General features: G+C 45.6%; 63 protein-coding genes and 1 pseudogene (1 of these 64 cut by a window edge). 51 read left to right on the forward strand and 13 right to left on the reverse strand.

Annotated features, from left to right (window positions below):
- Positions 1–128: 128 nt before the first annotated feature.
- Together MKY59_RS07425 and MKY59_RS07430 are read left to right on the forward strand one after the other, a co-directional pair.
- Positions 129–971, forward strand: a complete 843-nt coding sequence (locus MKY59_RS07425) for a hypothetical protein (RefSeq protein ID WP_339276849.1) — start codon at positions 129–131, stop codon at positions 969–971.
- Between the two features lie 1,254 nt (positions 972–2,225).
- A complete protein-coding gene (locus tag MKY59_RS07430; protein WP_236416311.1) occupies positions 2,226–2,537 on the forward strand; it encodes a hypothetical protein in 312 nt (103 codons plus the stop codon).
- Positions 2,538–2,969: 432 nt separating this feature from the next.
- Here MKY59_RS07430 and MKY59_RS07435 read toward each other — a convergent pair whose 3' ends face one another.
- Positions 2,970–3,224 carry a hypothetical protein gene (locus MKY59_RS07435; RefSeq protein WP_339276852.1) on the reverse strand — a complete coding sequence of 85 codons (255 nt, stop codon included), beginning with the start codon at positions 3,222–3,224 and terminating at the stop codon, positions 2,970–2,972.
- 181 nt (positions 3,225–3,405) lie between these two features.
- Between MKY59_RS07435 and MKY59_RS07440 the strand changes: the two genes are divergently transcribed.
- From MKY59_RS07440 to MKY59_RS07450, 3 genes are all read left to right on the forward strand, one after another.
- The gene (locus tag MKY59_RS07440) at positions 3,406–3,810 is read left to right on the forward strand and encodes a RidA family protein (RefSeq protein ID WP_339276853.1); all 405 of its coding nucleotides are present in this window, start codon (positions 3,406–3,408) and stop codon (positions 3,808–3,810) included.
- Between the two features lie 18 nt (positions 3,811–3,828).
- On the forward strand, positions 3,829–5,328 hold the full coding sequence (locus tag MKY59_RS07445) for a monooxygenase (RefSeq protein ID WP_339276854.1): 1,500 nt from the start codon (positions 3,829–3,831) through the stop codon (positions 5,326–5,328).
- Positions 5,329–5,498: 170 nt separating this feature from the next.
- Entirely contained in the window at positions 5,499–5,984 is a 486-nt protein-coding gene (locus MKY59_RS07450) for a MarR family transcriptional regulator (protein WP_339276855.1), read from the forward strand.
- Here MKY59_RS07450 and MKY59_RS07455 read toward each other — a convergent pair.
- Positions 5,953–7,509, reverse strand: coding sequence for a serine hydrolase domain-containing protein (locus MKY59_RS07455; RefSeq protein ID WP_339276856.1), 1,557 nt, complete (start codon positions 7,507–7,509; stop codon positions 5,953–5,955). The two genes, MKY59_RS07450 and MKY59_RS07455, sit on opposite strands and share 32 nt — an antisense overlap.
- Before the next feature lie 275 nt (positions 7,510–7,784).
- Here MKY59_RS07455 and MKY59_RS07460 point away from each other — a divergent pair, with 275 nt between their 5' ends.
- The gene (locus MKY59_RS07460) at positions 7,785–8,195 is read left to right on the forward strand and encodes a GNAT family N-acetyltransferase (protein ID WP_339276858.1); all 411 of its coding nucleotides are present in this window, start codon (positions 7,785–7,787) and stop codon (positions 8,193–8,195) included.
- A 45-nt stretch (positions 8,196–8,240) separates the two neighbouring features.
- Positions 8,241–8,714, forward strand: coding sequence for an HIT family protein (locus tag MKY59_RS07465; protein WP_339276859.1), 474 nt, complete (start codon positions 8,241–8,243; stop codon positions 8,712–8,714).
- Here the strand turns inward: MKY59_RS07465 and MKY59_RS07470 are convergent.
- On the reverse strand, positions 8,711–9,610 hold the full coding sequence (locus tag MKY59_RS07470; protein ID WP_339276860.1) for a helix-turn-helix transcriptional regulator: 900 nt from the start codon (positions 9,608–9,610) through the stop codon (positions 8,711–8,713). The genes MKY59_RS07465 and MKY59_RS07470 overlap by 4 nt on opposite strands.
- 272 nt (positions 9,611–9,882) lie before the next feature.
- Here MKY59_RS07470 and MKY59_RS07475 point away from each other — a divergent pair, with 272 nt between their 5' ends.
- From MKY59_RS07475 to MKY59_RS07485, 3 genes are all read left to right on the forward strand, one after another.
- Positions 9,883–11,541: a family 43 glycosylhydrolase gene (locus tag MKY59_RS07475; protein WP_339276862.1), complete on the forward strand. Its 1,659-nt coding sequence runs from the start codon at positions 9,883–9,885 to the stop codon at positions 11,539–11,541.
- A gap of 22 nt (positions 11,542–11,563) precedes the next feature.
- A complete protein-coding gene (locus tag MKY59_RS07480) occupies positions 11,564–12,802 on the forward strand; it encodes an MFS transporter (protein ID WP_339276864.1) in 1,239 nt (412 codons plus the stop codon).
- A 335-nt stretch (positions 12,803–13,137) separates the two neighbouring features.
- Entirely contained in the window at positions 13,138–13,539 is a 402-nt protein-coding gene (locus MKY59_RS07485) for a DUF3888 domain-containing protein (RefSeq protein ID WP_339276866.1), read from the forward strand.
- Between the two features lie 220 nt (positions 13,540–13,759).
- Here MKY59_RS07485 and MKY59_RS07490 read toward each other — a convergent pair whose 3' ends face one another.
- Positions 13,760–15,529 (reverse strand): methyl-accepting chemotaxis protein, encoded by a 1,770-nt coding sequence (locus MKY59_RS07490; RefSeq protein ID WP_339276868.1) that lies wholly within the window; start codon positions 15,527–15,529, stop codon positions 13,760–13,762.
- A 668-nt stretch (positions 15,530–16,197) separates the two neighbouring features.
- Between MKY59_RS07490 and MKY59_RS07495 the strand changes: the two genes are divergently transcribed.
- The 5 genes from MKY59_RS07495 (at position 16,198) to MKY59_RS07515 (ending at position 19,763) form a co-directional block, all read left to right on the forward strand.
- Positions 16,198–16,545, forward strand: a complete 348-nt coding sequence (locus MKY59_RS07495; RefSeq protein ID WP_236416282.1) for a LytTR family DNA-binding domain-containing protein — start codon at positions 16,198–16,200, stop codon at positions 16,543–16,545.
- Positions 16,546–16,558: 13 nt separating this feature from the next.
- Positions 16,559–16,987, forward strand: a complete 429-nt coding sequence (locus MKY59_RS07500) for a DUF3021 family protein (protein ID WP_236416281.1) — start codon at positions 16,559–16,561, stop codon at positions 16,985–16,987.
- 292 nt (positions 16,988–17,279) lie between these two features.
- Positions 17,280–18,473, forward strand: a complete 1,194-nt coding sequence (locus tag MKY59_RS07505; RefSeq protein WP_339276871.1) for a dienelactone hydrolase family protein — start codon at positions 17,280–17,282, stop codon at positions 18,471–18,473.
- A gap of 98 nt (positions 18,474–18,571) precedes the next feature.
- The gene (locus tag MKY59_RS07510) at positions 18,572–18,940 is read left to right on the forward strand and encodes a hypothetical protein (RefSeq protein WP_339276873.1); all 369 of its coding nucleotides are present in this window, start codon (positions 18,572–18,574) and stop codon (positions 18,938–18,940) included.
- Position 18,941: 1 nt separating this feature from the next.
- The gene (locus MKY59_RS07515; protein WP_339276875.1) at positions 18,942–19,763 is read left to right on the forward strand and encodes a DUF2785 domain-containing protein; all 822 of its coding nucleotides are present in this window, start codon (positions 18,942–18,944) and stop codon (positions 19,761–19,763) included.
- A 164-nt stretch (positions 19,764–19,927) separates the two neighbouring features.
- On the opposite strand, the gene MKY59_RS07520 is transcribed toward MKY59_RS07515, so the two are convergent.
- Positions 19,928–21,688 carry a methyl-accepting chemotaxis protein gene (locus tag MKY59_RS07520; protein WP_339276876.1) on the reverse strand — a complete coding sequence of 587 codons (1,761 nt, stop codon included), beginning with the start codon at positions 21,686–21,688 and terminating at the stop codon, positions 19,928–19,930.
- 538 nt (positions 21,689–22,226) lie between these two features.
- Between MKY59_RS07520 and MKY59_RS07525 the strand changes: the two genes are divergently transcribed.
- Complete coding sequence (locus MKY59_RS07525) at positions 22,227–24,350, forward strand: 5'-nucleotidase C-terminal domain-containing protein (protein ID WP_339276877.1); 2,124 nt, start codon at positions 22,227–22,229, stop codon at positions 24,348–24,350.
- Positions 24,351–24,777: 427 nt separating this feature from the next.
- On the opposite strand, the gene MKY59_RS07530 is transcribed toward MKY59_RS07525, so the two are convergent.
- Together MKY59_RS07530 and MKY59_RS07535 are read right to left on the reverse strand one after the other, a co-directional pair.
- On the reverse strand, positions 24,778–25,014 hold the full coding sequence (locus MKY59_RS07530) for a hypothetical protein (RefSeq protein ID WP_339276878.1): 237 nt from the start codon (positions 25,012–25,014) through the stop codon (positions 24,778–24,780).
- A gap of 105 nt (positions 25,015–25,119) precedes the next feature.
- Positions 25,120–25,524: a VOC family protein gene (locus tag MKY59_RS07535; protein WP_339278348.1), complete on the reverse strand. Its 405-nt coding sequence runs from the start codon at positions 25,522–25,524 to the stop codon at positions 25,120–25,122.
- A 321-nt stretch (positions 25,525–25,845) separates the two neighbouring features.
- Between MKY59_RS07535 and rarD the strand changes: the two genes are divergently transcribed.
- The gene (gene rarD / locus MKY59_RS07540) at positions 25,846–26,724 is read left to right on the forward strand and encodes an EamA family transporter RarD (protein ID WP_236416267.1); all 879 of its coding nucleotides are present in this window, start codon (positions 25,846–25,848) and stop codon (positions 26,722–26,724) included.
- Between the two features lie 90 nt (positions 26,725–26,814).
- Here rarD and MKY59_RS07545 read toward each other — a convergent pair whose 3' ends face one another.
- Positions 26,815–27,399, reverse strand: a complete 585-nt coding sequence (locus MKY59_RS07545) for an NAD(P)H oxidoreductase (RefSeq protein WP_339276880.1) — start codon at positions 27,397–27,399, stop codon at positions 26,815–26,817.
- A gap of 248 nt (positions 27,400–27,647) precedes the next feature.
- Between MKY59_RS07545 and MKY59_RS07550 the strand changes: the two genes are divergently transcribed.
- The 8 genes and pseudogenes from MKY59_RS07550 (at position 27,648) to MKY59_RS07585 (ending at position 32,972) form a co-directional block, all read left to right on the forward strand.
- Complete coding sequence (locus MKY59_RS07550; protein WP_339276881.1) at positions 27,648–28,034, forward strand: helix-turn-helix domain-containing protein; 387 nt, start codon at positions 27,648–27,650, stop codon at positions 28,032–28,034.
- Between the two features lie 58 nt (positions 28,035–28,092).
- A complete protein-coding gene (locus MKY59_RS07555; protein ID WP_339276883.1) occupies positions 28,093–28,365 on the forward strand; it encodes a hypothetical protein in 273 nt (90 codons plus the stop codon).
- Positions 28,366–28,419: 54 nt separating this feature from the next.
- Positions 28,420–28,761: a hypothetical protein gene (locus tag MKY59_RS07560; protein WP_339276885.1), complete on the forward strand. Its 342-nt coding sequence runs from the start codon at positions 28,420–28,422 to the stop codon at positions 28,759–28,761.
- 26 nt (positions 28,762–28,787) lie between these two features.
- Complete coding sequence (locus MKY59_RS07565; RefSeq protein WP_339276887.1) at positions 28,788–29,687, forward strand: alpha/beta fold hydrolase; 900 nt, start codon at positions 28,788–28,790, stop codon at positions 29,685–29,687.
- A gap of 150 nt (positions 29,688–29,837) precedes the next feature.
- Positions 29,838–29,966 (forward strand): annotated as a pseudogene (locus MKY59_RS07570) (GrpB family protein); the annotation flags it as partial.
- Positions 29,967–30,141: 175 nt separating this feature from the next.
- The gene (locus tag MKY59_RS07575; RefSeq protein WP_339276889.1) at positions 30,142–31,026 is read left to right on the forward strand and encodes an AraC family transcriptional regulator; all 885 of its coding nucleotides are present in this window, start codon (positions 30,142–30,144) and stop codon (positions 31,024–31,026) included.
- A 374-nt stretch (positions 31,027–31,400) separates the two neighbouring features.
- Positions 31,401–32,213 (forward strand): hypothetical protein, encoded by an 813-nt coding sequence (locus MKY59_RS07580; RefSeq protein ID WP_339276891.1) that lies wholly within the window; start codon positions 31,401–31,403, stop codon positions 32,211–32,213.
- A gap of 54 nt (positions 32,214–32,267) precedes the next feature.
- A complete protein-coding gene (locus MKY59_RS07585; protein WP_339276893.1) occupies positions 32,268–32,972 on the forward strand; it encodes a hypothetical protein in 705 nt (234 codons plus the stop codon).
- Positions 32,973–33,333: 361 nt separating this feature from the next.
- Here MKY59_RS07585 and MKY59_RS07590 read toward each other — a convergent pair whose 3' ends face one another.
- Genes MKY59_RS07590 through MKY59_RS07600 form a run of 3 tightly spaced genes read right to left on the reverse strand, consistent with a single transcriptional unit; the run spans position 33,334 to position 34,620 of the window.
- Positions 33,334–33,672: a multidrug efflux SMR transporter gene (locus tag MKY59_RS07590; protein ID WP_236416241.1), complete on the reverse strand. Its 339-nt coding sequence runs from the start codon at positions 33,670–33,672 to the stop codon at positions 33,334–33,336.
- Positions 33,669–34,238 (reverse strand): TetR/AcrR family transcriptional regulator, encoded by a 570-nt coding sequence (locus tag MKY59_RS07595; protein ID WP_339276895.1) that lies wholly within the window; start codon positions 34,236–34,238, stop codon positions 33,669–33,671. Before MKY59_RS07595 ends, MKY59_RS07590 begins: the two co-directional genes overlap by 4 nt.
- Before the next feature lie 16 nt (positions 34,239–34,254).
- Positions 34,255–34,620, reverse strand: coding sequence for a DUF5360 family protein (locus tag MKY59_RS07600; protein ID WP_339278349.1), 366 nt, complete (start codon positions 34,618–34,620; stop codon positions 34,255–34,257).
- Between the two features lie 504 nt (positions 34,621–35,124).
- Between MKY59_RS07600 and MKY59_RS07605 the strand changes: the two genes are divergently transcribed.
- The 13 genes from MKY59_RS07605 to MKY59_RS07665 all read left to right on the forward strand — a co-directional run bounded on the left by MKY59_RS07605 (position 35,125) and on the right by MKY59_RS07665 (position 44,366).
- Positions 35,125–35,862: an ATP-grasp domain-containing protein gene (locus tag MKY59_RS07605; protein WP_339276897.1), complete on the forward strand. Its 738-nt coding sequence runs from the start codon at positions 35,125–35,127 to the stop codon at positions 35,860–35,862.
- Positions 35,863–35,875: 13 nt separating this feature from the next.
- Positions 35,876–36,172, forward strand: a complete 297-nt coding sequence (locus MKY59_RS07610; protein ID WP_339276899.1) for a hypothetical protein — start codon at positions 35,876–35,878, stop codon at positions 36,170–36,172.
- Between the two features lie 257 nt (positions 36,173–36,429).
- Positions 36,430–37,071: a FusB/FusC family EF-G-binding protein gene (locus MKY59_RS07615; protein ID WP_236416228.1), complete on the forward strand. Its 642-nt coding sequence runs from the start codon at positions 36,430–36,432 to the stop codon at positions 37,069–37,071.
- 158 nt (positions 37,072–37,229) lie between these two features.
- A complete protein-coding gene (locus MKY59_RS07620) occupies positions 37,230–37,703 on the forward strand; it encodes a hypothetical protein (RefSeq protein WP_339276902.1) in 474 nt (157 codons plus the stop codon).
- Positions 37,704–37,831: 128 nt separating this feature from the next.
- Complete coding sequence (locus MKY59_RS07625; protein WP_339276903.1) at positions 37,832–38,224, forward strand: helix-turn-helix domain-containing protein; 393 nt, start codon at positions 37,832–37,834, stop codon at positions 38,222–38,224.
- Between the two features lie 52 nt (positions 38,225–38,276).
- On the forward strand, positions 38,277–39,086 hold the full coding sequence (locus MKY59_RS07630) for an aminoglycoside phosphotransferase family protein (protein ID WP_339276904.1): 810 nt from the start codon (positions 38,277–38,279) through the stop codon (positions 39,084–39,086).
- Positions 39,087–39,107: 21 nt separating this feature from the next.
- On the forward strand, positions 39,108–39,590 hold the full coding sequence (locus MKY59_RS07635) for a GNAT family N-acetyltransferase (RefSeq protein WP_339276905.1): 483 nt from the start codon (positions 39,108–39,110) through the stop codon (positions 39,588–39,590).
- A gap of 82 nt (positions 39,591–39,672) precedes the next feature.
- Complete coding sequence (locus tag MKY59_RS07640) at positions 39,673–40,413, forward strand: ATP-grasp domain-containing protein (RefSeq protein WP_339276907.1); 741 nt, start codon at positions 39,673–39,675, stop codon at positions 40,411–40,413.
- A gap of 246 nt (positions 40,414–40,659) precedes the next feature.
- A complete protein-coding gene (locus MKY59_RS07645) occupies positions 40,660–41,043 on the forward strand; it encodes a GntR family transcriptional regulator (RefSeq protein ID WP_236416347.1) in 384 nt (127 codons plus the stop codon).
- Complete coding sequence (locus MKY59_RS07650; protein ID WP_236416212.1) at positions 41,040–41,906, forward strand: ABC transporter ATP-binding protein; 867 nt, start codon at positions 41,040–41,042, stop codon at positions 41,904–41,906. Before MKY59_RS07645 ends, MKY59_RS07650 begins: the two co-directional genes overlap by 4 nt.
- A complete protein-coding gene (locus MKY59_RS07655) occupies positions 41,899–42,531 on the forward strand; it encodes an ABC-2 transporter permease (protein WP_339276909.1) in 633 nt (210 codons plus the stop codon). Before MKY59_RS07650 ends, MKY59_RS07655 begins: the two co-directional genes overlap by 8 nt.
- A 153-nt stretch (positions 42,532–42,684) precedes the next feature.
- Complete coding sequence (locus MKY59_RS07660) at positions 42,685–43,842, forward strand: hypothetical protein (protein WP_339276911.1); 1,158 nt, start codon at positions 42,685–42,687, stop codon at positions 43,840–43,842.
- A 50-nt stretch (positions 43,843–43,892) separates the two neighbouring features.
- Positions 43,893–44,366, forward strand: coding sequence for an NUDIX domain-containing protein (locus tag MKY59_RS07665; RefSeq protein ID WP_339276913.1), 474 nt, complete (start codon positions 43,893–43,895; stop codon positions 44,364–44,366).
- A 115-nt stretch (positions 44,367–44,481) separates the two neighbouring features.
- On the opposite strand, the gene MKY59_RS07670 is transcribed toward MKY59_RS07665, so the two are convergent.
- Positions 44,482–45,459, reverse strand: coding sequence for a cation diffusion facilitator family transporter (locus MKY59_RS07670; protein ID WP_236416207.1), 978 nt, complete (start codon positions 45,457–45,459; stop codon positions 44,482–44,484).
- 198 nt (positions 45,460–45,657) lie between these two features.
- Here MKY59_RS07670 and MKY59_RS07675 point away from each other — a divergent pair, with 198 nt between their 5' ends.
- The 10 genes from MKY59_RS07675 to MKY59_RS07720 all read left to right on the forward strand — a co-directional run bounded on the left by MKY59_RS07675 (position 45,658) and on the right by MKY59_RS07720 (position 53,671).
- Complete coding sequence (locus tag MKY59_RS07675; RefSeq protein ID WP_339276914.1) at positions 45,658–46,233, forward strand: histidine phosphatase family protein; 576 nt, start codon at positions 45,658–45,660, stop codon at positions 46,231–46,233.
- A gap of 65 nt (positions 46,234–46,298) precedes the next feature.
- Positions 46,299–46,748, forward strand: coding sequence for a hypothetical protein (locus MKY59_RS07680; RefSeq protein ID WP_339276916.1), 450 nt, complete (start codon positions 46,299–46,301; stop codon positions 46,746–46,748).
- Between the two features lie 106 nt (positions 46,749–46,854).
- Entirely contained in the window at positions 46,855–47,532 is a 678-nt protein-coding gene (locus MKY59_RS07685) for a response regulator transcription factor (RefSeq protein WP_339278350.1), read from the forward strand.
- Entirely contained in the window at positions 47,529–48,923 is a 1,395-nt protein-coding gene (locus MKY59_RS07690) for a HAMP domain-containing sensor histidine kinase (RefSeq protein WP_339276917.1), read from the forward strand. Before MKY59_RS07685 ends, MKY59_RS07690 begins: the two co-directional genes overlap by 4 nt.
- A gap of 145 nt (positions 48,924–49,068) precedes the next feature.
- Positions 49,069–50,193: an ABC transporter permease gene (locus MKY59_RS07695; protein WP_339276918.1), complete on the forward strand. Its 1,125-nt coding sequence runs from the start codon at positions 49,069–49,071 to the stop codon at positions 50,191–50,193.
- Positions 50,190–50,867, forward strand: coding sequence for an ABC transporter ATP-binding protein (locus tag MKY59_RS07700; protein ID WP_339276919.1), 678 nt, complete (start codon positions 50,190–50,192; stop codon positions 50,865–50,867). The genes MKY59_RS07695 and MKY59_RS07700 overlap by 4 nt, the downstream gene beginning before the upstream one ends.
- A gap of 275 nt (positions 50,868–51,142) precedes the next feature.
- Positions 51,143–51,829, forward strand: a complete 687-nt coding sequence (locus MKY59_RS07705) for an SUMF1/EgtB/PvdO family nonheme iron enzyme (RefSeq protein ID WP_339276920.1) — start codon at positions 51,143–51,145, stop codon at positions 51,827–51,829.
- 69 nt (positions 51,830–51,898) lie between these two features.
- Positions 51,899–52,618, forward strand: a complete 720-nt coding sequence (locus tag MKY59_RS07710; RefSeq protein ID WP_339276922.1) for a hypothetical protein — start codon at positions 51,899–51,901, stop codon at positions 52,616–52,618.
- A gap of 36 nt (positions 52,619–52,654) precedes the next feature.
- On the forward strand, positions 52,655–53,008 hold the full coding sequence (locus MKY59_RS07715) for a hypothetical protein (protein ID WP_339276923.1): 354 nt from the start codon (positions 52,655–52,657) through the stop codon (positions 53,006–53,008).
- Between the two features lie 360 nt (positions 53,009–53,368).
- Complete coding sequence (locus tag MKY59_RS07720) at positions 53,369–53,671, forward strand: RNA polymerase alpha subunit C-terminal domain-containing protein (RefSeq protein ID WP_339276924.1); 303 nt, start codon at positions 53,369–53,371, stop codon at positions 53,669–53,671.
- Here MKY59_RS07720 and MKY59_RS07725 read toward each other — a convergent pair.
- Positions 53,668–54,606, reverse strand: coding sequence for a hypothetical protein (locus MKY59_RS07725; RefSeq protein WP_339276926.1), 939 nt, complete (start codon positions 54,604–54,606; stop codon positions 53,668–53,670). The genes MKY59_RS07720 and MKY59_RS07725 overlap by 4 nt on opposite strands.
- A 235-nt stretch (positions 54,607–54,841) precedes the next feature.
- Between MKY59_RS07725 and MKY59_RS07730 the strand changes: the two genes are divergently transcribed.
- The 3 genes from MKY59_RS07730 to MKY59_RS07740 all read left to right on the forward strand — a co-directional run.
- On the forward strand, positions 54,842–55,423 hold the full coding sequence (locus MKY59_RS07730) for a GNAT family protein (RefSeq protein ID WP_339276927.1): 582 nt from the start codon (positions 54,842–54,844) through the stop codon (positions 55,421–55,423).
- 129 nt (positions 55,424–55,552) lie between these two features.
- Positions 55,553–56,029, forward strand: coding sequence for a YfbM family protein (locus MKY59_RS07735; protein ID WP_339276929.1), 477 nt, complete (start codon positions 55,553–55,555; stop codon positions 56,027–56,029).
- 178 nt (positions 56,030–56,207) lie between these two features.
- On the forward strand, positions 56,208–56,742 hold the 5' portion of the coding sequence (locus tag MKY59_RS07740) for a radical SAM protein (protein WP_339276931.1). Its footprint extends 425 nt past the window's final position; only the first 535 of its 960 coding nucleotides appear in the window; it begins with the start codon at positions 56,208–56,210; its stop codon lies off the right edge, out of view.

Here is a 56,742-nt window from a genome sequence, read left to right on the forward strand (position 1 = left end):
CTGTACCCTCGGTCCGGCAGTAGATATTAACAGGAAGTTGATTTAGCGGACACATCCGACTTCGTCGGATGTTGTGAATACGGAACTTTAGACGAAACTGTTATAGAAGATCAGGGGAGGAAAGATGGGTGTTGAATAATTTTTTAATAATCGGAATTTTTCTTGTTGTATCAGGTATCTTAGCAGTAATATTTGGTATGATTTTTATGAAGGGAATTGTTCCATTTTGTGAATTTATAGGTAAGAAGTTGGCTAAGAAAATATCTTCTAAGTATTGGATATATTTTTTTGAAATTTTATTCTTGATTTCAATTGTTACATTTGCAATTATTGGTTTATATTTAGTTTCTTTCTCTGAATATCCCTTTATATTTGTTATCGTTCTATTTATTTTTACAATCTTAACCGTTATAGAAACAAGCGCCTATACTGAATTTAGAAATAAAAATAATATAAGCAAAACAAGTGGAATTATTGGTTGGATTGTTCATAGAGCAGTATGGAAAACGTACATGGCAAAACGTATATTACTTTTTATCGAACAATTAGCTCATACTTTTTATTTATTTGTCCCTTTGTACTTATCTTTGCTTATCATGTCCGAATTAAAATGGAGTGATCAAGAATATTTTTATTTTCTTTTATTTTTACCGATTTACGCTAACGTATGGGTGTATTTAAGATTCAGTAAAAAAATGTACATAGTTAATTTCAATAGTTATGAGACTTTATTTATGAGAAGATTAATTATTTACACACTAATAATTGGTTACTCAATAATGGAATCATACAGTAAGTTTTCGCAATATCTCTCTAATAAAAATAATTTATCTTTTGAATATTTATTTGTGTATTCAGCTGTAATTGTATATATAGCAGTTGATAGATTACTTAAAGAAATTGTTTCAGACGTAGAAAAGTTACAACAAGAAGTATTAAGAAACAGTAGAATAAGAAGAATAAGATTTTGAAATCGTCATAGGAGAGCATCGCCTAACATAATATTCACGCTGCGGCATACCCCCTGGGTCTGCTGTCGCCGAACACCCAGCATACGCTGGGGCGCGAATACGGGAACGTTAGGCGAATTAAATCCTGCAAGGATAATGATAATGATATTCTGGAAATACCCAGAAGTGATAAACGAAGAGCAATTAAAATGGACAAATGATATGATAGATAAGTGGCTAATATTAATTGATAAGATTAGGGAGAATCTTCTTCAAAACTCTGCTATTCTTGAAAACAATAAAGGCTATGCAAATCAAAGAGACATACAATATTGTTAGAGTTAAGTATGGCCCAATTTTTTACTTTCAGTTCAATATCAGCATTAATTTCGAATGCACATTATTCGGATGCATTCACGTTCTTAAGAGTATTATACGAAGGACACTTACATTATGGAATTTGTGGAATTGTGATGACGAAGAGTTTCAAAAATACGTAGCGCTAGTGGTAATGCACGGAATATGTGCATCGCAGTTTCTACGTATTGCGAGAAGGATACGCAGTAGATGTATTGGTTCCAAATCCGCGTAGAGGGATAGAGACTTGTTGGTGGGCGGCCTCCATAGAATTAGATACAGTCATATGGCAATCGATTTTTTTGGGAGTAGAAGATGTTACTAAGATAATGAAAGAACTTAGAAATGAAGTAAGAGAATTAGCTAAAGAATGGTTGTTGTGAGGGAAGAATTAATTCCATCTAACAAGTTTAAAGTTATTATTGAATGCAAGCGTTATAAAAGACATGTATGTAGAACGTGAAAAAATTGTGGTTTTAGAGATAAGGTACGGAGTTTTTACACCGAAGGTTTATATCGGTGTTTTTTATTTTTAATTCGATTTCCGCATTAAAGCAATCACGGTTTATCTTACAATTTAGATAAGACGAAAGTATTGGTATACAACATTGGATATAGATAATGGCATTAAAAATGACTACTCATGCCTAGCAATAATAAGACATGATGCAGTTTAAACCCATCAGAGAGGTGGAGGTATGAGCCGGTTACTTGACTTATTGGAAGAGGAACGGCGCAAGCTTAATCAGCTTGGAGAGGCATCCTTGAGCAAGCGATTCCGTTATGGGAGAACCCCGAGGTTCAGAAACAAAGTCGAAGGGTTGATGAACTGGTGGCCCAAATTAGTGACATGAAGGGCGAGACATCCGAGTTGTACGATGATGAGTGAAGTACATAATGTGTAGGGGAGGAAAAGCTATGGATTTTCCACCGTGGATGCAGCGGGCCATCCAGGCAAGGCTAGATGAGGTGACTGTGCAGATCGAGCATGATCCTGAACTGAGTCGTGTACGTGAGGAGACCGACGAAGCGTTCGTAGTTTTGTTTGCAGGCAAGGATATCGAACAGACACCTGAGTATGCTGAATGGGAGAATCGTTACATTGTATGCAAAGGTATAGAAAATGAATGGTTGTACATGCAGGGACTGCGAGATGGTATACAGCTAACGGCTTCCTTATTAGGCCAGTCGATGCTGGTGGAGAAAGGGCATGAATCTGACCAAAGCTAGGTGGAGGATGAACTTAGCGGTGTGAGCATGAAAGGGTGGAGCGAGGGAGCGAGTAAATCAAGAGAGTGGTGACTCACATATTAGGAGCTTCATGCAACATTGACGAAAGCATTGCGTGATTGATGGGAGTGTTAGCTATAGCTAATCAATGACCTTAAAGTTAAAAAGCCAATGTATGCTTACATAGCTTAGCTTCGTAAGAATGCACTGGATTGTTCACCAAAGCGAACCCATAGGTCATGGGAGAGCGATCCCTATTTACACTGAAAAACCCGAGCCGAAGCGTGTATATCTCGCTTCAGCTCGGTTTTTTTAATGCTCTACTTTTCCAAAATCCCAATTCTTACTTCCCCTGCACCGACTTAAACCAATCATTCACTTCTTGCGTGATCTGATCTCCGCGATTTTACCGTCTGGACCAGCCGGAATCGGCTAGGCTTTGATTTTGGAACCAGGCACGTTCTTCAACAGGTCGGGTGCCGGCCAGTCGAGTGACCCCATCCAGGTGTTGGTGTTATTTTTCAAAGAGATTGCCAGTGGGAATACTTCGCTTGGGGCGGGGCCATCCGGGTTCTCGTTTTTGAAATTGTGCATGATGTTTTCAAGATCCACGACCCAGCCCAAGTAAAGCGCGATTGATAATTCAAGAAGAAAGCCGGCTAATTCGTCGGCTGTTTTTTGATTCACTCAACGAACGCGCGTCAAAGCGAGAGAACTACTTAACAAAGTTAGCGCCTATTGTTTTTAACAAAACAATTAAATAAAATATTATTGTATTTATTTCGATATAATGCTACTATAAATTTGTTTCCTAGGAAACAATAAATTGTTTTTATTTTGAGAAAAACAATCTCTAAGGAGGAAGCGCATGAAAAAAATCAATCCGAGTACCCTTACCCAAACAGTGACCAATCTCATTTCACAAATCGTCATTGCACCCGCTTCTCCGTTAGCTTTTATTTCCGGACAAGTTGCGTTAAACGAAAAAGGCGAGTTGGTCGGAAAGGGTGACTATCTGCTTCAGGCCAAGCAAGTCTTTGCCAATCTGAAATTGGCTTTGGAGGCCATCGATACCGAAGCGGAGAGCATTGTTCAAATGAGGATATATGTCGTAAACCATAAGCCTGAGTTGGTTGAGACGATTTTTCAAGCCGGTTTTGAAGTATTCGGCGACGGATGGCCCAAAACGGCTAGTACCTTTATAGGTGTTCAGGCGCTTGCCTTTGAGGAATGGTTAATTGAAGTGGATGCCATTGCAGCGATTTCCAACTAAGAGAGGAGAACTCTAAAAATGAATTATGATGTTATTATCATCGGCGGGGGACCTGTCGGCATGATGTTGGCCGGGGAGCTCGCTTTGGCGGACGTGAAGGTTTGTGTTTTGGAGAAATTGAAAGATACCACCCCATACTCTAGAGCGCTTAGCATCCATCCTCGTACATTAGAAATTTTGGACTTGCGAGGTTTGAAAGCGGAATTGTTGAAGATCGGTAAACCGCTGCCGACCGGGCATTTTGCAGGCTTGGAAACACGGTTGGACTTTACGGTCATCGACTCTTCATCCAATTATTCATTGTTTATCGCCCAATCGGAAACCGAAAAGGTACTGGAACGCAGAGCCAGAGAGCTGGGTGCAGAGATCCGGCGAGGAATGGAAGTAACGTCCATCTCACCGAATTCTGAATATGTCGAAGTGATGGCCGCTGGAACAGAGGGCGAAATGACATTAACAGCAGCATATGTTGTTGGTGCGGACGGAGCCGGAAGCATTGTACGTAAACAGGCGAACATTCCCTTTAACGGAACGGATGCAACGCTTACTGCGGTCCAAGGCGACGTTGTGTTTAAACGCCCGCCTGCAACGAGTGTCGTTTCCCGCTTTGACGAGAACGGGATGATCATGATCGTTCCTGTGACTGAAGAGCTGCACCGCGTAGTCTTTATCGATCCGGATCGAACATCCGTTCCAAAAGATACACCCGTCACACTGGAAGAACTACGCTCGGGAATGCTCCGCATGTTAGGGGACGACTACGGGATTTCAGATCCGTACTGGATGACTCGCTTTGGCAATGCTACTCGACAAGCTGACCGTTACAGGGAGGGAAGGCTTTTCCTTGCAGGGGATGCTGCTCATATTCATTTCCCTGCCGGAGGACAAGGGATGAACGTGGGACTGCAAGAGGCGATGAATTTGGGGTGGAAATTGGCTGCGCAAGTGAAAGGATGGGCGCCCGAGGGGTTGCTCGATACTTACCATGAAGAGCGTTTTCCCGTCAATTCAGCATTGCTCAGCAATACACGTGTCCAAACCCTGCTATTTGGTACCGATTTTTCGTCGACTATGATCCATCTGCGGAGAATGATATCGGATTTATTGGAAAGTCCGGAAGCGAACTATCGTTTAGCGAGTCAAATTGCAGCCGTGGATGTTAGCTATAATGTGCCAGATGCAGTTTCTGCACATCCGTTAAATGGTCGCAGGCTTGCAGAGATCAAACTGCGTAAGGAAAACGGCGATGTCTTCAGCAGTTACGAACTTTTCCGGGAAGGCAAATATGTATTGCTTAATCTCGTTCATGATCAACTCGTGGAAGGCATCATTCGTCGTCTGCCCGATCAGCATTTCACATTGGTCAGCGCGACGTTGGCGGAACCGGCTCTGGACTGGAACAATGTGCACACCGCCATGATCCGTCCGGATGGATATATCGCATGGGCCATTTCCGATCAAGAACGTCCATTGGAACGATGCATTGAGGAAGGAATTAGGAGTATCAGCAAAGGGTAACGCTTTTTTTTAACCTTATTGTTTTGAGGAAAACAAAAATAGGCCCGGAAGCCTCTGATTCATCGTTTTCCGGGCTTTTTTATTGTCCGAAATATAAGCGCATCAAATGTTTTTTGCGAAACAATCATGTATAATGAGGAAAGATACGCGAAAAGAGGAGAACGAAGAAAATGCAGCCTATGGATCTTTCGAAACAATGGATTTTTAAAAGCTTCATCCATCTTATGAGTCAACAGGACATAAGGGAAAGCAAGTTATCCGTCCGCATGAGTGAGGAAATACATAAGTTCGAAAAGGAATTTGGTGAAAAGGGAAATTTGACCTTGTCGGAGATTCACCTTATCGCATGTATCGGAGATTTCTCACCGATTAATGTCACCTCCATTGCGGAAAAAACCGGATTAACCAAAGGCTCCATCACAAGAATCAGCAAAAAACTTCTGAAACTGGCGTTAATCAAAAGACAGCAGATGAATGATAATAAAAAAGAAGTTTATTACGCTTTGACCTCGAAAGGCCAAAAAATATATGTGATCCATCATCGGATCCATCAAGAAATTGAAGAGCGATTCATGAATTTTCTAGATAAGTACACTGCTGATGAGCTTGTTTTTGCGAGTAAGTTCATTCAGGATTTAACGAAATGGGATTATTAAAGGATGAACGCTCTGGCGATTTCAATTTACGTTTTTTGGGGTAAAAACCCGTGAGGACAAGAACGAATAGCCACGCCAAGATCAGCATCACATAATCTTTACGTCCGGAACTTAAATTTAGTATTTGCCAAACATAAGAAGCATAGAATAAGAGGGCACCGGCAGCTACTAAAAGTAATGTCCTACATCCTAATTTTACAACATATTTATCCTTAAGCTTGGTGAAAAAGACTCTTCTACCGGTAGCCATTCTTATACCAAACATTATCACGTAAATGCCAAACAAGGTCCCGATCGAAATGGATAGAATGAAATTATTCGTTCTCGATTGAGTCAACGAAGAATGGCCCTCCGGTAACGAACCGGTTACATATTCAATCCATGCATGGTAAATATCCTGCCTCAGATCGATTCCATTATCGCTGTTCGTAAGAATGACCAAGCCTTCCTTGGTTTCCGGGATAAAACCGTACAATGAATGCCAGCCTCGATTGTCGCCAGAATGGTAAATGAACGTCTGCTCTTCGGATAGCTTTCTGATAAATACGCCCAATCCACTCTCACCTATTACTGGCTGCTGCATCTCCTCTACAAGCTCGTTTTCGAGAAGTCCATTCCCTTGCATCCGATTCAAATGGTCCATGCTGGCCAGAATCAGTTTCATCATATCCGTGGAGTTCGTCTTAAGTCCAGCCGCTGCCTGCTCGGTAAATTGGTAGTTCGGAAGCTCCTGTCCGAAATAACCGTATGCTTTTGACATCCGGGGATCGTTGGGATCTTGATGGAATGAACTCGAGTCCATGCCTAGCGGCTTAAGGACTTCTTCCTCCATATAACGTTCAAATGCCATTCCAGTAACCTCCTCAATCACGAGCTGTAGAATGGTATAGCCCCCACCAGAGTAAACCTCTTTTTCCCCGGGCGTATCGGTAATCCTCACAGGTTCATTAAATAGGCCTTTTCCGTTCAACGAATCTTCTATACTGGAAAGCCGGCTTTGCGGTGCCGTACCGAGATACCCTTTATGGGCAGATAAGCCTGCCGTATGACTTAACAATCGTTTTATGGTGACCTCATCAGGATTAAACTTGGCGTCAGGTAATTTCCACGAGGTCAAGTACTTTTCAACAGGGTCGTCGAGCGAAACGAGCCCCTTTTCTACCAATTTTAGGACTCCCCATGCTGTAACGCTTTTGGATATCGAGCCCGCCTGGAACAAGGTTTGATCGGTCAGTTCGATCTTGTTTTTCTTATCGGCATAACCATAGTTGAGAAGATAAGCGACACGACCTTCGTGAACTATGCCGACGGTCAATCCGGGTACATCATATTTATCCTGCCATACCGGAACCTGTTCATCTAATAGGTGCTTGAATTCCTCTATTTTTCGTGGCGTCTGAGAGAGGGGGGCTGCTTCAACCGTCTTCACATACTCCCCAACTGAAACCAAGATCACGACAAGACATACCAAACATCGAAATAGATTTTGTACCTTTCTTTTGCGCACCCGTTTCACTCCTGCCATGTTAATGAACTCGCATATTTAAAATAGCACTGATCCAATGCTTCGATCGATCGATTTACCTTACATTTGCCGTTTTTACCTTACATATTTGTCATATGAGAGAACCTTCGGGCACCCATTGAAAGGGTATTTGTCTATATTCAGGAACTTAACGAATTGTTCCAAAAGAGACTTAAGAATTTAAAGAAAAGTTACGATATGAATGGCTAACGGGAAGGAAAGTTTATGGGATATAATGGTATAAAATCTTAATTGTGATATTAGGGGGAGTTACAATGAACATCGCTTTTGCAAATGATTCGGATTACGAATACATCAAAGGCAGGGACCGTCATATTTCAGAGAACCTCATATCCGCCAAAATAAAGGGGAAAGAAATCTACATCATAAGAAACCTGGATGGAAGTAACATCGGATGGATGAGGTATGGTTATTTTTGGGACAACATCCCGTTTATGAACATCATTTGGATCGATGAACCATTTCGGGGCAAGGGTGTAGGGAATAAAGTTGTTCTCTTCTGGGAGGAGCAAATGAAACAAAAGGGCTTCAACATGGTCATGACATCTACCCAGGCTGATGAAGGCGCACAACATTTCTATAGAAAGCTGGGCTATCAAGATGCTGGATGCCTATTACTTGATACACAACCATTGGAAATTATTCTGACCAAGCCATTAAACTAGCGGAAACGACGGCAATACAAACATAAAAGGAGTTGAATGAGAACGATGACAGCATCATTTTCACATCAGCCTGAAGGGTACGAATGTCCATTTTGTTGTATTTGGGGGATCGAGCGACCCAATCAGGGAACCAAACAAAGGGATATCATCTACCAGAATGAAAAGGTAACAGCATTTATAGCGGGCAAATGGTGGCCCAACAATAAAGGACATGTTCTTGTTATTCCGAATCAACATTTCGAGAATATCTATGAACTCCCTGCGGATTACGCTGTTGAAATTCACCGTGCGGCACAGCTTACAGCATTTGCGATGAAAAATACATATGGATGCGACGGGATTTCTACGCGGCAGCATAATGAGCCTGCCGGCAATCAAGACGTGTGGCACTATCATCTCCATGTGTACCCTAGGTATGCGGACGATCAACTTTACCTGTCAAAGGGTTCACCGTCCGATCCGGATGAACGCGCTTTCTATGCGGACAAGCTGCGTTCCTGGATAAAGAAAAATGATTAAATACTTGTCTTTTTACGAAATGCGGACGGGTTTATTCCAGTCCATCTCTTAAATTGTCTGCTGAAGTGAGAAAGATTTTTATACCCTAAACGATTGGCGATTTCATTCAAAGATAACTCTGGTTGCTGCAATAAGATTTTTGCTTCTTGTAATTTTAGCTCGGATAAATATTTTCGAGGTGACATTTGGTAAATCTTTTGAAAGACTTCTAAACCATAATTGGGGCTGATCCCAAGAGATGCAATAATCGGCTGTATGTGAACGGTAAAGTCTACTTTACCGTTTGTTTCTATGCATTTTTTTTTGAAGGTCCACTTGATGGCCTCTGCAATTTCCTTGGCGTATTTTGCAGTGGTCATGGATTGATTCGTTCTTACATTTGAGTTTGTTGGCTGCAGATCCACAAGTATTTCTAATAATTCAAAGAGGATAACCTGTGCTCTTAATTTTGCAGTTGAAAATGAAATCTCTTGATCTTCTAAAATGTCAATCCATTTTTGAAGACAGCTCCTTAACCTGCTGTAATACGGATTATCAGGCGTATAGACCCAATCGCAGTTTTTCATGATCTTCATTCGCAAAGAAGGTTCATCAATATCGAAATGAGCACAAAAATAAGTCATTGAACCAGAAGAGATGCAATGATTGGTATGTTCAAAACCAGGGGGAATAAGAAGAATTTCGTTCTTTTGGATGACATAACGGTCTTTTTCAAGACATGTCTCCTGAGTGCCATCTAATACAATTAATATCTCAAAAGCATGATGGAATTCTTTCGTCATGGACCAGTGTGAAGGAACGGTCTGCTTATGGGCACCGAAAAAACGTATGTTCCAGTCAATACGCGGAAGCAGTTGTGTTGTATCTCCAATAAATCGTTGTATATCGTTTTCCATTTTGAGATCCCACCTTGATTTGGGTAAATTAAACCTTCATTGTGCAATCGAATTTCAAGTTTAATCGTTATTATAATATAAGTGAGCAGCAGGAAACGCTTTCGAGAATGACCATGATTTATGTTCTATTATCGATATTTAGCAGACGCATGTTTAATTATAGTCAAAAAAGAAAACGGTATCAACATGTTGCTTGGTAATGAAAAAAAAGGGTAAGCTGCATGCCGCGAAATAGAAAGCGCTTAAAAATGCGATTGAAAGGGAAAGAAGAAATGACAATGATTAATAATCCGATAATACCTGGAATGGCACCAGACCCATCGATTATTCGGGTGGATGATGAATATTATATCGCAACGTCTACGTTTCATTGGAATCCAGGGATCCAGATCTTTAAATCATCAGATTTAGCCAACTGGGAACTTATTAACTTTGCATTAAAAAAAGGAGAGGTTGATTTAAGGGGAACACATACACCCGCCGGAATCTGGGCACCGCATTTATCCTATGATGCTTTCACAAAGAAATACTGGTTAGCCTACTCCCATATGATCAATATGGCTGGTCGTGAATTTAATGCGGATTCATACGCGATGTGGGCAGAAGATATACACGGGCCATGGTCAGCGCCGATGTATCTAACGTCCATCGGTTTTGATCCAGCCATTTTCCATGATGACGACGGAAAACACTACATTTCCATCCTTGAATGGGAAACAAGAGAAGGCTATCAAGCGCCCGGGCATATTGTCATCGCCGAGTATGACTTGGAAAAAGGTGAGGTCATTGGTGCTTGGCATCGAGTAACACAAGGGTTTACCAGTCGTGGGTGCGCAGAAGCACCGCAAATTTATAAACATAAAGACTATTATTATCTTATTATTGCTGCCGGTGGAACAGGCTACGCACATGGTGTGGAGATTGGGCGCTCCACATCTATCTTTGGCCCCTATGAACCGCATCCATCGAAAGAACCGATCATCACGTCTTCACCGCGGCATCTTTTTTCACTTGGCGATCCGGATGCGGGACATTTTGAAATGTACAATCCACATTCATTGATGCAAAAAGCAGGTCATGGTTCATTAGTTCAAACCCATACGGGCGAGTGGTATATTGCACATCTGATGTCACGCCCTCTGGAAGGAACTCTCTTAAATCCGTTAGGTCGGGAAACATCGATTCAAAAAATGAAATGGTCACAGGATGGGTGGCTCGAAATGGAGGATGGATCAAACCTCGCCAAAATGGAAGTAAAGGGGATGGAGGGAGTCCAGTTATCGCCTGTAGGATCCCATGACATCCATGATCATTTTGATGATATAAACTATGATATCCGCTTTATGACCCCCTATCGAAAGCAGGAAGCAAGTTGGGTAAATACAATCGAACGTTCCGGATATCTGCGCATTTACGGAGAAAACTCTCTTTTTTCGCAAATGAATCCTGCAATCATGGCAACTCGCGCGACATCATTCCATTATGAGTTTCAAACCAGAATTGAATTTCTCCCTGACCATTACTCCGAAACTGCCGGTATGGGACTCTACTATGATTCAAATAATTGGATCTATGCGCACTTAACGTATTCAGAATCATCAAATGGAACGGTGTTGAGCTTATTGCAGGCTAATCTAGGTAAACGTAAAGAATTGGTTCAACAGACGATCCCGGTTCCTGACAATGTAGTTGACTTAAAGGTTATCTATAAGTCGGGTATGGTGGATATATTTTATCGGTTGGAAATAAACCAGGAGTGGCAATTATTAAAAAACGATATCAATGCTATGTATTTATCAGATGAAGGCGTAAACGGCGAACCAGGTGAAATCGGTGGATTCACAGGACTGTTTAACTTCATAGGTTCGGTTGACGCACATCAACATGACTCATACGCAGACTTTGACTTCTACTCCGTAAAGAATTTTTAGACGTTCAGAGAGGAAATTACACATGAAAACGATACCGCTTAAACGATTAGTGCCCGGATTAATCATTGGACCTGCCTCCTGGCTGGGACCATATATTGCAACAGCAAGTTTATTTTTGCCTGCGATGATACAGCATTTGGATGCTGAAAATAAAATTAATATCGTAGCCTTGTTCTCCGCATTAGGGATGGTCGTGGCAGCCGTTTCTAATATGATCGCCGGATATGTCTCTGACCGTACCCAATCGCGTTTTGGTAAGCGGACGCCTTGGCTTGTCTCTGGAGCTTTTGTATTTATGTTGGCAATGATCTTCGCCTCAATGGCTACTTCCATACCTGTTTTGTTGATCAGTTGGATGCTTGGGCAGGTTGCATTGAATTTTATTGTGGCTCCAATGGTCGCTTGGTTAGATTTAGCACCCGATCATGGCAAAGGGACGGCTTCGTCCGCTTATGGCGGGCTAGGTATGGCGCTTGGAAACAATGGTTTTACGATTCTAGCCGCCGTTTTCTTGGGGCAGTATCGTTTAGGGTTTGTCATCTTTGGCATCATTACATTCATTGGTACACTGATCGCAGCGTATATTGTACGTGAACCATCCAATTTGGATGAGAAGATGGATCAATCATCATCACCAACGAAGAACGCGTTTTCATTCAAAGAATTGGTTACAGTGTTCCCTAAATGGTCTATCGGTCGTGACTACTATTTGGCTCTCATTGGAAAACTCTCTCAAGGCATTGGGAACTTTGCAATAACAGGGTATCTGCTGTTTATCATGACGGACTTCTTGCATAAAGATACAACAGCGACTCAACAATCGATACAGTTAATTAATATCATCATGTTAATATTTGGCATTGCCATGGGATTTATTGCTGGCCCGATCTCGGATAAGTTTAATATCTTAAAATTACCTGTTGGTTTATCTACCATTTCATTAGGAATTGGAGCACTGAGTCTGTTCTTCCTGCAAAATGATGTGGGTATCATGGTTTATGGGTTTTTGGCTGGTCTTGGTATGGGAATATGGAACTCCTTGGATAATTTATTGAATTTAAGAGTTATTCCTGATAAGGAACGAGTGGGATTGTTTTTAGGGATATACAACTTGGGAAATACGGTAACACAAGCAATAGCCCCCGTAATTGCAGCATTTATGATTTCACAAATAGGGTTTTCATCCATTTTTGTAATGTCATTTATTCTTGCAATCATCGGTGGTATATCCATCCTCTCTATAAAATCTGTAACTAGATAGTACCGTAAAGTCTTACATCCATTTGGATATGTTGAGTAAACACAATCAATATAAAACCATGATACGAAGGGAGCCCGTATTGCTGCGGAGCTCCCTTATTGTGAGTTCATGCGTCCAATACCACTAATATGGAGCTTCTTTTGTCTTTTCCATTAAAGGGCATCCTCTGTAAGTTGCAGTAAAGTCGCACGTCGATCATCGGGATCTGCTATCCGCTGAATGAGCCCATCACGCTCAGGGTGCTTCTTTTTGGTGGCCAATTCATTCATCTCGTATTCTTATTGGATATGATGAGAAAACTATCCTTAAAAATGCTGGGGATGAGGGTTTCAGACATGAAGAGATTTATCGGATCATTGCTAACGGTCATCATTTTCTTGATGACAATGCAGCACGTTTGCGCAGAGCCAAACGATGAACCATTGAAACGGCTTGTGCTGACTTTGTTAGCTCCAAAAATACAGGAACAGATTAACCAATACTATACTAATAAATTTACTGAATCACCTACGTTTACGCCTTTTTTGGATGGAACTGATGTAGACGTTGAATATTTTTCTTCACTTATTGAGGTTCAGGTTAAAACAATCCCGTACGTAGGACCTCATTTGGATGTTGGAATCGATTCGATAAGGTTTAGTATAGATAACTCCGGATCAATAGTGGTTGTAGAATATAAGCACATTCGGGATTATGACTTGCCTCCCCACTGGCAAGAAATTATTAAAACCCATTAAGCCCCTCCATATGAACTAGTTTTCTCACTCAAATACGGAAGATTGAGGTGCGCGCTCGAAGCTCATGCAGGTCCGCCATTTATGATAATCATCGTTGGCTTGTTGCTCTTATTAGTAGGTGGGATCGTTCTAATAAAGCGAAGAGGAGTATGGCTGTTTATCGGAATGGATCTATAGCAAGAACCCCGTCATCTGATTCAACAGGTAACGGGGTTTTTCATTATTCTGAACGATCTGATCTGCGCACTTCGATCTGAAACTGATTGGAATACGATTTGAGGCTGCCTGCAAGGCTGGCAAGCTGTCCGGAGATGTTCGACAGTTCGTTGGCCGAACGTTGCTGCTCTTCAGCACTTGCTGCGACTTCTTCAGTCATGGCCGATGTTTCCTCGGTTGCGGAAGCAATATAACTCAAGTGCTGTTCCACCTCCTGACGAATGGAGTGCATATCCGCCGTCCGGCTTTCCAAACGTTTAGCCAGCTCCTGGACTTCGTTCGATAAGCGGCTAACCTGCCTAAACGTCTGGAGGCACTCAGCGATCTGTTCTTCCTGTTCCTTGGCTGCAGCCATATTCGTATCAAAATGACTACTCATACGTTGTATCTCTTGAACGAATGAACTCAGAATTTCATCAATCTCCTGAATCGAACGTTCGGATTGCTGAGCGAGGTGTCCCATTTCACCAGCAACGACAGCAAAGCCTTTCCCCGCTTCGCCAGCCCGGGCTGCCTCGATGGAAGCATTCAGCGATAGAATTTGAGTTTGTTTTAAAATGCCGTGAATTTGTCCGCTAATGGTAGAGGCGAGTTCCGACTGAGTCGTCAGGGACTTAGAGATTTCCTGCTGATGCTCGACACGCTTGGCATTCTCCCGGCCCTTCTCAAGCAGAGCCTCATGTTCTCGCGTAACTTGTGCTTGTACGGCAGATAGCTGTTCTGAAGTATCGGTGAACTGCTGCACATATGAACCTACTTCATCCATGATTTTGCCAAGATTCTCGGAGTGCTGGACGGAGTGTTCCGTCTCTTCAGCTTGTTTCATGGAGCCTGTGGCTATTTCCTCGATCGCTCTGGAAAGTTCTTCGGTCTGACGCAGGTTTGTCTGAGCCGTTTCGGCAATATGGTTTGAGGACTGCTGGAGCGTATTGGATCCTTGCTGTATTCCCATCAAAATATTCGTCAATTGGGCAACCATGACATTAATCAAATGACTGATATCACCGAGCTGGTCGTTTGTCATGGGTGTGGATACGACTTTGAGATTCCCATCGGCGACCTGTTCGAGGCTTAACTTAATATCGCGTACTTGTCTGAGAATGCCTCTTACCACAAATAACATCATGACCAAAGATAGAATCAGCACAACCGCAAAAATCGGGATGATGGTCCGATACGCATCATTTACGGATGCCTTGGACATTTGATTCACGGCTGCAGCGGAAATATCAATGCCCAGGTAGCCGATTACAGTACCTTGCGAATCCTTGATTGGCGTAAAGGAGGACAATAGCTGCCCCCAGGTCGGATCTTCAACGATGCCTGTTGTGACGACTTCACCGTTTAACAAGCGCTCCTGAATCTGGGGATTGAAGTCCATGGCAGTCCCGTAAGGGCTATATTCCGAATCGTCCCAATCCGCTCCATCCACGGTGTAGATCCATCCGTCCGAAGTTTTGTTATACATATAAACATATAGGGCTCCAGATTGAAGCCTGACTTTAACGAGTTCGTCTCTAAGACTTTTGTATTCGTTGCTCTCCTCCGAAGCAGTAGCATATAATGTTTTGATAATTTCCGATTCCTGGCCTAATTGAGAGGCCGTGTTCATTGCCAGCTGCTGGTTGTTATGCTGCATGGTCATTAATGATGCATTTTCACTGGAATCCATCGTGGCCCATATGATTAGACCACCCATGGCCAATAGCGGAACCAGAATGATCAAATACAGTTTAAACCTTAAATCCGTCTTTTTATTGCGAGCCTGTCTCACGATCTGTTCCCCCTTAGAAGTAGTTAAAACTTAAAACAACATCGTCGTTTTTTAATATAGCTCCATACTATTTATCGTAAAATAGGAGGGGGAAGTGAAGAATAAACCTGGAATTATACTTGAATATAAATAAGAAAATCGGAGTCCCAGAGGACTACGAAGTGAATTGAATGTGGGATATAATGGTACGAGGCTGTCAATATGCTGGATCGGCGGTATAGTTTGAATATCCATCGTTGCGTAATACGGGTGAAGGGAAACAGGGGGAATAATCAAAAGTGGATTTCTTTTAACAACCTTTTGTTACTGATGATGCTTACGCGTTGTCGTTCTATGATTCGTTATAAACGCTATGTAGGTTGAACTAGATATTTACACGAAAACGAGAGGGGGCAGAAAGAATCTGGAGAAGCGAAGCGGTCGCGTTTATGACCGGATTTTCCCTTTGAAAAGGGAATCAAAAAATCTGGGGATAATAGCGATCGGAAGATGGTTCTGACCACGTAGTGACTCTGTGTAAAAATCATTGGTTCAACTTATATAACAAGTTTTGATTCGAATTTCCGAGGGTGATTGTTATCAACATTTCCATCGAAGTAATAGACCATACAGAAGAAGAGGAGATCCGCATCAGGTGTCACCAGGTAGACGAAGAAATACATGAGCTCGTGAATAAACTAAAAACCGAAACGCTCATTATACTGGGTTATCATGAGGATCAGATCAGCCGCATCAAAGTTAGTGATATTTATTATTTTGAAGCTGTTGACGGAAAAGTGTTTGCATACTGTAAGAACAACGTTCATGAAGTCAAACAAAAGCTATATGAACTGGAGGAACTTTGCAAAGAGAAACATTGTTTTCGCGCTTCCAAATCCACCATTCTAAATATAGCTAAAATTTCCAGTATTCATCCGTCCATCAGCGGACGATTTCAAGCCTTATTGGATAACGGGGAGAAGGTTGTCATATCACGACAGTATGTACCCATGCTTAAACACATACTTGGATTATAAAAGGGGGACCTATATGAAATATTCCGAGCTCATTAAAGGAATGATCAGAGATTTCTTAATTATATTCGCCTCCATCATTATAATCATCACTATTTTGCGGCAAATCTTTGCTCCTGATGCAAATTTCGAATTAAAGACGATTTTTATAATTATGGTTTTCTCTTTTTTGGGTGCTTTGACTGGAATCATTTTATATACGCCGCATGCCATTAGCGAGAATAGAATGCGCCTCCGTGTCATTTTCCATTTCTTTTTTCTGGAAGCCCTTTTAATTTCTCTTGCTGTCCTATTGAATCTCGTATACACCACTTCCGGTATACTATTACTGGCGTTGCAAATTGCTGCAGTATACGTAATCGTTCGCCTACTGACGTATAAGAATGACAAAAAGGAAGCTCAAAAGATCAATGAAAGACTAAAAACATTTAAAAACGAGGTTTAGAAGATCTACACAAACCGCTCCCCAATAAAGTCGTATTCGCAGCGCGTAAGTACACAGCTTTACGTTGTTTTTTTACAACTTATTGGCTCTCAGCGACAGCTTATCGTTTATGCGTATACACCTGCTCTGCCATTTCTTATGATGAACTCATAAAAAGCTGGAGGAGGAGCAGAGGAGTCTTATGGAGATGTTAATCCTTGTTGTTACGTTGGTCTTCGAACTGGCCATTGCCGTTTATTCCATGGTAACGAAGCAAAGCCGTCACAAGATAAAGAGTTGGACGAGAATCGCAATGTTTATCGGATTCATCATGCTGAGCTTGGGGAACGTTGTCGTATGGGAGTACACTTGGGGACTGTTTGCAGGTTTGCTTTTTCTATTAGCGTTCAAGGAAATGGTTGCGCTCCTGCGTAAACAAACACCCACTCCGCGTTACAAAACCTTCTCTACGGTGTGGAAATTGCTTTTGTTAGCGCTGACCATTGTCATTACCCTTGTTCCTGTTTTACTTTTTCCACAGCATAGGCTGCCGCAAGTGACAGGTCCGTATGCAGTGGCGACCGCCACTTACAGTTACGTGGACAAGAATCGTATCGAAGAATTTACGGATCAGGGAGAGCATCGAGCTGTTAACGTGGAATTTTGGTATCCTGAACAGGCAGACGGAACGTATCCTTTGCTTGTGTTCTCCCATGGAGCATTCGGTATTAAAACCAGCAACACGTCTACCTTTACAGAGCTTGCGAGCCACGGTTACGTCGTCGTTTCGATCGACCATCCCTATCATTCTTTTTATACGGTTTCCGAGGATGGGAAGGTCGTGACCATTAATCCCGAGTACATGCAAGAATTCAACAATGCAAATAAAGGGGTTTATTCGCTTGGGGAGTATTTCGAGCTAAATCAAAAATGGATGAAATTGCGAACGGATGATATGGATTTTGTCATAGATACGATCCTGGAACAAGCCGTGCAAAAAAAGGACTCTCTATATGAACGCATCGACACACAGAAAATAGGCGTGTTCGGTCATTCTATGGGGGGAGCGGCAAGCGTAGCACTGAGCAGGGAGCGCGATGATATTGACGCCGTAGTAAATATAGATGGTCCGTTCTATAGCGAGCTTGTATACGATAAAGTTACGAACGAATTAACTGCAAAATCCGAAGCTTTCACCATCCCGCTTCTTAACGTTTATTCGGATGATGTGTGGATACAGCTCGACAGCAGTCCTCCGTATATTGCGAATCGCATTTCGAATCCATATTTTAATGATGCATACAACGTTCATTTTAAAGGCGCAAAACATTTAAGTTTGACCGATCTACCTTTATTCTCGCCTATATTGGCAAACCTGTTGCATGAAGGCAGAAAAGCAAATATCGATAAATATTACGCGATTGAAACTCAAAATGAACTTATCCTTCGTTTTTTTGACTACGCTCTCAAGAATCAAGGTCAGTTTGCTCCAAAAGCGACGTATTGAGCATCTGTTCCGCATGCAGGAAGAGAAGGCCATCATGGATTGTTTTGGCACTGGACGGAAAGGTATCCTCTCCAGAGGAATAGCAGGAGGTGTACCTAATGAAGCTGACAAAGCTTAACTTGATATTCTCAGTCGCATTCTTAATTATAGTTCTGCCGATTCTAATTTATTATTTGGCAACCTACATTAAATTGTTCACTGATGGAGCTCAGATTGATATTAGCCCCCAAGCTGCAATTGAAGAGTATTTAAGCAACGAAACTCATGAATATAAAATCATCAATGTCACTTTAACAGAAGAAAAATTCAGGGCCCGTACGTATACCCTCGAATGCGATTGTCATTTTAAAAATGAAGAGTATCAAGGTCCTCAGAAGTATAATGTTCAATTGATCGATGATCTGGCTTGGATGGTTACTGATATAGAGATGATTAAAAATGAATCGCAACATAGTAGGAGCGTGTAACATGAATTTAAAAGAAAAGTTGATATTAATTAAAGAAAATGGCTACCAAGCACCTCACGAACCATTCCAGTTGGTACAAGAAATGATGGATAACATCGGTTCCTTGGATGCCCAGCTGCGGGATGAGTTAATTTACACAACCTTATCCCATTGGATTGCTGGCAACACTCTAACGGCAAACGAACTGGAACAACTTGTACCTGTCGTTTTGGACGAAAATCATTTGTTATATAAGCTGGGTGAAACCAATACAGACTCCGTCTTCACTCGATCGTTCTCGATGCTGGTTATACCACTTCTGCTCATTAGGCACAGGCAAACCCCTTTTCTTTCAAAAGAGCAGATCCATCAGATCAAAGAGAAGGTGTTTTACACTATACATAAAGAGCGAGATTATCGCGGTTATGATGAAGAGAAGGGCTGGGCCCACGCCATAGCTCATGCAGCAGATGCTTTGGACGATTTGGCTCAATGTTCCGAATTGGATCAAAACGACCTCATAACCATTCTTAATTTGGTTTACGAAAAGATGACCATAACAGAGCGAGTTTACTCCGATGGAGAAGACGAGAGACTGGTAACGCCCGTAGTTAGTGTTCTCAATCGAAAAATACTTCGTCCAACTTATGTGGAGCAATGGATTCAACGTTTTGGTGATGTGGAGAAAGAACCAGAATTTCTGCCTACCTTTAAGCAAAAGAACAATATAAAGAACTTTTTAAAGAGTTTATACTTCCGAATAAAGTTTCACAACGTAGATACCGATCTCTGTCCAACGATTGAGCATACTTTATACAAAGTAGATAAAGTATATTATTCCTAATGTACAAAATTAGGATTTCCAATGGGACTGCAAGTTGATGTTCAACACCCTTATCGGACAGATCCTGTGCATATTAGACTAAAAAGACCTTCTTATGGAGAGTTATCCTCTCCCGTTAAGAAGGTCTTGGCTTAAAAATGAGTCCATATCGTAAAAGTTGAAACTTAATATTTAAACTTGACCGTAAGGTTTTCCAGCTTCTGCGACATATCCGACAAGGTTGCAGCCAGGGTCGTGATTTGCTCCATGGAAGCCAGCTGCTCCTCGGATGAAGCTGCAATATTCTGCGAGTTATCTGCGGCTCGAAGCGCCAAATCCGATACTTGCTCTTGGCCTGCTGTGATTTCCTGGACACTTGCGGTGATTTGTTGCGTAACGCTGGCGAGTTCTTCTGTTTGCTGCGCGATCAGGTTGGTAGAGCCTACGATTTTGTTAAACTGCTCCTCTGTCTCATTAGCAATCTGTATACCTGAGTCGACCTCCAGTTTGACTTGTTCCAATGTTTTAAGCGATTGTTCAATATCTGTCCGCATCTCCTGAATCAATGTGGAAATCTGGCCGGATGACTGGTTAGACTGCTCGGCAAGCTTCCTTACTTCAGCAGCAACTACGGAGAAACCGCGTCCTTCTTCGCCTGCACGGGCAGCTTCAATTGAAGCGTTCAATGCAAGGAGGTTAGTCTGTTTTGCGATATTTGTAATCGCATATACCATCGCATCAATTTGCTGGCTGCGTTCATCCAGCATTCTCATCATGGCATCCGTTTGGTTCACGGAACGGTTAATCAGGTTCATTTGCTTCGCCGTATGCTCGACAGCCGTACCACCGATGTTAGCCAATTCCATCGCATCCACAGAAGAGTCCGCAATCGTTGAAGAGCTCTCCGCTATGCGCTGGATACCCACTGAAATTTCCTGGAGCGCATTGGTTGTCCTCTGAAGCATGGTTTGTTGATCCTGTGCACCGGCTGCCGATTCCTGAATCGACATGGTGATGTTTTCGGTGCCCTGGCTTGTGTGCTCTGCTCCAAGAGTCAATTCTTTGGAGGATGAAGCTACCTGCTTGGTGGAGAGATCGACTTGGCGAATAAGATGTCTCATGTTTTGGATCATATGGTTGAAGTCCTTCGAAAGCTCTCCGATCTCATCGCTGGACTTATTTTTAACTTCTTCTACGGTCAGGTCGCCGTCCGCAACCGCTTTAAGCCGCTTCGCGACCTGCAGGATAGGGTTCGTTAAACGGCCCGAGATCATGCTGACGATCACTGTTCCGAGAACGACCGCAACGGCCGCAACAATGAGAACAAGATAAAGGACTTTCGTGGCACCGCTGTTGAACTCGCTTAGATATGCACCCGAACCGATGATCCAACCCCAATGTGGATCCATTTGAACATAGGACACTTTCGTTTCCACTTCACCTGTACCAGGGAGAGCCCATTTATACGAGACGAATCCGCCGCCGCTTGTACCTACTTTAACGAGCTCTTTTCCCAAATAGACACCATCTTCTGTGACGACATCCGTCAAATCCTGGCCTTCGTTGGAAGGGTTCATTACTGAACGGGCATCTTTGGTAACCGCCCACGGATATCCCGTTTCTCCTACCGTATATTCGCTTTTGATCGTGCGCTTATTATCGGCATTTTTCTCGCCGAGCAGTTCGACGCGAAGTTTTTCCTGTGCTTGCTCCAATGTTAAATCTCCGCTTTTGACTTGCTCATTCAGAAGGTTAATCATGCCAATAACCATACTCACATTATTTTCGAGCGCTGCTTTACCGGATTCATTCATTTCATTTTTCGAAACGGTATAAGAGCTAAACCCGATGACGATTGTCGGCACAATAAGGATGGCCAGGCACAAAGAGACTAGTTTTGCTCTTAAAGATTTTATTTTTAGTAAAGATGCTAACTTTGTTTTCACTGCATTTCCCCCTCGGTTATACCCATTTACAGATTGAATTCTACCTTGTCTACATTGAACCAATGATTTTTACACGAAGTCACTTTCGTAGTCAGAACCAGCTTCCGATCGCTGTTATCGTGTAAATGTCTAGTTCAACCGATATAATAGTTAAAATTTTAAATGAATCTGTACATTATATATCGTAAAAATATCCCGAAAAATGAAGCATTTTCGCCATTCCATTACGAAGTTCGTTAGCCGATCCACGTGACTGCTTTGTTTAACGAACTTTCAGTTTTTATCGTTAACGTGTACATGTTTTTTTCAGTTTTTATAGAAGGAGAATTAACAAGTCTATGGAAATAAGATAAGGGAGGGCTAGGGCTTTCTTCCGGTACCTCAAGCGTGATTTTGATGTAGAGCCTGACCTAGGTAGGCTTCTTCTCTATTTATTTGTCAACTTTTTTACATAGATTTCATACAACCTACGATTTATATGAATTTAACCATGCTAATCTGTTTCAGGATCAGAAATTGGAGAGGGGTTTTGTAACTTATGTTATGGAAAAAAATGTTGGGTAAAAGCACAATCCGTGTGGCTGCCACCGCGCTGTTGCTTTCCCAATTATTGGGCGCAGTCGGTCCAGTCTCTGCTGCAAGCAATGACGTCGAAGTACACTTGATCGGAATCAATGACCTGCATGGTCAGTTGGATACGACATCGTTGGTTAATGATAAAAAAGTAGGAACAGCTCCTATTCTGGCTACATATCTAAAAGAAGCTCAAGCCAAGTATGAACATTCCCTGCTCTTCCATAATGGAGACTCTGTGGGCGCATCCGCTCCTGTCTCGTCTCTGGATCGGGATGAGCCTACGATGGAATGGATGAATATGATGGGCTTTGATGTAGGTTCTTTGGGCAATCATGAATTCGACCAAGGCATCGCTGCATTAAAAGCACAAATCTTCGGCGGCCTTGATCCCAAAGAAGGCAAGGTCACTCATGCTGGCGCCAAATTTGATTATGTCAATGCAAACGTCATTGAAACCTCCACGGGCAAACCATTGATTAAGCCCTATGTGATTAAAGAAGTGGGCGGAGTCAAAATCGGATTCATCGGGTTGGTGACGAAGGCTACACCGGCTAAAGTATCTCCATCCGGCACAGCAGGCGTGCGTTTCTTAAGCGCAGAAGAAGAAGTGGAAGCTGTTAATAAATATGCAAAAGAATTGCAAGATCAAGGCGTAGAAACGATCATCGTCCTGGCGCATGATCCAGCAACAACGAAAGAAGGCGTAACCACTGGCGAAGCGGCCGATTTAGCCAAGGCTTTACCCGCAGATTCCCCTGTTGACGTGATCGTTGCAGGCGACAATCATGCTTTGGCAAACGGTGAAGTGAATGGAAAATTGATCGTGCAAGCTTATTCATATGGTACGGCATTTGAAGACATCAAGTTGATGATTGACCCTGCGACCGGGGATGTCACCGAAAAATCAGCTACAGTGACAACGACGTTCCAAGAGGGTGTAAAGGAAGACCCTGAATCTTTGGCAATCATTAAAAAATCATTGGACAAGCATCCTGAGCTAACGAAGCCGGTAGGCACAACGGATGGTTCGGTCACTCGCACCGATGCCTATAATAACGAAGCACCTCTGGGCAACCTTATTGCAGATGCCATGCGTCAAGCAGACTTTGGCGATAACGCAAGCGATGCTGACTTTGCATTCATGAATCCAGGCGGTATTCGTGCCGATCTGCCAGAAGGCGATGTAACCTTTGCGGATCTTGCCAAAATCCAACCTTTCGGCAATACTCTGGTGAAATTAGAGCTGACGGGTGAACAAATTCAAACCTTGCTGGAGCAGCAATGGGGTACGAATGCGGACGGCACACCAAACACCAAAACATTACAAATTTCCGGCCTGAAATATACGGCAGATTTCAATAAGCCAGTAGCAGAACGTGTGACGAGTCTTAGCCTTGAAGATGGCACACCTATTGATCCTGCAAAAACATATACGGCTGTCGTTAACAACTTTATGGCAGCAGGCGGAGATAACTATAAAGTGCTGGTGGATGCCAAGTCATCCTTGGCAGGTCCGATCGATCTGGATGTGTTCTACCAATACATTGTAGATACGTATAAAGGTGGCGCGATTCAAGCTAAAACGGAAGGACGGATCACGAACGTCGCTGCATCTACGGAACAACCGGAAACTCCTGTAACAACAGAAGTCATTTCCCGTGCTGAATTCGTAAGTGCGCTGGTAGACATGTTGAAACTAAACGAAGTAACTGCAGCGCCTGCATTCAAGGATGTTGCTGCCGATGCTGCATATGCTGATGCGATTGCAGAAGCTGCTCATGCCGGATTCATTCAAGGCTACGGCGGTAATTTCAACCCGGATCGTGATATCACTCGTGAAGAAGCGGCTACGATTCTTGCTAAACTGCTGAACAATCAAGATGCCGATAAAAATGCGCCTGCGATCATTGCAGGTTTCGAAGATGGGAAAACCGTTTCCAAATATGCGGTTGAAGCCATGGCAGCATTGATTGACCAAGGTATTTTTGGCGCCGCAGAGAAAAACCTGCTTCAACCTAAACAAACGTTGTCTGCTGACGAGGCAAAAGCTTTAATTCAAAAAGCGGTTGCGGCAAAAGCTTCATAATGTAGAACGTATTCAAACCTTATAGTAAGACAGGAAAACACATCCTTTTGGGTAAATAAGCTTCCTCCTAGTGATAAACCTCATGTGAGTCTTTCAATTCATGAAAGGGTTTATCCATATAAACCGCAATAATCGATCACACTAGCCACTGCGAGTGCAGTACCATCTTCCGATCGCTGTTATCCCCAGATTTTTTGAATCCCCTTTTCTAAGGGGAAAATCCGGTGATAAGCCTATGCTTCCGATGCAGCTTTCTTTCAGAAAGCTTTTAAGCGACCGCTTCGCTTCTTCAGATTGGTTCTGCCTCTCCGTTAACGTGTGGATGTTTTTTGCGGTTAATCTAGGAGAATGCGATGTCCTCATTTAGGATGTGTTTTCCCATGCTTACATTCATTCCAAATTATTACATAGAATACGCGACGGTCGATCAGGTCCAGGCCCACAGGAACCGGTCGCGGTCCCAGGCAATTCTGCCGCCGTGGAGCTTGCGGAAAGCCTTTTTCACCTCTTTGGATAACGATGCATTTCCATTTTCATTGATGAATACGAATTGTTCACCGAAATGGGTCTTTGCATATTCGATCGCATCGCTCTGGGTCAGCGTCCCCGTGAACCTGATTTCCTTGACCATCCATTCCGCGACTTCCTGTGCGGTTGCTTCCATGAAATCATGCTCCTTCCTGCTCGTTGATTGCTCCATTATATCATGACCCGCAGCGAGCACTTGAAGAGAATCAGGCGGCACAATCGCCCATTGCCTCAACAACCGTCAACACCTGCCGTCGAACCGTTGGATGGCTTCCTTGGTCACCGGCGCGAAGAGGTTAACAAGGTTGCCGTCGGGATCGCGAAACAGCATGGCACGGTTCCCCCACGGCATCGTGGTCGGTTCCTTTACCCACTCGCTCACAAGCGGCTTCAAACGCTCGTATTCGGCATCGACATCATGGACGCGGAACTCGATGATGACCGTGTGATTGTCGGCCGCCACTGCGGAACCCGCACCGAACAGCTGCACCGTCTGGGAGTGGCCGATGGCCAAGGTGCACGATGGCATCACGAATTCGGCAAAGATGGGCGCGGGGCGTTCCGCCGAAACACCCAAGATTTTCTCATAGAACTCGACGAGACGACCTACGTCGTCGGTAATGATGCGTACAGAAGCAAAATTCATGATATACCATCCTTCCCATAATAGGTAATACAATACCTTGAACATATTATTTTGGGCCAAAGATACTTCGCATTGATTTCCTATGCCCTTACGATCCAATGATACAAAAGCGCTGCTGACAACAGTATGTCAGTAGCGTTTTATATAAACTGTAGGGAAAGAGTGATGGGCTTTAGCTGACGGAAAACGATGGCTCCAAACACAGAAGCAGCCTGACTACAGCGCGGCGTTCCGAGAGAGGAATGATTCATCCCTTTACTTAAACGAGGATCGAGGCGTATAATCCGTAAAGACATCGGAGTGAGAAGAGGGAAGTAGATTATGAATAACGGTTTGGTCAATGCGATTATCGCGTATATCATGTGGGGGGTTCTCCCGCTTTATTGGAAGTTGTTTAACGATGTGCCGGCAGGCGAAATTCTGTCCCATCGGGTTGTCTGGTCGTTCGTCTTCATGGGTATTCTCGTCGCCGTCCAGCGCCGCTGGGGTGACATGAAACGGATTGCGGCCAGCCGTTCGCTCCTGCTGTCGCTCGCCGCCAGCGGGCTGCTGATCGCTGCGAATTGGCTCATCTTCATCTGGGCGGTCAACAACGACCACGTCGTTGAGACAAGCCTTGGCTATTATTTGAACCCGCTGCTGAACGTGCTGCTGGCAGTTGTCTTCCTTCGTGAGAAGCCAAACCGCGGCCAATGGCTCGCGATTGCCATCGCTAGCGCCGCGGTGCTCATCATCGCCGTCGACTACGGGCGGTTCCCGTGGATCTCGATCTCCCTGGCCGCAACGTTTGGTTTGTACGGCCTCGCGAAGAAAAAGATCGGACAAGACGCTTCGGTAGGCTTGCTGTCAGAGACGGCTGTAGTCCTGCCTGTCGCGCTGGGCTACTGGATCTATTTGGCTGCCGTAGGAAAAACGACGGCATGGACGCTGCCTGCGTCCACGTTCGTCGAGCTGCTTCTTTCCGGCGTGGTCACCGCGCTGCCGCTGCTCTTCTTTGCGCGGGCGGCCGCCCGGATGGCGCTGTCCACGCTCGGCTTCGTCCAATACATCGGGCCGACAATCATGCTGTTGCTGAGCGTATTCGTGTTCAAAGAATCGGTCTCGCCGGTTCTTCTCATCGGCTTTGCGCTCATCTGGACAGCGCTTGTCGTATATGCTGCCGCATCCGTTCGCGGTGCGAAACTCGCAAAGGTCAACTGACTACAAAGGCATGGCCCTGTACCGTAAAACAGCCATTTCCGTCCACTGGGGAGGAGTTGGCTGTTTTCCGTTTGGACTTATAAGCGGTCTTCAGAGCGTGCTGTCCTTGGCGTAATTCACTCCTAAATGATGAGCCCGATCAAGCAGCATTTCATAATGTTCTGGCTTGGAATCCAAAGTCTCATATAAAAATTCAACCTTGGAATAAGGTACGCCGCAATAATCTGCGATGCCTACATTAAGCAGATGTGTGATCGATTCATCGTAGTTGCGCTTTTGCATCTGTTCTTTCGAAACGCCCGCAAGCCCAATCCACAACATATGCTGATGATGAAGCTTGTTCGAACCGTAGGCAAACCCGTTGTTCAATACACGATCAACATACCCTTTCAACATGGCCGGCAGATGCCACCACCAGATTGGAAAAATAAAGGCCACGGCATCATGCCTCTTCAACCGTTGCATTTCCGTTTCGATCTCAGGGGAGAAGAGCTGATGCTCCAGAGACCAATCAGGTTCATCGACGCCTTGAAGAACAGGGTCAAAGCCAATTTCGTGCAAATCCAATATTTCATAATCGTGGCCAGCCTCGGCAAGACCTTGCACGAAACGATCGGCAACCTGAAAGGTCAAAGAATCTTTTCTCGGGTGCGAAACGATAACCAATACGTTCATACTTGTATTTCACTACCTTTCTCCAGCGCTGACTTGTAGCCATGCTCCATGGCTGATGCTATTATAAACGAGGAATGAAATATTCTGGAAGAACGCACTTTCAAGTTCTATAGGAAGAATGAAGTGCCATAGGAACATGAAAGTACCCTATATAAATGCCATGGAAATGGGCGCGGGTCTTGGATTGAAGATAAGAATGGAGGTAATGGTTGTAGCCGGAATACAGCCTGATCACGGAGGGATAACAGATGACTGAGCATCGCAAAACGAACGCTCCCAAGAAATATAAAGTAGGCGTAGAGGCGGCCTTGGAGGTGATGGGCGGAAAATGGAAGCCGTTGATCATCTATCACTTGATGACAGGACGGAAACGTACGTCGGAGCTCAGGCGGTTGATCCCGGACATTACGCAGAAAATGCTGACGACTCAACTAAGAGGCCTGGAAAAGGATGAGATTGTGAAACGGAAGGTCTATTCGGAGGTTCCCCCTAAAGTGGAATATGAGTTAACGGACTACGGCTGGGGACTAAAGCCCGCCCTCGATTTTTTATGTTATTGGGGAGAGGATCATCTGGATAAAGTGTATGGCGACAAATCCAAGGTTTTGGAGGACTTTTCGAGCTGTAACGAGTAAACGGGATGATTCCAGATCACCCCTGAGCTAAATCAGCTGATTGACAGGAGGGATGAGTATGAAATGGCAAGAGGTTCAACGGATTTTTCCGAATCAATTTGTGAAGTTTGAAGTTCTTCATTCTGAAGAGACGGAGGATCAAGAAGTTATAGATGAGGTTGCTGTAATCGGACCTGTAAGCGACGAAGAGGCAACCCGAGAATTATTAAATAGCCGGGATAAAACCTTGGTCTATCATACTTCCAAAGAACAAGTTATCGTTAAGGTGCGGAAGAACGTGGGTCTAAAGAGAGAGTTGCATTCAAATATCATAATATTAACGGATTATTAGGACTAGACATACTGGTAGATGTAGAATGAATACCAAAGAAGTTATCAAACAAAAGTGGGGGTGATTCATCTGACCATTGCTGCAATTATCATAGAGCCAAAAGATCAGGATCATTTTTATGTCCCGGTGTCAACGGAAGCTTTTTTCCAAAGATGCTGGGTGCCTGGAATCATCGCATTGGAATTGGATTTGATTTCTCGATTTGCTGATCCTGGCATAGATATCGATATTCATGATCTTCCCAAATTAACGGGTGAATTCCATGTGTTAAGGGAATGGGCTCGGAGAAACTTGGATGAAAATGATTCTGCTCAATTAATAAATCGAATCAATTTCCTTCTAGAGAAGATCGGAGAAGCATTTAGTGATGAGAAAATCATCATCTATATTGGATAACTGTAGTATGAAGATTGGAGGACAGTATGAGTTCATCCTTATTTTCAATCAGAGGCACTCGATTATTTGTTGAACAGTACAATGAACCATGTGAAGAAGTGCTCCTTTATTTGCATGGGGGACCCGGAGCAAGCTGTGTGGATTTTTGTTATTTTCAAGCCGAAGCTTTATCTGACTCGTTAAGAGTGATTGCGATCGACCAAAGAGGCGTATTACGCTCTGACCCCATCCAAGCGAATGAACATTTTGGATTAAACGATATTATTGTAGATCTCGAGGAACTACGAAAACAAATGGGAATACGCAGGTGGAGTGTATTAGGGCATTCATTCGGTGGATACTTGGCGGTTAAATATGCATTAAGTTATCCAGAATCGATCCATAAAGTGATTTTTGAAACGCCTTGCTTTGATGTGAAAAGGGCAACCAGATCCATCATTTCGAAAGCCAAAGAACATTTTATTCATGTTCAGAATCAACCTGGTATTGAAGCGTCGAATGAGTATCTCCATGGAAATTACAAGCCAAATGAATTATGGAATGCTTTAGGGGATGTTTTTCAATTATTAGGCGAGGATAAGAATCTTTTATATTTTCGGCAATTAACTACCCATCAATATGATGAAATCATGCAAAGCCAGGCATCCTCAAATGATATGTGGAGTAAGAATCAAGTACATAGTCAAAAACTGCAAGAAGAAGGATTGTTTTTTGAAAATCTGCTGCCCAAGCTATCCGGGTTAACACAACCCACCCTATTATTAGCAGGGGCCTATGATCCTGTTTGTTGTGGTGAGCAGAAACGGGTTTATTTGGAGAAGGTGCAGGACGGTAGACTCGTTATGTTTGATCGAAGTGCTCATTTTCCGAGGCTTGAGGAGCCAGAGAAATATACGAAAGAGGTATTGAACTTTATTTTTTCTTAGAGAAAAGGACCTCAGTGATTTATGCATTTAAGATCTGAACGAAAACTGTGGTTTAAGGACGACCGTGTGTTGGCAGGTGAATATCCAAATACATATAAAATCCAAAGAGGTGATTCAGATGCTTGGTTTGCCTAAAGGGCAGATGTTAGAACAGCATATCAAAAGCTTAAAGAGGCATTGGTAAAGGCTAATTCGACCGATAAGTTGGCGTATGCAGATGCGAAGACGGAGTTTATCCGTCGCATTGTATCGGAAGCTGAATCCATTGATAAGACTTAACCCATAGGTGCGGCGATTTTGGTCATAGTAAGGTGTGTTTCGCTTTCTTCAATGTAACTGGAAGAATAAGTTTGTGTAATAGATCGAGACTGACGGATAGGAAACTTATTTATGCACAAATCGTTGCGATACGAAGCCATGGCATCACTATACTTCTGTTAAGAGGAGGGGTTAGATGGATTGGCTTATGAGAATGAATCGGGCATTGGATTATATCGAAATGAATTTAACCGAAGAAATTAAATTGAACGAAGTGGCTCGTTGTGCGTGCTGTTCGTCACATCAGTTCCAGAAGATGTTCTCGTTTATTACTAACGTATCACTCGCGGAATATATAAGGCGAAGACGACTTACCCTGGCGGCTATTGAATTGCAGAATAGCGATATAAAAGTTGTTGATATTGCTATAAAGTATGGTTATGAATCACCGGTTTCATTCGCAAGGGCTTTTCAAGCGTTGCATGGTGTTAATCCAGCAATGGCCCGTCAAGAAGGGACTGCTCTCAAAGCCTATCCTCGACTATCCTTCTTCATTTCCATTAAAGGAGAAGAGGCTATGAACTATCGGATCGAGACGAAAGAATCCTTTCAAGTATTCGGAATCGAAAAAACGTTTCCATTAAACGGTGTAGACACCCCGGCAGAATTATGGAAGCAAAGCCATGCGAACGGCGAGGTTGAAAGGCTTGCGGCCAATGCAGGCGACCTCCCCATCTTTTTAAATCAGAACTATCATAAAGTACATGCTGTTTGCAGCTACAAAAAAACCGATGAGGATACTTTTCCGTACATGCTGTGCGCATTTAAAGGCGATTCTAGTAAAACCGATGGGTACACAAGCATAACCATACCGGCTCAAACGTGGGCAATTTTTTCTTCTGATCCGTTCACATGGGACAAATTTGATGAAACGATTGAGACATTATATAAGCGATTTTTCTCCGAATGGCTGCCTACTGCTGGATACGAACAGGTCGATGGAATGGAATTTGAAATTACAGGAGGTAAAGATGGGCTTCATTTCGTTGAGCTATGGTTTGCGGTAAGGAAAATATCTTAAGTGCAATTGTGTAAGAGTATCTTCTTTGATTATTAAACAGATGGAGCAGTTTGCATGCTGGCAACTGCTCCATTTTTCGTTAAGCTAACAGTCAGTTACGCTTTGTTCGACTCTCTCACAACTACTTATGTGCCAAAAGAATACGAGCTATCCTAAGCATTCTGATCGTTTGAAGCCGAGAAGGTTAGAGCACCGTATTCGTTTTGTGTGATCTTCATTCCCCAGATTGAATAACATGGTATAATTGTCCTAGTCGGATTGAGGTGGTGGTTCAAATATACTAGATATACATAATGTTTCTACTGAAGGTTCCAAATTTTTATCTTTATTTTGAAAGTATAAAAAGAGTATTACAAACACTGAGGAGTGATTTTTTGAGAAGATTTCAAAAATATTTTAAAGTGATCGTTGTATTAGCATTCATTTTGTCTTCATCGTTACCGTTTTCAGGTTCTGTAATGGCAGCTCAAAACAAATCCCAGTACACTGATGTTTATAAGTCCATGGGTAACAGTGAGCAGACCAAACTTATTCAGTTTCTCTATCAATTCACAAATTTTCATAGTGAAGAGAATAACGAGTTAAATGTTGAGAACTATAAGGATGAGGATATTGTAAGGTGGCTATATGACGGTATTCATGCCTCGAACTTCAAATTTGCTCCTGAACTTGTAAAGCAGAAGAATGCAAAGCCATTCACAAAAGATAGCGACTTTTATTACTACCCGTACTCAGCAAACAAAGTAAATGCATTTCTTAAGCGCACACTCGGAGTTCAGTTAGAGAAAAGAAATTATTACTCCTCCGATCAATTCTTGCTGATTTTGTATAAAAACAATAACTATTATATTCTTGAACCTAATTATGGTGGAGGCGTTGAATTCACAGTAGCACAACCCGTTTCTCTTTATTCAATAGGAAACAACAGATATTATGTAAAACTCAGAATGCACTCTTTTGATTATGAGACCTTTAAAGAAAACGGGTTGAGTTACAAGTTAGCATTTAATCCAAAGCATACATGGAGCAGTAAGGTTCAAGCTATGAGTTTTGATGAAAAAGATGGATTTGCTGTTGTGGAGAAAGTTATGTCTGGGAAGAATTCCACTTGGAAGTTGATCAGATTTAATGGAGATAGTAAAGGATTAACAGATCAGCAAATAAAAGAATTACAAAAAAAGAAATAATAAGTACGTATTTTATCCTGATCTCTTACGACTTCAAAGAAGGGGTATTCTAATATGAAACGTTTTGTTATATCTTTTTTAGTATTTCTTATGGTAACTAATGCATCCTCTGCTTATGCTGCTGAGCCTGTCTCAACATGGAAGAGTTCGTACAAAAAAATAATAAGCAATTATCTTAAGTCCGAAAATTTCAGCATGGATAGTGTCATTGCTTTAGTTGATATTGACCAAGATGGAGTTCCCGAGTTGTTTGGGGGTGCAGCCTACCGAACAGTAAACTATATGGACCTAGCATATACATTTAAAAATGGTAAAGCAGTTCCACTCAAACAATCTGGTCCTGGACTTGGAGATCATGAAAGTGGACTGGGCTTCACTCTTGGCATGGAAGGGTTCAACAAAGGTCAAGTTAGAATTTTCGTGAATAAGAAAACTAATAAACATGTAGTGATAGTTAGGGATGGGACAAGTAGCGCAATCGGTTCGATTGTGGGTGAATATGCAATTAACCTACAAGGAAATAAACTAGTTAGTCAAGAGATCAGTGTCGCCAATTATTCCGAAGAGATGGATGATGAGTTCACTTTTAAAGGGAAAAAGGTGAGCAAGTCAAACTTTGATAAAAATAGAATCAAATATTTTTCGCAGCTAAAGCAAAAAACAAGCAATGCTATTCATTTGGATGGTTTATATGTAACAAGAATGATGGAAGAAGGGTGGTCAGAAGAAAAGATTATTAATAAGTTTTTAAAGTTATAACTACATGTGATTGGGAAATCTCAAAACCAGTGGTTTATAGGTTTCGAAAGAGTACATCTGGGGTACCGTCAGTAGCGTATAAAATGGCTTTGGTCGCACGTGCAAATAAGCTAGTTCATGGGCTCCATGCCATCTTGAAAAATTCCGTTTTGCTAAATTCATTGAGTTGTTTTAACCCTCCAAAACATGGTTTAAGTTGGAGGGTTATTATTTTTCCTATTTTAACCATATGATTTAGGGTCATTTTGCTGGTAATTTTGACAAGATATTAGCTGGTATATCTTGAATAGGCATCATGAGTATAGACGTAAGAGTATACCTTTACGATGTCTTCAAATCGCGGCGACGATGCTCTCTTTTGTTAAGCTTCCTGTTCCATAGGAGAAGAGCCAAGATTGATCAATACAACGCCTGCAATAACGAGCGCAATACCAAGAACCGTTATTAAACCCACCTTTTCCTTCCAGATCAGAATCCCGATGATCACCGTAGCCAGCGTTCCTACCCCCGACCATATCGCGTAAGCGATGCCTAGGGAGATGTGTTGCAAACTCAAGGAAAGCATATAGAAAGCCAGCCCAAAACAGATGACCACCGCAATACTTGGATATAATTTCGTAAATCCGTTCGATAATTTCAGCATCGATGTACCCAGCAGTTCGCCAACAATAGCCACAAGCAAAAAAAGGTACGGCTTCATTCCGATCCATTCCCCTCATTTAAAATCCCCTGCATCAAGAACTCGACCATTTGCGCCAATACCTTATCCAGGGACAATCCGATTTTGTTCGCGACATGTATGTCCATAAGCTGGTTTAAAGCCCCGATGTAAGTCTGAATGAATAGCTCGACATGAAATGGCCGGAGGCTTCCTGCCGCGACTCCTTCCCGGATCAAGATCCGAATGTTATCCCATCCATGGTTTAAGTATGTATCCACCTCATGCCACAATTGCGGATAGCGTTGTTTTAATTCATGAAGAACACGAACGTCTTTAATTACGAATCCTTGAGGCAAAATGACTAATGCCCTTCTCAGTTTCTCTACGTCAGTCAACGAAGCATCGTTCATCACTTCCTGCTCGGCTTCCCGCATATTCGCTATGGATTGATCGATCAGATAGCTTATCATTTGCTCCTTTGATTCATAGAATTGGTAGATCGTCTTCGTACTCATCCCGAGATTGGCAGCGATATCCCGAAGCGAAAACTTCAGCCCCCGCTTCATGATTTCTTCCCTGACAGCTTCCATGATTCTCTGCTTCATAGGTTCACATCCATTTCTAACTTATTTTCCGAATTAATCGAGGCAGGAAGAACAGCGGGTAAATCATCAAGAACAAATTCGGTATCCACCATGACACATCAAAATCATGCCGCAGTCCCCAGAACGCGATAGCTTGCAAGCCAGAACAAAACGTGAGCGTTAACGAGATGATCCCTAAGGAGATTCCAAACTGCTTCCGCTTCTGATAAACATAAATGCTCGTTAACCCGGTAAAAGAGATCAACAAGTCCAGCGGAATAAACGATAAATTCCATGCCACCATCATTTCATTATCGTAATCCTTGTAGAGAAACTCCTTCGGCAGCAGCTGAAGAAATACGATAAGCCAGTACACGACGAATCCCAGATCGGTGACAAGCATGGCTGTCTTCAATGTTTTTCCCAATGCTTTAAGCTCCTTTCTTTATACATTAGATGGAAAACAAAAATATCATTACGTTTTCCTTGTTTTCCATTATACAATACTAGTTCCATCTGTACAATGCAAGTACCATCTATTCAATGGTCCAGGCCAGATTGATTCTAGCCCCCAAGCTTCAAATAGTAGTATAAAATGACATAAAGCAGTTTACTGTCGGCAGTTGCTCCATTTTACATAAAGGTAACGGGCAGAAGAGTTGGAACTACTGAAGAAAACAGGGTGTTTATCATGAAACATGGGGGAGTAAAAGATGCCAAATCGTACGTATTTAGGCTGTCAACTTGCAAATCATTGAAACAAATACGGTTTATGAGAACGATCACGTGATTTGCATTCTGGATATTGCAACGAATGCCGAGGGGCGTTTAAACGAAACCAGAGAGAAATTAATGAAATTAATAAACCAGCAGTAATTATGCTAGATTTGAGTATATTGGGTAGGTGATGATTCCTTTGAAAGTTTTTGTGAAAAAAGGATTAGACAATGAAATTGCCAATCATAATTTCTATGCTGCCTATGATGGGTTTAAACAGTTAGGCTTTGAAATATGCTATTTTCAAGATATCCGTACGTTATCTGGGCACCAGAAGGAAGATATTGTTATTAGTTACGTCGAGGATGTCAGAAGCATGCTTCGCAGACATGACATCGTCGCGCCAGAGATCGATTATCCTGAAGAGTTAACCGCATTTTTGGGGAGAAAGGTGTGGAAATCCAGGTTAAGTGTCATTGCAAATCACCCGGAGAACTGGAATGTGTTTATCAAACCGGTAGAGGACAAGAAGTTTACGGGTATTGTGGTAAGAAGCACAAAGGATCTGGTTGGCTGCGGGACTTATGGTGAAGATCCTGAAATTTGGTGTTCCGATGTGGTGAAGTTTGTAGCCGAGTGGAGATGCTTTGTAAGATACGGGGACATTTTGGATGTCCGCAGGTATCGTGGGGATTGGCGAGTACATTTTGATGCCCGGATCGTTCAAGGGATCGTTGATCAATTCCAATCAGCGCCAAAAGGATATGCGGTAGACATTGGGTTAACGGATCAAGGAGAAACTCTCTTGATTGAAGTTAATGATGGATATGCACTGGGGCATTACGGCATGTCTTCTCTTGATTATGCCAAGTTGTTATCAGCAAGGTGGGCAGAGTTAACCAATACTACGGATGAGTGCAATTTCTAAGGAGGTCGCACCGATGAATGCTGGAATGCTTTTTAGAGTTGGTTTGGTGTTTGATACACCGGAGTATGGAACGATTGTTGGAGGGGCCAATGCGGACTTGGATGACATGACTCCCGCAGAGATCAAAGAGATGATCGGGGAACGGATTATGATCCAAAAACCAGACATGGAAGAGCAAATTTTCGAAGTGGTTTCTTTTCAAATCAGTTATTCCATTATTGGAAAAAAGAATATCGGCATCTGTTTAGGCAAAGGAATCCCAGCGGAATCGATACCTGCAGGTTCGATCGTTTATTGCCATTCTTCCTAGGTTGAACCATTGCCCGAATAACCCAAATCCTGCTATAATTCCAGTATATCTACTGTATTGGGGGTTATACCGTGGCAATATTGGCAGTGCCGGATTGCTCGTTCGCTAGAAAGGCCTTACGCAAAGCCTGAATAGGGGCGGACTTTGTGTAGGGCGCGACGAGAAGAGAATCGATCGCCCTGAATAAACCATAACGTTTCATCCCGCAGGCTTTGCACCTTATTTGCTTTTCCAATAAAAATAAGGGGCTGAAAGCCATGCAAACACCATTTATCCAAAACCATCAATTGAATGTCATTCAAAAACAAGCTGATTTCCTGTTGAAAACACTGCGCACAGTCGCGGATCGAAAAGTGCTGCAAACCGTCCGTCATACGGTCGTCACGAACGCGATTGCGGCTTTCGACGAGTTGACTGACGAACAAAGGCAGCTGTTGGAGCAATTGTCCTCTTACGAGGCAGCGCATGAACTGCAGGAATATCTGGACCGGCTGGAAACACACCTGATTCCATTTCCGCAAGTGACGGCGAAGCAAATCCAGAAGCTGTTTCCGAAGGCGAAGAAGCTCAAGCTGCCGAACCTGGAAACGGTGGATTACGCGCATACGACGTATTTGAGATGGACCGACATCGCGACCAACCGCTTGTTCATCGTATATCCGCATGAAGGCAAGTTCCTCGGTATCGAGGGGCGGATCACGGCCGCGAACAAGAAAGGGTACTGCATGTTCTGCAATCGCCATCAGGAGCTGGGATTCTTCAATGTGAAGACGAAGGGGAATTCGCCGGACAACTTTTCTTCCATCGGCCAGTACGTGTGTTTGGACGATACAGCTTGCAACCATAGCATTACCGACACCGCCATGCTGGAGAAGTTTCTTCTCTCGACGGGAAAATAACGCAAGGAACGAACAGGGTCGCTCTTCGGAGCGGCCTCTTTGCGTATGACTCCATTTCCATCTATGCTAGAATAAGGGATATTCTATATTAACCGCAAAAAACATCCACACGTTAACGGAGAGGCAAAACAGGCAGCATAATGTGAGGGAGAGAACAAATGGGAACGTTAACGCTTAAACGTTTTAACGGCATTGAACAATTTCGATTGGTGAATTCCAATGCTTTTGCCGTCAGAAACGATGATGGTACGATTATGTTATGGTTTGAAACGGAGACAGACCCTGCGGCCATAATGTCTGTTGAGGATACGGCGGAGCTTTCCATGAATCCGGATGCGGAAATCACGTTGATCCTTGAACATCTTGCTCTCAAAGAATTCAAGGCCATATCATACGAACTTATAAACGGATACAATCCGGAAACGAGAAGTCTGGATGCGAGGCTCTATTATTTCGAACATGAGGCAGTTAATGAAAACACCGTGGAACTGGAGTATAGAGACAAGGGCGTTTTTTATCTCAAGTGGGCAGGGAGAACGACAGACATCAGCTATTACGATGGCAGTAAACCAGATACGATTCTTGAAGTAGAAGGGGAGTTTATTTTAAAGGATTATGAGAAATGGAATTGATTGGAGCATATCACCATCAAGGAGGGAATTTGAGTTTGGTCTTAAGACTGCGTACGAATAAGATGGTTGAGTACGGACTCATATGTGAAAGCAAGGAAGAAAAGAGGCGTAACGAGGAGGATCAATAGATGAAAACCAATAACTATTCCGCCATATCCAGCGTGATTATCGGGTTGTCCATCATTATAGGAAGCTGGATTTTCGTGAGCAATCAACCAGAGTCGATCATCGTGGACACAAGCGTCCCAACCGTCGCGTCGTCGTCTAATCCTAATGAATACGGGCCGATTTTAAGTATCGCTGAGGCGGCCGATTATCTGAATCTCTCGGAAAACGATGTTCAAAATATTATCGCTTCCGAACAGAAGAAACTAAATGATAATGGAACTTTTCCAGGAACGATGTTCCCCTATTTCAAAATCGGCGAGGTGATATATGTGAGCAAAGAAGGATTGGCTGTGTGGCTTGCAGATACGATCGAGCAAAAGAGACAGTATCTTAACGGCACCGTGCTGCAATAAAGGGTAAGGGATATGGCGATATGAAAAATACATAGATGAAGGAGACCTTTGCATGCCGGAGCGTGAAGAGATGCTTTCTGGAGGAAACGTGAATCACGTCGTCCGAATTGGAGGAACAGTGCGCCGCAGCGTCCAATCCAATTCGTATGTACATGAACTGCTGCAGCATCTTGAAAAGGTGGGTTATCCGAATACGCCCAGGTTTAGGGGGATGGATGAGAAGGAGCGAGAAATTCTGACGTATCTGGAGGGCGTAGTTCCGGGAAACGATTATCCCGAAATAGACGGAACGATGTGGTCGGATGAAGTATTGGTTTCGCTTGCAACCCTTCTTAGAAGCTACCATGATGCAACCGTCGGCTTCAAGTCTTCGGTGGACTCCCTACAGGCTTACCCTGATCCTTCCTTGCATGAGGTGGTTTGCCATAACGATGCGGCCTTGTATAACGTCGTTTTTGACGGAGAACATCCCGTTGGTCTGATTGACTTCGATATGGCAGGTCCGGGGCCTCGCATTTGGGACATCGTGTATATGTTGTATACATCGGTTCCTTTATCGGGTATTTCACCAGGAGGTGAGGATCGCGTTGTCGTGGAGTATGACCCAAAGGTTCATGCTGCCGAACGGAGAAGACGCATCGGACTTTTTTTAGATACTTACGGTATTTCGGTGCCCGGCAGTCTTAAAGCATGGGTAATCTCCCGAATTCAGCACATGTGTACAACGTTGTCCGAGCGCGCAGCTGCTGGAGAGGCCGCATTCGTCAAAATGGTGGAAGGAGGCCATCTTGATCATTATCTGAAAGAGGTAGAGTTTCTGAAACAGCATTTTGATGAATGGTGGCAGGAAGACCGGATGTGATTGGGGGAGGAAGAGGCACGCATGTACATTCACAGAAATCTTGAAAATATCGATTTGGAAACGATCTGTACTTTTCCGCAGAACGAGGAAGAACTTTACTATATCAGTCCCCGATTTACATACCCGCTAACGCCGGATCAAATTCTGAATCTCTTGCAGGATCGCCACGAGCCGACGGTTGTTCTGAATAAACATACGAATGAAGTTGTGGCCTATGCAAACATATACGGAAACGACCCTGTCGAAAGGACGTGTTGGCTTGGCAATGTGATCGTCTCACCCGGGTATCGGGGCACAGGGGCGGCGCCATTTTTGATTGGCGTCATGCTGGACAAAGCGAAAAACAGCATGGGCAGCCAAACGCTCCGTTTGGCCTGCCATAGTACCAATTCACGAGGCTTGGCTTTTTACGCCAAGCAGGGTTTCAAACCTTTTGGTGTTCGTATAACAAAGACGGAAGAGAAGTCGATGATCACTATACACATGGTTAAGGGGTTGATTTAGGGTCCTGAGTAGGTGGTGGGAAGATGGCCTCTGAGGACAAGACTGGTATTTTACGAAAAGCAAAAAGCGAGGAGAACAGTCGATGAGAGCGTACATACAGACGAATGCAAAGGGTGACTTCTATAACGTCAATGCCTTTATCGCCAATGAAGGATTCACCGCACTGGGCTGGGAAACGGTCAAGTACCATAATATTGCCGGTATTCAGGAGAGGCATCCGGAACATGTCGTCGTGGGCGGCATCGGCAATGTAAGAAAACGACTGGAACAATTGGGGCTGGCCGGCAACCGCGAGGAAATCGATTATCCAGCCTCTTTGGCCGGCTATTTGGGCCGGAAGGTGTGGGTTACGACGATGCGGGAGCTGTTCAAGGATCAGGAGCACTGGAATGTATTCGTCAAACCGAAGGATGTCACCAAAAAGTTTGCCGGAACCGTCGTGAAGGAATACAAAGATTTTATCGGACTCATGGATGATCAGGAAGATGCCGCAGTCTGGTGTTCCGAAGTGGTGGACTTCGTGACGGAATGGCGTTGTTTTATTCGATACGGAGAGATTCTGGATATCCGCCGATATAAAGGGGCGTGGGACTCCAAGCTGGACCTCAACGTCATACGAAACGCGGTCAACGATTTTAAGGATGCTCCGGCGGCTTATGGCATGGACTTTGGCATCGACAAGGAAGGCCATATGAAGCTGGTGGAGATCAACGATGGTCATTCGCTGGGGACATACGGCATCGGGGCTTTGGATTATGCCAAATTCCTATCGGCCAGATGGGCGGAACTTACAGGCACGACGGACGAACTGCGAAGCCTTTAACGCGGGAGACTGGCTGTCAGGTGTAAAAAACAGAATACAGCTTCAATTCAAAGTTCATGATGCCGATACTGCGCGTTGTGAGCGATGAATGCCTGGATGGCAGCCGGAGTTGCGGCTGTCTTTTTGTTTCTTTTAACCATAAACAACAATCCGAAAATGAAAAAAGGCATTGACCAAAAGAGTGTATAGTGTATATATTATACATATACAGTATATACACGGATACACCGCAAGGAGGTTACAGGCATAAAAGTCATCATATCGAACGCGTCGACCGATCCCATCTACGTTCAGATCATCAGCCAGATTCGGCAGAGCATCCTGAGCGGCGAATTGGCCCCGGGGGACAGCCTGCCTTCCATTCGGCAGTTGGCCAAGGATTTGCAGGTCAGCGTTATCACGACAAAGCGGGCCTACGAGGAATTGGAAAAGGAGCAGCTGATCGACTCGGTTCTGGGCAAGGGGTCCTTTGTGTCGGGAGCCAATACGGATTTTATCCGGGAACAGCGCATGAAACGGCTGGAAGCCAAAATGCTGGACGTCATCCGCGAGAGCAAGGAATTAAGCATGAGCAGACAGGAAGTTATTGAGCACTTCCAATTACTGTTTGAGGAGGAACGCACAGAATGAATGCCATTGAAGCACGCCATCTTACCAAAAGGTACCCTCAGTTTACCGTGGACAATGTGTCCCTGAACGTGAAGAAAGGATATATCACCGGCTTGATCGGCCCGAACGGCGTCGGCAAAAGCACGGTGATCAAAATGATTCTCGGCCTGGTTCGCCCAGACCAAGGAAACGTGAAAATATTCGGCAGGGACATGTCCAAGCATGAAGTAGAGATCAAGCAGCGTATCGGGATTGTATCCGATGAATGCTTTTATTACGAGCATCTGAATATCCGTGACCTGAAAAAAATGATCGCCCCCTTCTACGACCGCTGGAATGAAGGGAAATTTAACGATTTGCTGGAGCAGTTCGAGCTGTCTCCCCGGAAGAAGGTCGAAGAGCTGTCCAAAGGTATGAAAATCAAGCTGGCGCTGGCCCTTGCGCTATCCCACGATGCCGAGCTTCTGATCATGGACGAACCGACCTCCGGGCTGGACCCCGTGTTCCGCCGGGAGATGCTGGACCTGCTTGCGGATATGATGCAAGACGAGAACAAGTCGATCATGTTCTCAACGCATATCACGACGGATCTCGACCGCATCGCGGATTACATTGCCTTCATTCATCGCGGCAAGCTGGTGTTCAATGAAGCCAAAGAGGAAGTGCTGGAGCGGTACGCCATCGTCAAAGGAGGCCCGGAGCTGCTGGATGCGGACATTCGCAGCGAATTCGTCGGCATTCGCGAGACGGCGGTCGGTTTTGAAGGATTGGTGGGTAACCGGAGTCATGCTAAACAATTGTTCGGGCACGATGCCTTGCTGGAGAAAGCTTCGCTGGAGGACATCATGTATTTCACGGCAAAAGGAGGACGCATTCATGCTTAACCTGCTTCGCAAAGATTTTATCGCGCTCAAGAGCTCGCAATGGACGGTGCTTCTATATTTGGTTATTTTCAGCGTGGCATTCATTCCGAGCATGGAGTTATCCTTCTATTATGTCGGCATCTATACCGCGTTTGGTTCCGTCATGCTGGCGACGATGATCGATATCAAAAACCACAACCACAATTTTCTCGTCACGCTGCCGATTAGCCGCAAGCAGATCGTGCGGGCGAAATATATGATGTCGATCCTGTACTCGCTATTCGGCATACTGGCCTCCTTTGTCATCCATGCCGCCGTGGCGCGGTTTGCGCCGGAGTACAGCTTGAACAAGCCCGACTATACGGTGCTGGGTGTTCTGGTTCCGCTGGGCATACTGCTGGTGCTGATTTCGATCTACATGCCTTTGTTTTATTCTTTGAGCAAAAAGGGGGCAGGCGTCATTAACGTGGTGTTTTTGGTTGCCATGATTTTGCTGGCTCAGCCGGCGGCGTACTTGCTCAATTTGGCGAATGAACGCAATCTGGTCGGTTTTCCGTTACTGCTTGTCATTGCGATTAGCATTCTGGCACTGTTCATCGCTTCCTTTTATGTGACAGTGTATTTGTTCAAAAGAAAAGATTTGTAGCACGAGGGTGATTGTGCCTTGGAGCTTGTGTCGGTAAAATATAGATAAAATGGTATATCGCAAATTCCCTCTGCCGTGTTGTAATCGTATTTGTGCAGGGAAATAGGAAGCCAAGTGTTAGCGCACTTGGTTTTCATGTTTTGGGAGGATCGAATGGGACTCGACTATAACTATAGGCTTATCATTCACAAGGATCAGAAGGAGCGTCTATTCCGTTATGTCCAAGCACATGGGGAGCTGACAGGCACGAACAGCTTTTGCCTTCATTTTGACGTGGACTCCGCGATATTGAAGTATTTGGAGGGAGGGTATTCATTTAGGCCACATTATGATCAGGATGAGATTGGGCGCTGGCTTCTTCCAGGGAATAAGGCAAGAATCGGCGCTATAGAGTATTCGGAAGAGCAGCTGGATCAAGATCCGGAACGATGGCGTATTCGTTTTGCCGCCGTGACTTCGGATATGAGTCTCATGCTTCAGGAATCGAATGCGGTCAGAAGCTGGTTTGTCGCGTTAAGCAAACATGTGGATGCGATCATTACATACATGGATATGGAAGCCGAGGGGCAGCGGATTATTTACGGAAACGGCAAAGAAGCGTTGCTGGAGTTCAAAGAAGAAGGTTTTTCTCAAGGAACCAGGATGGATTTTGTCCGCAGGATGAACGGGTTTGTCAGGCATTGGCCCAAGGAGCTGCAGCAGTACCGGACGAATTACCGTCAGAAGGGGAAGTACTCTCTGATCATCAGGAAAGAGCAGAGAGCGGCGCTGCGTCAATATGTTGAAAATCACGGGCGCATCATGGAAGAGGACAAACTTGTAATCCTTGTAGATCTGGATGCACCCATTATGAAGTATCTGGAAGACGGGTATGGAGAGAACGAGTACGGCGTATCATACGGTTCTGTCCCTCAATCTCGAAAGGCCTTGGCTTATAAGCACATTGGCGAAAATTTAAAAGTGTCGCTAGGCGGGATCCTATTCGTGGAGGAGGAAATGGAAGGCGAGGAAGACGAAATGATCGTGCATTTCGTTCCACAAAAATGGAAATTGGACGGCGTCTTCTCGCAATCGCTTTCCATCAGGGACTGGTTTCGAAAACTAGGCGCTACGGTTCAGGCCAAGCTGGCTTTTCAGAACGTATGGTTGGGTGAATACGGACACCGAATTATCCAGGATCAAGGTCAACCGACTCACGTGGAATTCAAGGGACACTATGAGCTTGAGGTCGATCATTTTGTATGGCTCTATCGGACATTTGCGGATTATTTCGAGCATTTTGCAGATGAGCCCAGTGCTCAGGAGGAATGAACGGTAGGCAGGCGGCAGACGGGTAGAGCGAGTATAGGAGGTGTCCTCTTATGGGCATGTCGGATTATTATAAAAACTTGAGAGAACAGGTCGGCAACCAGCTGATTTTTATGCCAGGCGTGGCCGGAGTGATCCGTAATGAACATGGTGAAATGTTGTTTGGCAGAAAGCATCATGAAGAGAAGTGGGGCTTGATCGCGGGAGCGATCGAGCTGGGAGAAACGCCGGCAGAAGCCATGATTCGGGAAGCACTCGAAGAAACAGGTTTAACGATTCATCCGGAACGGATCATTGGCGTATATGGCGGAGAAACCTACCGATTTACGTATGCGAACGGGCACCAGGTTGAATATATCACGATTGTTTTTGAGTGCACGATTAGCGAGGGTGAGCTGCAGCGGGAAAACGAAGAGATGAAGCAGCTTCAATTTTTTCCGGAAGATCGCATTCCGCCAATAGCCATGAATTATCCTAGTTCTATTTTTAGCTCCAGCCATCGAGAGAGGGCGGATTTCGATTTATAGCGAACGGTAAGATCGCAACGTTGCCACCTAGCCACCAAAATAAAAATGAGGGCCGCTCCTTCGATCAGGAGACGACCCTCGTCTTATTTTTTGCGATGCCAGGCTTGTCGTTCACTCAGTGATGATGATGCGCATGCGCATCCGGCGCATCGGCTTTGACGGTGCATAACACGGAGGTGTCATGCAGATGTTTCTCGGACTCCACTTGCAGGGTGACGTGTTTGATTTCTTTATGCTCCAGCATATGTTCGATCTTCTGCACCAGCACCTCGGCTTCGTAAATGCTCAGCGTTCCGTCTACCACCACATGGGCGGTCAGTGCATTCAGGTTGCTCGTGATGGACCAAACGTGTACGTCATGCACGCCTTTTACGCCGTCGACTTGTTGGATCGTCTCTACCAGATCGCCCACGTCCACGTTGGCAGGCGTTCCTTCCATCAGCACATTCAGCGCCGACTTGGTGACGTAAAATCCGCTGCGCAGCACCAGTGCAGCCACAATGACGCTGGCGAGCGGATCGGCCCATCCCCAGCCGAAGAACATCATGAGCAGGGCGGCAGCGATGGCGCCGATGGAGCCCAGCATGTCGCTGATGACGTGCAGGTAGGCACCGCGCATGTTCAGGTTATGGTCCGTATCGCTTCCGCGCATCATGATCCACGCGACAAGAATGTTGACGAGCAGGCCGATGACGCTGATGATCAACATGCCGAGCGTGGCGACTTCGGGCGGATGGAGGAAGCGCTCGATGGCTTCATAGAAAATGTACAAGGAAATGGCGATAAGCGTAATCCCGTTCAGAGCGGCGGCCAGTATTTCAAAGCGGCGATAGCCGAACGTTTTGCCCATATTGACGGCTTTTGCGCCAAACGTGAATGCGAGCAGCGCCACGCCAAGCGCAATGGCATCGGACAGCATGTGACCCGCATCGGAGATCAGGGCCAGGCTGTTGGTCATAAAACCGCCGATGGCCTCGACGATCATATAACCCGTAATGATGATGAAAGAGAATAAAAGCACTTTTTTGTTGGCGTTCGCTCCATGGTGGTGATGCCCATGGTCATGCTGATGATCGTGTTGCTGTGCAGACATTGAAATCCTCTCCTTTGTAATGCATTGTTTCGGTTATGATTGTGATTGAGTGTAAATCAATGAAAACCATTTTGTATGAACATATGAGCGTCCGTTCATATGTTTTGTTACCCTTATTATAGGAGGGTTCCATACCAGTGTCAACCAAATGGGAGAACAATTATGCCGAGTATGTGGATTTTCTGGAGGCATCCGCCGATGGACATTAGCTTTGTTAGACATGGACATGCGGAACATCTGCTGGATTACCCGCATCGGTTGAATACGACGCATCCTGGCCTTACGCCACAGGGGAAACGACAGGTGGAGCACTTGCATGCCAGATGTTTTATCCACCTTAATGATGCAATCCTTATAAGTCCGACAAAAAGAACGATTGAAACGGCATTCATTTTGGCGGGAAGCAATCATCCGGGGATGATCGTTACACCGCTCGTCGGGCCGAGAATGTTTCCACAGCATCCGGAGTATTCGTTTTTAGCATGCGACCGCATCTATTCCCGAGAAGAAGTGGGCAGGGCTGTTCCGCAAGCCAACATTTGGGATGGGGAAATGGACTGTTGGGAAGGGGGCGAGGGCATCAACCGGATGGAGCAAAAACGTTTCGAGGCGCAAGCCTCCCGGCTGCTGGAATGGGTGCGAGAAAAGGCTGACCGGGCGTGGATCATCTCGCATGATGGCACGATTACGCATTATCGTTTGCTGTTAGGAGAACAGGGCTTGTCCAGACAGGACTTTCTTGGTGAAGCAGGGATGCATACGATAAGTATTTAGATTCATCGTTTCAAGGCCAAAGCAGCGCATCGTTTATGAATCGGTTTTCGGGAGGCTTGGTTAGCATGGAGACGGAGTATCAAGGCAGAGGCATGATTACGGATCAAAGTGAGCTGGAAGGCAGTTGTTATATTGAAATTTTACCGGGCACTTACCAAGGGAAATGCTGGAATGAAGGCTCGGTTTTCTTTACGGAAGAGACGTTTGCCTATATAGAGACGTCCATAGAACGAGAAGTACCGGCATATGACCATTATGGTTTTAATGTCATTTCCAAGCAGGAATGGGCACGCATATTGAAAAGGCTGGATGTGCTCGCTGCATTGTTGCGGGAACGTCCTTCTATGGAGGCGATTAAACAGCACGTCGATTTTTTCTATGGCGATGGCGAGGAGGAATTCCGTCAATCCTATGATGAGCATATCGCATGGCTGGCTGATTTGGTGCATGGATTTCGGACATGGCTGTGGGAACAGTTGGAGATGCATGAATACATCTCGGTGCTGGGCATTTAGCTGGCATTGCGCCGGTCATTTATGCTACCATCTGTGCAGGCTTGTTGCCGCAGCGCTGAACGCTGCGGCATCGGATGAAACGGGACAAAAGGGGACGAACAACGATATGAAACAACTGCTTGTGGCGGACGATGATGCAAACATCAGGGCGTTGCTGCGGCATGTCATGACGAGAGAAGGATATAAGGTGCACGAAGCGAAGGATGGGCTCGAAGCGGTCAAACTGCTGCAAAAGGAAACCATCGATCTGGCGATCCTCGATATTATGATGCCTGGCATGGACGGACTGGAATTGTGCGATTTCATCCGCCAGAACTACGATCTCCCGATCATGCTGCTTACGGCAAAGGATCAATTGGCGGACAAGCGGGAGGGATATCTGAAAGGGACGGACGAATACGTGACCAAGCCGTTCGAGCCCGAGGAGCTGGTATATCGGGTCCAGGCGCTGTTTCGGCGCTACAATCGCACCTTCAGCGACCTCATTCGCATGAACCGCATCGTCATTGATCGGAAAAACGTAGAAGTGTCGGACGGGCAATCGCTTCTTTTTTTGCCGATGAAGGAGTTTGAGCTGCTCTCGCAATTGGCGCAGTTTCCGGGCCGTTTGTTCTCCCGCGAAGAGCTGATCCGGTTGGTTTGGGGCGAGGACTATGAAGGGGATGACCGTACGGTGGACGTGCACATCAAACGGCTCAGGCAGCGATTTGCCGACTATGCGGATGATTTCGTCATTCAGACGGTACGCGGCATCGGGTACAAGATCGAGGTGAAGTCGCCGTGAGAACGCTGTACTTTCGCGTGTTTCTCATCACGATGGCGGTGATTTTCGCCGGGGCCATGCTTGGTTTTCTTCTATCCAACATATATTACCACGCCAAGCTGAAGCCTTTTAATGACGAGAAGCTGGTGGGCATCGCAGAGCAGATGAAACGGTTTGTCGAGCGGGTTCCCGAGGATATGGATGCGTATTTGCACAATGCGGCTGCACTCGGATACGAGATTTATCTAACGAACGGAGAAGGCGACGAACGGTACTATGGGCGCGAGTTCCGCGAGAAGGATCTGGACGTGCGCGCCATCGAACAGGTGCTGGGCGGACAGACGTACCATGGCGTGGCGGAATTTCCGGGCCAGCCGTTCATTTCCGGTTTCTTTGACAATACGCTCAGCAATACGGTCGGCGTGCCGCTGCACATCGGGCAGGGCAGCTACGCCATGTTCATGCGTCCCGACGTCATACTGCAGTTCGGCGAGCTGCGGATTTTTTTCGCTCTGATCGGGCTGCTCGCGGTAGCGATCTGCGTCCTGCTGTTCCTGTTCAGCACCCGGTATCTGGTTCAGCCGATCGAACGAATGTCGGAAGCGACGAAACGAATCGCGCAGGGAAACTACAATTTGAAGCTGCCTACCACGCGCAGGGATGAAATCGGGCAGCTGGCGCGGCATTTCATGACGATGAGCGGGGAGCTCGAACGGGTGGACCAGGCGCGGCAGCAGTTCGTATCCAACGTTTCGCACGAGATCCAGTCGCCGCTGACCTCCATTCAGGGGTTTGCCCAACTGCTGGCGAAGCGGGAGCTGCCTGTGGACGAACGGGAGCATTATGCCTCGGTCATTGAAGAGGAGAGCCGGCACCTGTCCCGGCTTAGCAAACAATTGCTGCTGCTGTCCTCGCTGGAGCAAAGCAATGAAGCGATAGGCAAGGAACGAATCTCGCTGCGCGGCCATATTCGACAGGCCGTGCAAGTGCTGCAGTGGCAGTTGGAGGAAAAGGAGCTGTCACTCCGCATGTCCGTACCGGAAACGATCCAATTATACGGTGATGACGTGCTGCTGATGCAAGTGTGGATGAATCTGCTTGGCAATGCGGTGAACCATCTTCCATCCGGCAGAAGCATTCACATCCAGGCTGAACAGCGCGATGATGTTGTCGTCGTGCACATTCATGATACGGGCGATGGCATTCCTGCCGAGCACCTGCCGTTTCTGTTCGATCGGTTCTACAGGGTGGACCGGGCGCGGGAACGTTCATCCGGAAGCACGGGCCTCGGGCTGGCGATCGTGCAGAAGATCGTGCGGCTGCATGACGGTACGGTGGAGGTGTCCAGTTCGCCGGAAGGAACGGTGTTTACGGTCACGCTCCCGGGCCAGAAACAACATGGATCAGACTGACTCATTTTTGTCATGTTGGCCTGCTTTTGCGCTCCTAGCATGAACCGGATACGGCGTTCACCCCCGAGCGGATTGTAATGTGTTATTCATGCGCCGTTCATTTTCGCCTCCTATACTTGAGTCATCAAGAAGGAGGGAAAACAACGTGTATTTGGCTATTCGTGAAATAAGGTTTGCAAAAGGACGTTATGCGCTGATCGGGGCGATCATGGTGCTGATTTCGTTTCTGGTGCTGTTCGTTACGGGACTAGCTCAAGGGCTCGCCTACGACAATGCGGCATCGATCAAAAATATGGCAGCAACCCACTTTGTGTTTGAGCAGGATTCGAATCATCGCTTTACACGCTCCCAGGTGAATCAGGAGCAGGTCGATCAAGCGGGCTCCTTGGCGGGACAAGGCAATGCCGAATCGCTGGGCGTGAAAATGACGACGGTCAGCCCGTCAGGGGAAACGACGAAGGTTGACGTGGCGCTATTTACGGTTCACCCGAAGGGCTGGCTGGCTCCGACAGTAACGGAGGGGACTCCCATGGCTGAATTGCAGCGGGGGCAGGTCATTGTGGACCGGAAGCTGGAAGAGTCCGGCGTGAAGATCGGCACGGTGCTGGTCGATCAGGCCTCGGACAAGGAGTGGACGGTGAGCGGGTTTGTAAACGACGAATCGTTCAGCCATGCGCCGGTGGTTTATTTGACCGACGAAGATTGGCGGGAACTTCGGGGGCCGGCGCGGAATGCTGAAGGAGCGGCATCTGCGCAATCTCCCGTATACAACGCGATTGCCGTCAAGGGTGCAGACATGGATGCCGAACGTCTGGCGGCTGCCGTACCCGGCACCGAAGTAATCATGAAATCCGAAGCGATTTCGGCCATCCCCGGTTACAAAGAGGAGCAAGGTTCTCTCCTGATGATGATTGCATTTTTGTACGTGATTTCGGCCTTTGTACTCGCCGTTTTCTTCTACGTCATCACGATCCAAAAAACGAGCCAATTCGGCATTCTGAAAGCCATCGGGACCCGGAACGGGTATCTTGCCGGAAGCGTTACGCTCCAGATATTGCTGCTTTCCGTCGGCAGTTTGGCGATCAGCGTGTTGTTGGTCCGATTGTTCGAATCGGTTTTGCCAGCTTCGATGCCATTCCAGCTCGGCGCTTCCACGCTAACTCTGACTTGCGTGCTGTTCTTGGCCATGTCGCTGGCGGGATCGCTGTTTTCGGTATGGAAGGTCACCAGAATTGACGCATTGGATGCGATTGGGAGGACGGCAGCATGAGTAACCGACTGGAAATGCACAGCATAACGCATGCCTTCGAAGATGGAGGCAGCAAACGCACGATCCTGGACAAGCTGGAGCTGAAGGTGAAAGAAGGGGAATTGGTAGCGGTCATGGGTCCGTCGGGCTCCGGAAAAAGCACGTTCCTGTCCATCGCTGGTGCGCTGCTTGAACCGACGAAAGGACAAGTGCTGCTGGACGGCAAGCCGATCCAAGGCAAAGGCAAGCAGGGGATCGCCGACCTGCGGCTGCAGAAGATCGGATTTATGTTCCAAAGCGCGAATTTGATTCCGTACCTGAAGGTTGATGAGCAGTTGATGCTGATCGCAAAGCTGGCAGGAATGGATCAAGGGCAGGCGGCGAAACGAATCAACGAATTGCTCGAGAAGGTGGGGTTGTCCCACCGCCGCAAAGCGTATGCCGAAAAGCTGTCGGGCGGGGAACGCCAACGGGTTGCGATTGCTCGTGCCCTGATGAACGATCCGGCCGTGCTGCTCGCGGATGAGCCGACCGCCAGCCTGGACGCCGAGCGCGGGCTCGACGTTGTGCGCATGCTGGCTGCTCAAGTGAAGGAGCAGCGCAAGAGCGCGGTCATGGTAACCCATGATGAACGCGTGCTGCCATTCGTGGACCGGGTGCTGTTCTTGAAGAACGGCAAGCTGGCTGCAGAGTAAAGGCGTTAGTTTGAACATGGTTTGAATGAATTTCAACGGTCTCATTGTAGTCATTATCATTAAAGAGTCGCTTCTCCCTTCCGGTTTGGCAGGGGAGGCGGCTTTTTTCCATGCAGCGCAGCACCAGTCCAGAACCAATGCAGGATGAAACAAGTGGTATCCATATTAAGAATAATAAGCAATGGTGAAACATGGATGGTATAATCTTCAAAATGCGATATGAAGGGGAGAAAGGCATACCGCCAGTTTTTCTTTCATTTTCAAGGGGGAATCCGATGCCAGGTTCAAATGATCGAATTCACATTCCACCTATGGTGGAGATTTCAGAGGGCGTTGTTGAATTAAGGGATGATCGAAAAAAGACGCAATGGACCGAGACGATTCTGCCCTTTGAATTAGCAGTTTATCCGGTCACGCAGGAGCTTTATGCTTCCCTTATGCGTACCGGGGAAAACGCCGCTTCATCTTCCGAGGGGCGCATTCCTGTGGTGAATGTGTCCTGGTTCGACGCCATACGTTTCTGTAATGCCATGTCGCAGCAAGCCGGACTGCCCGAATCCTATTGCATTCATGAGGATGGTCAGACGGTCAGATGGAAAAGGGAAGCGGACGGCTATCGGCTCCCCACGGAAGCTGAATGGCAATATGCGTGTAAAGCCGGAACAGCCGGTTACCGATACGGGGAATTGGATAACATCGGTTGGTATGCGCAAAATTCCAACGGCAAGCCCCAGCCCGTAGGCCAGAAAGAACCCAATGCATGGGGACTTTACGACATGCTCGGCAACGTTTGGGAATGGTGCTGGGATCTTTACGATGAGGAGGTTTATGGTTCGTACCGCATTTTTCGCGGAGGAAGCTGGGCGGAAGAGGCAAGAGGCTGCGGTGCGACGTGCCGACGGCGCAGTCACCCGACATTCGGGATCGAGGATTTGGGATTTCGCCTGGCGAGGTCGAGATAGCACATCGGGTTAACCCATACGTTTGTGTTGAAGTTCCAACCATTTTAATCGTTTCCTTCTGGAGGTTATATGAGAAAATATGGGCTAGGTTTGGTGGCTGGGGTGATCGGGCTGCTGCTTGCAGGCTGCTCAAGTGCAAGTCCAACGGTAGAGAGTATGAAGGACGATGCTTCCGGCAGTGCTTTGTCCAGCGGAATGAAGGTGGCAGAGACATTGGATGACCATGTTAACGACGCTCAGGAGCATGGAGCAGCGGCACGAACGGAAGAAGAGAATCATTCTGGAGAATCGAATTCAAATCCGCCGGACGAAGGGCCTGCGATAGCGTCAGCCGTAACGGATACGTCGTATGATAACGTGATTGACCGGTCCTACGGCGTTGACGAGCATTTTGAGTTGTCCGCATCCACGATGGAAATGAATCAGTTTGCGCAGCAATATTCACAGGCTTGGGGGGAGGAGTGGCAGAACGTAATAAGCCAGTTGCGGACGTTAATGGATTTTGAAGAGGACCGGGACGCGTTGGATCGGCTTGAACACAATTATGAAGCATTCGTGGAACAGGCTGCCGTCCTGGAGAAACTTTCTTTTACGGATATTGAGGAACAACCTGCGAATAGAAGCTACGGAACGTTGGCTACGAGTGCGTCCCTTTTGCGAAAGGCTGAATTGATCCGGGAACAGACCTTGGAATTGATTCGTTTATATGAAGAATACCAAGGAAGCGAGAATAGCTATGTTTATGTATTTTCAGAACATGACAAGGTGAACACCGGAGAAGCTAAATAAGCGAAATCAACGTGAAACGAAGAAGGAGGGGGAACGATGAAAATTAGCTGCGCATGCGGTGGCGTCATTGTGGATTCTACCGACTATCTTTCGTATAAAGGTCATCTGATTTCGGATCAGGACTGGGATGATTTGATGGATGCGATGGATCGGGCCATTGAGCAGTCGGGACCTTCTGCGGAAGAGAAAGAGCATGCAGCCATGCATATGCGCAGGTTGTTGTCCAAGCTGGAAAGGACGATATACCAGTGTACGGAATGCGGAGCCTTAATCGTGGATAAAGTTGATGGAGGGTTGGATCGTTTCGTCAAAACAGAACCTTACACTGGATCGCGAACGCTGGGTTCCGTTTTTGGAGAAGAGTGGAAAGGATTTCTGATCGGAGACTGAAGCGATGAACGAACCGGAGCCATCAAAGGATAGTTGTGGGGGGATCATCGGTTTAACACGGAATTCCGGGAGTGGACAGAGTTAAAGGCAGCCTATGATTCTGCTTTCAACGAACAGGAACAGCGGCAGCGCCTTCGGTCGGCCACACTGAAAAGAAATGACGTCCTCATCCATACCTGGCAAAGTGACGTCATCTTATAGTTCAAGTTGGATTGGTGAGATTATGGGGTTGTGACTGATTGCAATCATTGAACAAAGGCAGGATCAGTGGGTCGTGAGCGAGAAAAATAGTACAAGCCATTTGTGAGTATATGTTATCCCTAAACGAATAAAACGAAAGAGAAAGGGTGTTCGCGCAATATGACTCAGGAAAAAGGCGAAGCCAGAACCTGTGCCGGGGGCCACGTGTATTACAAAACAAGCGATTGCCCGACCTGTCCGGTCTGCGAGCAGGAACGGAAACCCCGGGACGGATTCCTGGCACAGTTGTCTGCGCCAGCCCGACGGGCATTGGAAGGGGAGGGAATCACGGATTTAGACAAACTGTCCGCCCATACCGAAAAAGAAATCCTGAAGCTGCACGGCATCGGCCCCTCTTCCATGCCCAAGCTCAGACAATCGCTTGCCGAGGCCGGATTGTCTTTCAAGGAGAACACGCCTTAGTCCAGCACTGCAGCCAATTGCCCAACATCGGTCAAGTACAGCTTGCTTCCTTCGCTTAAGAGCAATTGATGCTGGCGAAAGCTTTGCCGCGCGGCCTGCAATGGTTGGGAATCTTCATTTACAAATGAAATGCGCTGTCCTTTGGTCAGACGGCCGGGGCTATCCTGTTTTTTCAAAACGAAGGAACCATGCTTACCATACCCCGCGTCGAACAGGAAGTGGTAACCATCCGTGCAGAGCCCGGAAGAGCCCGACAGGCCAGGATTGATGAACGTGGTCTGCGGGCGATGGGTACCGCCTCTAATCAGGCCAAGCTTGAAATCCGCGTAATAGTAGAACCAAACTTCCTGTTCGTTCACGACGTTCAAGGCATAACAATCTGCGATGTCGGCTGCTTGATTTTCGAAGCGTTTGTTGCCTTGATCGTCCCAGGCAATAAGTCCTTGTGCCCCAACGGGTTCACCCCAGCCATAATTGCCGAATACCCCCTCGTCGAAGTACCCGGTCCAGATCGTGCCATCCTCCGTTACCTGGACGTCTTGGATGCCGTCTCCCAGCAAAAATTCACGAACCGTAGTTCCTTCGGCATCGATGACTTTGGCGTTGAGATCATGCTTGCCGTCCCCGTAACGCGTACAGCGTGCGCCAACCAGGAGCAAATGCTCACCCAGAGGCTGCAAGTAATGATAGTTGAACGTTTGTCCCCAGAGCAGCACTTCCTGAATGCAGGAATCCCCGATGATCAACGCTTTGTACGTCCGGAATTGCCGCAGCTTGGCTGGAACGAACATGCCATCTTCTCTTTCGGGGATGCGGTCGATCAGCAGCACGTAAATCCGGCCATCTCCGCCGAGTTGGGTCGATACCACTTCGTATCCCTCCGTGTACGCAGCGATGTCGTGCAGGGGATGCAGTTTTATTTTTGGGTTAGCCATAGGCCATTCTCCTCTCTTATTTCTTCCGAATCAATACCGTTCCCACAAAATGCATACATTCATTATGGCGCCGGAATTGTGCACAGAACATGGCAAAAGTATAGCGATATCAAGAAGGGGATTATGGCTGCTCATTTTTTAGTTGCCTAAAAATAACAAATCCTATAGATTAGTCTAATATCCCAAATGGAATATTTTCCATGAGATTTGTAATTCAAAATCAGGGGGCGGTTTCATGCAAACGATGGAGCAATGCTTTGATCCATTTCCGAGGCTGGAAACGGAACGTACCTGGCTTCGGCCGATTACGCATGAAGATTTGGAAGATATGTACGCATATTGCTCGATTCCCGTCGTTTCGCAGTTCACAACATGGGATGCGCATCAGAGCAGGGAAGATACTCGGGGATTTATCGATTTTATCCAAAATCAGTACGAGACGCGAAAAATAGGGCCATGGGGAATCGAAGACAAAGGATCAGGAAATCTGATTGGCAGCTGCAACTATGTCAATTGCAATCAAAGTCAGCTTACCGCCGAGCTTGGATATGTATTGTCTCCTTCATACTGGAATAAAGGCATCATGAGCGAGGTTATTCGCCGGGTGATCCGTTTTGGCTTCGAGGAGATGGGGCTTGAGCGTATTGAGGCGAAATGCATGGTGGAAAATATAGGATCAGCCAGAGTCATGGAGAAGTCAGGCATGACCTATGAAGGTACGCTCCGGAGCTATATGCAGGTGAAAGAACAGAGATTGGACTTGAAGCTCTATGCCATCATTCGTGTGGATTTTGAGTCAGGATGTAGTGACAGTTAGGGGACGGTTATGAAGGATGCATCAGGAAAAATGCCTGATACTCCAGCTCAAGCATTGACGTCTTTTTCCACGGAGATTTCGGGATTCAGGATACATCTGGGTGGATTTTATGGATAAGGGGGCCAAACCATGGGAATGATCGGACAATATGTGGCAATGCCGAACGAGTTAATCGTGAAATTAGCAGAAGGCAGTTTGCTTTTGAATGACGTGGATCTGCAGAAATACGAGGGATTGGATATTGATAAGTCTTGGGAAGGCATTCATTTTTGGTTAACCGAAGAGTTGAATGACGGTGAACCGCCGCAAGGCTATGTCGTACCTCTGCGGGACGAGCAGTATCTCGATTTTGAGAGTTTCGGTGCGTTCTATCTATTTGTCGATCAAGTGAAGGAAGCAGCGGTTTATTTGGAAAGGGTGACCGAAGATGAGCTGAAGGAACGTTATGACTTCCAAACGATGGTGGACGAGCAGATCTACCCTCTTGTGGAGGGAGACGAACAACAGGAATTTTACGACTATCTGAAGGTCAACTTGGACGAAATCGGGCGTTTTTATGCCAAGAGCGTGGCAGAGGGGAACGGTATCGTGTTTTATATTTTCTGATGGCAGCAGAACCATGTCCCGTTTCCGGGAGATGGTTTTTCTTTGTTTGAACAATGGCGTTGAAAAGCTGAGGACGAGTATGCCATATGGGAAATGTCATATTCAGGCCGTACGTGAGTCCTGTATACTTTTTGGGTTATCGGCTATGCCGAATCAGGATGTACGGGAGGTCTATGGCATGACTGCAAAAAACAAGTACAAAGCGCTGGAGCTTGAAACGCCCGGCGTATACGATTTGGAAGGACTGGAGGTCGGGGTCACCTCCAACTGCAATTACAAATGCGATTATTGCTGCGCCTATAACCGGGACGACGGGCAATGCATCAGCGGGGAGGAGGTTATACGCATCATCCGTGAACTTCCTGCTTTGAAGCGTGTGCGCTTGTCCGGGGGAGAGGTGACGCTGAAGTACCAGGATTGTTTGGACATCGTATCTTACTGCGGGGCGCATGGCATTGATACACAGCTGAACACCAACGCCAGCCTGCTGACGGAGGAACGGATTGTTGCGCTGCGTGACGCAGGGTTGTCCAACATCCATATTTCGTTCAATTATACCAATGCGGAAGAATACGCGGCTTATTACCGAGTGCATCCTCGGATGTATGCGCGGTTAGAGCAGAACATCCGCATGTGTGCGGAAGCCGGACTGGAAACGGTATTAGAGACCTTACTCTTCGAAGGCACTCAATCCAACATGGCCGCGATCAGCG

It is taken from the genome of Paenibacillus sp. FSL W8-0426 (genome assembly GCF_037969725.1).
Classification (GTDB): domain Bacteria; phylum Bacillota; class Bacilli; order Paenibacillales; family Paenibacillaceae; genus Paenibacillus; species Paenibacillus hubeiensis.

Excerpts from the sequence above, each read along its gene's own strand:
- MKY59_RS07525 (WP_339276877.1), top strand. The coding sequence starts at position 22,227 with ATGTTATGGAAAAAAATGTTGGGTAAAAGCACAATCCGTGTGGCTGCC.
- MKY59_RS07460 (WP_339276858.1), top strand. The coding sequence starts at position 7,785 with ATGAACATCGCTTTTGCAAATGATTCGGATTACGAATACATCAAAGGC.
- MKY59_RS07440 (WP_339276853.1), top strand. The coding sequence starts at position 3,406 with ATGAAAAAAATCAATCCGAGTACCCTTACCCAAACAGTGACCAATCTC.
- MKY59_RS07480 (WP_339276864.1), top strand. The coding sequence starts at position 11,564 with ATGAAAACGATACCGCTTAAACGATTAGTGCCCGGATTAATCATTGGA.
- MKY59_RS07430 (WP_236416311.1), top strand. The coding sequence starts at position 2,226 with ATGGATTTTCCACCGTGGATGCAGCGGGCCATCCAGGCAAGGCTAGAT.
- MKY59_RS07500 (WP_236416281.1), top strand. The coding sequence starts at position 16,559 with ATGAAATATTCCGAGCTCATTAAAGGAATGATCAGAGATTTCTTAATT.
- MKY59_RS07455 (WP_339276856.1), bottom strand. The coding sequence starts at position 7,509 with ATGGCAGGAGTGAAACGGGTGCGCAAAAGAAAGGTACAAAATCTATTT.
- MKY59_RS07485 (WP_339276866.1), top strand. The coding sequence starts at position 13,138 with ATGAAGAGATTTATCGGATCATTGCTAACGGTCATCATTTTCTTGATG.
- MKY59_RS07470 (WP_339276860.1), bottom strand. The coding sequence starts at position 9,610 with ATGGAAAACGATATACAACGATTTATTGGAGATACAACACAACTGCTT.
- MKY59_RS07660 (WP_339276911.1), top strand. The coding sequence starts at position 42,685 with ATGGGACTCGACTATAACTATAGGCTTATCATTCACAAGGATCAGAAG.
- MKY59_RS07650 (WP_236416212.1), top strand. The coding sequence starts at position 41,040 with ATGAATGCCATTGAAGCACGCCATCTTACCAAAAGGTACCCTCAGTTT.
- MKY59_RS07630 (WP_339276904.1), top strand. The coding sequence starts at position 38,277 with ATGCCGGAGCGTGAAGAGATGCTTTCTGGAGGAAACGTGAATCACGTC.
- MKY59_RS07565 (WP_339276887.1), top strand. The coding sequence starts at position 28,788 with ATGAGTTCATCCTTATTTTCAATCAGAGGCACTCGATTATTTGTTGAA.
- MKY59_RS07700 (WP_339276919.1), top strand. The coding sequence starts at position 50,190 with ATGAGTAACCGACTGGAAATGCACAGCATAACGCATGCCTTCGAAGAT.
- MKY59_RS07450 (WP_339276855.1), top strand. The coding sequence starts at position 5,499 with ATGCAGCCTATGGATCTTTCGAAACAATGGATTTTTAAAAGCTTCATC.
- MKY59_RS07595 (WP_339276895.1), bottom strand. The coding sequence starts at position 34,238 with ATGAAGCAGAGAATCATGGAAGCTGTCAGGGAAGAAATCATGAAGCGG.
- MKY59_RS07505 (WP_339276871.1), top strand. The coding sequence starts at position 17,280 with ATGTTTATCGGATTCATCATGCTGAGCTTGGGGAACGTTGTCGTATGG.
- rarD (WP_236416267.1), top strand. The coding sequence starts at position 25,846 with ATGAATAACGGTTTGGTCAATGCGATTATCGCGTATATCATGTGGGGG.
- MKY59_RS07675 (WP_339276914.1), top strand. The coding sequence starts at position 45,658 with ATGGACATTAGCTTTGTTAGACATGGACATGCGGAACATCTGCTGGAT.
- MKY59_RS07530 (WP_339276878.1), bottom strand. The coding sequence starts at position 25,014 with ATGGAAGCAACCGCACAGGAAGTCGCGGAATGGATGGTCAAGGAAATC.
- MKY59_RS07655 (WP_339276909.1), top strand. The coding sequence starts at position 41,899 with ATGCTTAACCTGCTTCGCAAAGATTTTATCGCGCTCAAGAGCTCGCAA.
- MKY59_RS07575 (WP_339276889.1), top strand. The coding sequence starts at position 30,142 with ATGGATTGGCTTATGAGAATGAATCGGGCATTGGATTATATCGAAATG.
- MKY59_RS07555 (WP_339276883.1), top strand. The coding sequence starts at position 28,093 with ATGAAATGGCAAGAGGTTCAACGGATTTTTCCGAATCAATTTGTGAAG.
- MKY59_RS07710 (WP_339276922.1), top strand. The coding sequence starts at position 51,899 with ATGAGAAAATATGGGCTAGGTTTGGTGGCTGGGGTGATCGGGCTGCTG.
- MKY59_RS07715 (WP_339276923.1), top strand. The coding sequence starts at position 52,655 with ATGAAAATTAGCTGCGCATGCGGTGGCGTCATTGTGGATTCTACCGAC.
- MKY59_RS07730 (WP_339276927.1), top strand. The coding sequence starts at position 54,842 with ATGCAAACGATGGAGCAATGCTTTGATCCATTTCCGAGGCTGGAAACG.
- MKY59_RS07590 (WP_236416241.1), bottom strand. The coding sequence starts at position 33,672 with ATGAAGCCGTACCTTTTTTTGCTTGTGGCTATTGTTGGCGAACTGCTG.
- MKY59_RS07720 (WP_339276924.1), top strand. The coding sequence starts at position 53,369 with ATGACTCAGGAAAAAGGCGAAGCCAGAACCTGTGCCGGGGGCCACGTG.
- MKY59_RS07685 (WP_339278350.1), top strand. The coding sequence starts at position 46,855 with ATGAAACAACTGCTTGTGGCGGACGATGATGCAAACATCAGGGCGTTG.
- MKY59_RS07605 (WP_339276897.1), top strand. The coding sequence starts at position 35,125 with ATGATTCCTTTGAAAGTTTTTGTGAAAAAAGGATTAGACAATGAAATT.
- MKY59_RS07445 (WP_339276854.1), top strand. The coding sequence starts at position 3,829 with ATGAATTATGATGTTATTATCATCGGCGGGGGACCTGTCGGCATGATG.
- MKY59_RS07585 (WP_339276893.1), top strand. The coding sequence starts at position 32,268 with ATGAAACGTTTTGTTATATCTTTTTTAGTATTTCTTATGGTAACTAAT.
- MKY59_RS07665 (WP_339276913.1), top strand. The coding sequence starts at position 43,893 with ATGGGCATGTCGGATTATTATAAAAACTTGAGAGAACAGGTCGGCAAC.
- MKY59_RS07735 (WP_339276929.1), top strand. The coding sequence starts at position 55,553 with ATGGGAATGATCGGACAATATGTGGCAATGCCGAACGAGTTAATCGTG.
- MKY59_RS07465 (WP_339276859.1), top strand. The coding sequence starts at position 8,241 with ATGACAGCATCATTTTCACATCAGCCTGAAGGGTACGAATGTCCATTT.
- MKY59_RS07510 (WP_339276873.1), top strand. The coding sequence starts at position 18,572 with ATGAAGCTGACAAAGCTTAACTTGATATTCTCAGTCGCATTCTTAATT.
- MKY59_RS07705 (WP_339276920.1), top strand. The coding sequence starts at position 51,143 with ATGCCAGGTTCAAATGATCGAATTCACATTCCACCTATGGTGGAGATT.
- MKY59_RS07635 (WP_339276905.1), top strand. The coding sequence starts at position 39,108 with ATGTACATTCACAGAAATCTTGAAAATATCGATTTGGAAACGATCTGT.
- MKY59_RS07680 (WP_339276916.1), top strand. The coding sequence starts at position 46,299 with ATGGAGACGGAGTATCAAGGCAGAGGCATGATTACGGATCAAAGTGAG.
- MKY59_RS07515 (WP_339276875.1), top strand. The coding sequence starts at position 18,942 with ATGAATTTAAAAGAAAAGTTGATATTAATTAAAGAAAATGGCTACCAA.
- MKY59_RS07640 (WP_339276907.1), top strand. The coding sequence starts at position 39,673 with ATGAGAGCGTACATACAGACGAATGCAAAGGGTGACTTCTATAACGTC.
- MKY59_RS07615 (WP_236416228.1), top strand. The coding sequence starts at position 36,430 with ATGCAAACACCATTTATCCAAAACCATCAATTGAATGTCATTCAAAAA.
- MKY59_RS07670 (WP_236416207.1), bottom strand. The coding sequence starts at position 45,459 with ATGTCTGCACAGCAACACGATCATCAGCATGACCATGGGCATCACCAC.
- MKY59_RS07545 (WP_339276880.1), bottom strand. The coding sequence starts at position 27,399 with ATGAACGTATTGGTTATCGTTTCGCACCCGAGAAAAGATTCTTTGACC.
- MKY59_RS07610 (WP_339276899.1), top strand. The coding sequence starts at position 35,876 with ATGAATGCTGGAATGCTTTTTAGAGTTGGTTTGGTGTTTGATACACCG.
- MKY59_RS07550 (WP_339276881.1), top strand. The coding sequence starts at position 27,648 with ATGACTGAGCATCGCAAAACGAACGCTCCCAAGAAATATAAAGTAGGC.
- MKY59_RS07620 (WP_339276902.1), top strand. The coding sequence starts at position 37,230 with ATGGGAACGTTAACGCTTAAACGTTTTAACGGCATTGAACAATTTCGA.
- MKY59_RS07725 (WP_339276926.1), bottom strand. The coding sequence starts at position 54,606 with ATGGCTAACCCAAAAATAAAACTGCATCCCCTGCACGACATCGCTGCG.
- MKY59_RS07475 (WP_339276862.1), top strand. The coding sequence starts at position 9,883 with ATGACAATGATTAATAATCCGATAATACCTGGAATGGCACCAGACCCA.
- MKY59_RS07535 (WP_339278348.1), bottom strand. The coding sequence starts at position 25,524 with ATGAATTTTGCTTCTGTACGCATCATTACCGACGACGTAGGTCGTCTC.
- MKY59_RS07625 (WP_339276903.1), top strand. The coding sequence starts at position 37,832 with ATGAAAACCAATAACTATTCCGCCATATCCAGCGTGATTATCGGGTTG.
- MKY59_RS07600 (WP_339278349.1), bottom strand. The coding sequence starts at position 34,620 with ATGCTTGTCACCGATCTGGGATTCGTCGTGTACTGGCTTATCGTATTT.